Source organism: Methylobacterium sp. OAE515 (assembly GCF_041806315.1).
Taxonomy (GTDB): Bacteria; Pseudomonadota; Alphaproteobacteria; order Rhizobiales; family Beijerinckiaceae; genus Methylobacterium; species Methylobacterium tardum.
In genome coordinates this window covers 3,585,955-3,643,625 of record NZ_JBGMUV010000001.1, presented here as the reverse complement: position 1 = coordinate 3,643,625, position 57,671 = coordinate 3,585,955, and the positions used below count along the sequence as shown (strand labels likewise).

Annotated in this window: 44 protein-coding genes (2 of these 44 only partly in view); 27 read left to right on the top strand and 17 right to left on the bottom strand. The window is 70.7% G+C overall.

Features of this window, described 5'->3' with window-relative positions:
* Together motA and ABIE45_RS17760 are read left to right on the top strand one after the other, a co-directional pair.
* On the top strand, positions 1–676 hold the 3' portion of the coding sequence (motA, locus tag ABIE45_RS17765; protein ID WP_192710084.1) for a flagellar motor stator protein MotA. The gene continues 188 nt to the left of window position 1, outside the view; 676 of the gene's 864 nt are visible here — the last part of the coding sequence; its start codon lies beyond the left edge, outside the window; its stop codon occupies positions 674–676.
* A 22-nt stretch (positions 677–698) separates the two neighbouring features.
* Complete coding sequence (locus ABIE45_RS17760; protein ID WP_192710083.1) at positions 699–1,559, top strand: flagellar motor protein MotB; 861 nt, start codon at positions 699–701, stop codon at positions 1,557–1,559.
* 244 nt (positions 1,560–1,803) lie between these two features.
* Here ABIE45_RS17760 and ABIE45_RS17755 read toward each other — a convergent pair whose 3' ends face one another.
* From ABIE45_RS17755 to ABIE45_RS17745, 3 genes are all read right to left on the bottom strand, one after another.
* A complete protein-coding gene (locus ABIE45_RS17755) occupies positions 1,804–2,133 on the bottom strand; it encodes a hypothetical protein (protein WP_192710082.1) in 330 nt (109 codons plus the stop codon).
* 268 nt (positions 2,134–2,401) lie between these two features.
* A complete protein-coding gene (locus tag ABIE45_RS17750; RefSeq protein ID WP_192710081.1) occupies positions 2,402–2,665 on the bottom strand; it encodes a hypothetical protein in 264 nt (87 codons plus the stop codon).
* Positions 2,666–2,838: 173 nt separating this feature from the next.
* Positions 2,839–3,153: a hypothetical protein gene (locus ABIE45_RS17745; protein ID WP_192710080.1), complete on the bottom strand. Its 315-nt coding sequence runs from the start codon at positions 3,151–3,153 to the stop codon at positions 2,839–2,841.
* A gap of 254 nt (positions 3,154–3,407) precedes the next feature.
* Between ABIE45_RS17745 and ABIE45_RS17740 the strand changes: the two genes are divergently transcribed.
* The 4 genes from ABIE45_RS17740 (at position 3,408) to ABIE45_RS17725 (ending at position 11,454) form a co-directional block, all read left to right on the top strand.
* Positions 3,408–3,626: a hypothetical protein gene (locus tag ABIE45_RS17740; RefSeq protein ID WP_192710079.1), complete on the top strand. Its 219-nt coding sequence runs from the start codon at positions 3,408–3,410 to the stop codon at positions 3,624–3,626.
* A 164-nt stretch (positions 3,627–3,790) separates the two neighbouring features.
* Positions 3,791–5,497 carry an outer membrane beta-barrel protein gene (locus ABIE45_RS17735; protein WP_192710078.1) on the top strand — a complete coding sequence of 569 codons (1,707 nt, stop codon included), beginning with the start codon at positions 3,791–3,793 and terminating at the stop codon, positions 5,495–5,497.
* 1,308 nt (positions 5,498–6,805) lie between these two features.
* Positions 6,806–10,048: a PAS domain S-box protein gene (locus ABIE45_RS17730; RefSeq protein WP_373622424.1), complete on the top strand. Its 3,243-nt coding sequence runs from the start codon at positions 6,806–6,808 to the stop codon at positions 10,046–10,048.
* Positions 10,049–10,260: 212 nt separating this feature from the next.
* Complete coding sequence (locus ABIE45_RS17725) at positions 10,261–11,454, top strand: PepSY-associated TM helix domain-containing protein (protein WP_192710076.1); 1,194 nt, start codon at positions 10,261–10,263, stop codon at positions 11,452–11,454.
* Positions 11,455–11,524: 70 nt separating this feature from the next.
* On the opposite strand, the gene ABIE45_RS17720 is transcribed toward ABIE45_RS17725, so the two are convergent.
* The 6 genes from ABIE45_RS17720 to ABIE45_RS17695 all read right to left on the bottom strand — a co-directional run bounded on the left by ABIE45_RS17720 (position 11,525) and on the right by ABIE45_RS17695 (position 19,959).
* Positions 11,525–13,705, bottom strand: coding sequence for a TonB-dependent siderophore receptor (locus ABIE45_RS17720; RefSeq protein WP_192710075.1), 2,181 nt, complete (start codon positions 13,703–13,705; stop codon positions 11,525–11,527).
* Between the two features lie 425 nt (positions 13,706–14,130).
* Positions 14,131–14,769, bottom strand: a complete 639-nt coding sequence (locus ABIE45_RS17715; RefSeq protein ID WP_192710074.1) for a TetR/AcrR family transcriptional regulator — start codon at positions 14,767–14,769, stop codon at positions 14,131–14,133.
* The gene (locus ABIE45_RS17710; RefSeq protein ID WP_192710073.1) at positions 14,766–15,065 is read right to left on the bottom strand and encodes a hypothetical protein; all 300 of its coding nucleotides are present in this window, start codon (positions 15,063–15,065) and stop codon (positions 14,766–14,768) included. Before ABIE45_RS17710 ends, ABIE45_RS17715 begins: the two co-directional genes overlap by 4 nt.
* Before the next feature lie 370 nt (positions 15,066–15,435).
* Entirely contained in the window at positions 15,436–17,286 is a 1,851-nt protein-coding gene (locus ABIE45_RS17705) for an NADPH-dependent assimilatory sulfite reductase hemoprotein subunit (RefSeq protein WP_192710072.1), read from the bottom strand.
* Between the two features lie 276 nt (positions 17,287–17,562).
* Entirely contained in the window at positions 17,563–19,332 is a 1,770-nt protein-coding gene (locus ABIE45_RS17700; RefSeq protein WP_192710071.1) for a flavodoxin domain-containing protein, read from the bottom strand.
* Positions 19,333–19,443: 111 nt separating this feature from the next.
* Complete coding sequence (locus ABIE45_RS17695; RefSeq protein ID WP_091716811.1) at positions 19,444–19,959, bottom strand: Lrp/AsnC family transcriptional regulator; 516 nt, start codon at positions 19,957–19,959, stop codon at positions 19,444–19,446.
* A 267-nt stretch (positions 19,960–20,226) separates the two neighbouring features.
* Here ABIE45_RS17695 and ABIE45_RS17690 point away from each other — a divergent pair, with 267 nt between their 5' ends.
* From ABIE45_RS17690 to cysN, 3 genes are read left to right on the top strand one after another with little or no spacing between them, the layout of a single operon-like run.
* Positions 20,227–21,039 (top strand): phosphoadenylyl-sulfate reductase, encoded by an 813-nt coding sequence (locus tag ABIE45_RS17690; protein ID WP_192710069.1) that lies wholly within the window; start codon positions 20,227–20,229, stop codon positions 21,037–21,039.
* Positions 21,036–21,998 carry a sulfate adenylyltransferase subunit CysD gene (gene cysD, locus ABIE45_RS17685; RefSeq protein WP_210331939.1) on the top strand — a complete coding sequence of 321 codons (963 nt, stop codon included), beginning with the start codon at positions 21,036–21,038 and terminating at the stop codon, positions 21,996–21,998. The genes ABIE45_RS17690 and cysD overlap by 4 nt, the downstream gene beginning before the upstream one ends.
* Positions 21,998–23,404 (top strand): sulfate adenylyltransferase subunit CysN, encoded by a 1,407-nt coding sequence (cysN, locus tag ABIE45_RS17680; protein ID WP_192710068.1) that lies wholly within the window; start codon positions 21,998–22,000, stop codon positions 23,402–23,404. Before cysD ends, cysN begins: the two co-directional genes overlap by 1 nt.
* A 170-nt stretch (positions 23,405–23,574) precedes the next feature.
* On the opposite strand, the gene ABIE45_RS17675 is transcribed toward cysN, so the two are convergent.
* Complete coding sequence (locus tag ABIE45_RS17675) at positions 23,575–24,606, bottom strand: fumarylacetoacetate hydrolase family protein (protein ID WP_192710067.1); 1,032 nt, start codon at positions 24,604–24,606, stop codon at positions 23,575–23,577.
* A gap of 106 nt (positions 24,607–24,712) precedes the next feature.
* Positions 24,713–25,738, bottom strand: a complete 1,026-nt coding sequence (locus tag ABIE45_RS17670) for an LLM class flavin-dependent oxidoreductase (RefSeq protein WP_192710066.1) — start codon at positions 25,736–25,738, stop codon at positions 24,713–24,715.
* A 189-nt stretch (positions 25,739–25,927) separates the two neighbouring features.
* Here ABIE45_RS17670 and ABIE45_RS17665 point away from each other — a divergent pair, with 189 nt between their 5' ends.
* From ABIE45_RS17665 to ABIE45_RS17655, 3 genes are all read left to right on the top strand, one after another.
* A complete protein-coding gene (locus tag ABIE45_RS17665) occupies positions 25,928–27,130 on the top strand; it encodes a pyridoxal phosphate-dependent aminotransferase (RefSeq protein ID WP_192710065.1) in 1,203 nt (400 codons plus the stop codon).
* A 713-nt stretch (positions 27,131–27,843) separates the two neighbouring features.
* Positions 27,844–28,218: a hypothetical protein gene (locus tag ABIE45_RS17660; RefSeq protein WP_192710064.1), complete on the top strand. Its 375-nt coding sequence runs from the start codon at positions 27,844–27,846 to the stop codon at positions 28,216–28,218.
* A 113-nt stretch (positions 28,219–28,331) separates the two neighbouring features.
* Entirely contained in the window at positions 28,332–29,285 is a 954-nt protein-coding gene (locus tag ABIE45_RS17655) for a DMT family transporter (RefSeq protein WP_192710063.1), read from the top strand.
* A gap of 19 nt (positions 29,286–29,304) precedes the next feature.
* Here ABIE45_RS17655 and ABIE45_RS17650 read toward each other — a convergent pair whose 3' ends face one another.
* Positions 29,305–29,574: a hypothetical protein gene (locus ABIE45_RS17650; RefSeq protein WP_091776110.1), complete on the bottom strand. Its 270-nt coding sequence runs from the start codon at positions 29,572–29,574 to the stop codon at positions 29,305–29,307.
* A 333-nt stretch (positions 29,575–29,907) separates the two neighbouring features.
* On the opposite strand from ABIE45_RS17650, the gene ileS reads away from it, so the two are divergent.
* The 7 genes from ileS to ABIE45_RS17615 all read left to right on the top strand — a co-directional run bounded on the left by ileS (position 29,908) and on the right by ABIE45_RS17615 (position 39,704).
* On the top strand, positions 29,908–32,874 hold the full coding sequence (gene ileS, locus ABIE45_RS17645; RefSeq protein WP_192710062.1) for an isoleucine--tRNA ligase: 2,967 nt from the start codon (positions 29,908–29,910) through the stop codon (positions 32,872–32,874).
* A gap of 88 nt (positions 32,875–32,962) precedes the next feature.
* Complete coding sequence (lspA, locus tag ABIE45_RS17640; RefSeq protein WP_192710061.1) at positions 32,963–33,478, top strand: signal peptidase II; 516 nt, start codon at positions 32,963–32,965, stop codon at positions 33,476–33,478.
* Between the two features lie 160 nt (positions 33,479–33,638).
* Positions 33,639–34,304 carry a hypothetical protein gene (locus tag ABIE45_RS17635; protein WP_192710060.1) on the top strand — a complete coding sequence of 222 codons (666 nt, stop codon included), beginning with the start codon at positions 33,639–33,641 and terminating at the stop codon, positions 34,302–34,304.
* A 158-nt stretch (positions 34,305–34,462) separates the two neighbouring features.
* Entirely contained in the window at positions 34,463–35,872 is a 1,410-nt protein-coding gene (locus tag ABIE45_RS17630) for a pitrilysin family protein (protein WP_192710059.1), read from the top strand.
* Positions 35,873–35,978: 106 nt separating this feature from the next.
* Entirely contained in the window at positions 35,979–37,274 is a 1,296-nt protein-coding gene (locus ABIE45_RS17625; RefSeq protein WP_192710058.1) for a pitrilysin family protein, read from the top strand.
* 386 nt (positions 37,275–37,660) lie between these two features.
* Entirely contained in the window at positions 37,661–38,611 is a 951-nt protein-coding gene (locus ABIE45_RS17620; protein ID WP_192710057.1) for a ring-cleaving dioxygenase, read from the top strand.
* Positions 38,612–38,930: 319 nt separating this feature from the next.
* The gene (locus tag ABIE45_RS17615) at positions 38,931–39,704 is read left to right on the top strand and encodes a ferredoxin--NADP reductase (protein ID WP_192710056.1); all 774 of its coding nucleotides are present in this window, start codon (positions 38,931–38,933) and stop codon (positions 39,702–39,704) included.
* Between the two features lie 204 nt (positions 39,705–39,908).
* Here ABIE45_RS17615 and ABIE45_RS17610 read toward each other — a convergent pair whose 3' ends face one another.
* Positions 39,909–43,352, bottom strand: coding sequence for a DUF3971 domain-containing protein (locus ABIE45_RS17610; RefSeq protein WP_192710055.1), 3,444 nt, complete (start codon positions 43,350–43,352; stop codon positions 39,909–39,911).
* Between the two features lie 183 nt (positions 43,353–43,535).
* On the opposite strand from ABIE45_RS17610, the gene ABIE45_RS17605 reads away from it, so the two are divergent.
* The 6 genes from ABIE45_RS17605 (at position 43,536) to ABIE45_RS17580 (ending at position 49,403) form a co-directional block, all read left to right on the top strand.
* Positions 43,536–44,003, top strand: a complete 468-nt coding sequence (locus tag ABIE45_RS17605; protein WP_192710054.1) for a peroxiredoxin — start codon at positions 43,536–43,538, stop codon at positions 44,001–44,003.
* A gap of 86 nt (positions 44,004–44,089) precedes the next feature.
* Entirely contained in the window at positions 44,090–45,301 is a 1,212-nt protein-coding gene (locus ABIE45_RS17600) for a M23 family metallopeptidase (protein WP_192710053.1), read from the top strand.
* A 57-nt stretch (positions 45,302–45,358) separates the two neighbouring features.
* Positions 45,359–45,922, top strand: a complete 564-nt coding sequence (locus tag ABIE45_RS17595; RefSeq protein WP_192710052.1) for a Uma2 family endonuclease — start codon at positions 45,359–45,361, stop codon at positions 45,920–45,922.
* A gap of 58 nt (positions 45,923–45,980) precedes the next feature.
* Positions 45,981–46,322, top strand: a complete 342-nt coding sequence (locus ABIE45_RS17590; RefSeq protein ID WP_192710051.1) for a hypothetical protein — start codon at positions 45,981–45,983, stop codon at positions 46,320–46,322.
* A 119-nt stretch (positions 46,323–46,441) separates the two neighbouring features.
* On the top strand, positions 46,442–47,293 hold the full coding sequence (locus ABIE45_RS17585; RefSeq protein WP_192710050.1) for a DUF1206 domain-containing protein: 852 nt from the start codon (positions 46,442–46,444) through the stop codon (positions 47,291–47,293).
* 94 nt (positions 47,294–47,387) lie between these two features.
* On the top strand, positions 47,388–49,403 hold the full coding sequence (locus ABIE45_RS17580; protein WP_192710049.1) for an SDR family NAD(P)-dependent oxidoreductase: 2,016 nt from the start codon (positions 47,388–47,390) through the stop codon (positions 49,401–49,403).
* 184 nt (positions 49,404–49,587) lie between these two features.
* On the opposite strand, the gene ABIE45_RS17575 is transcribed toward ABIE45_RS17580, so the two are convergent.
* The 4 genes from ABIE45_RS17575 to ABIE45_RS17560 form a co-directional block, all read right to left on the bottom strand.
* Positions 49,588–50,538 (bottom strand): NAD-dependent epimerase/dehydratase family protein, encoded by a 951-nt coding sequence (locus ABIE45_RS17575; protein WP_192710048.1) that lies wholly within the window; start codon positions 50,536–50,538, stop codon positions 49,588–49,590.
* Positions 50,535–51,572, bottom strand: coding sequence for a glycosyltransferase family 4 protein (locus tag ABIE45_RS17570; RefSeq protein ID WP_192710047.1), 1,038 nt, complete (start codon positions 51,570–51,572; stop codon positions 50,535–50,537). The genes ABIE45_RS17575 and ABIE45_RS17570 overlap by 4 nt, the downstream gene beginning before the upstream one ends.
* Positions 51,573–51,616: 44 nt before the next feature.
* Positions 51,617–53,302 carry a methyl-accepting chemotaxis protein gene (locus tag ABIE45_RS17565; protein WP_192710046.1) on the bottom strand — a complete coding sequence of 562 codons (1,686 nt, stop codon included), beginning with the start codon at positions 53,300–53,302 and terminating at the stop codon, positions 51,617–51,619.
* A gap of 109 nt (positions 53,303–53,411) precedes the next feature.
* Positions 53,412–55,454 carry a protein meaA gene (locus ABIE45_RS17560; protein WP_192710045.1) on the bottom strand — a complete coding sequence of 681 codons (2,043 nt, stop codon included), beginning with the start codon at positions 55,452–55,454 and terminating at the stop codon, positions 53,412–53,414.
* 323 nt (positions 55,455–55,777) lie between these two features.
* Here ABIE45_RS17560 and ABIE45_RS17555 point away from each other — a divergent pair, with 323 nt between their 5' ends.
* A complete protein-coding gene (locus ABIE45_RS17555) occupies positions 55,778–57,250 on the top strand; it encodes a catalase (RefSeq protein WP_192710044.1) in 1,473 nt (490 codons plus the stop codon).
* A gap of 181 nt (positions 57,251–57,431) precedes the next feature.
* Positions 57,432–57,671 carry the 5' portion of a crotonyl-CoA carboxylase/reductase gene (ccrA, locus tag ABIE45_RS17550; RefSeq protein WP_192710043.1) on the top strand. Its footprint extends 1,047 nt past the window's final position, so only the first 240 of its 1,287 coding nucleotides appear in the window; its start codon is at positions 57,432–57,434; the stop codon falls past the right edge of the window.

Here is a 57,671-nt window from a genome sequence, read left to right as displayed (position 1 = left end):
GCTCCTGAAGGGCCCCAAATACAACCAGCAATCGTATGTCGAGCTGCTGGGGATGCAGTATTCGTTGTACAAACTTGCCAAGCAGAAGGGCTCGATGGCGCTCGAGCCACACATCGAGAATCCGAGCGAGTCGTCGCTGTTCAACGCCTTCCCGACCTTTGCCGCGAACCATCACGCGGTCGAGTTCGTCTGCGACTACATGCGCATGGTGACGCTGGGTGCCAACAACGTCCACGAGATCGACGCGCTTATGGATGAGGAACTGGAGACGCACCATCAGGAGCAGGAGCGTGTCGTTTCGGCCATGCAGTCGCTGGCCGACGGAACGCCGGCGCTCGGCATCGTCGCCGCCGTGCTCGGCGTGATCAAGACGATGGGGGCGATCAAGGAGCCGCCGGAGGTGCTGGGACATCTGATCGGCGGCGCGCTCGTCGGCACCTTCTTCGGCGTCTTCGTCGCCTATGGCTTCTTCGGGCCCATGGCGCAGTCGCTCAAGAGCCTCTTCGAGGCCGAATCCAAATACTACCTGTCCCTGAAGGCGGGTCTGCTCGCCCACATCGCCGGCCAGCCGCCGGTGATGTCGGTGGAATTTGCCCGCAAGTCTCTGATGAGCGACGTCCGCCCGACCTTCAACGAGGTGGAGGCGGCAACCGCCGCCCTCCCCGCCCAGAGCTGACCCGATATCCGGTAGGGACGCGATGACCACGATCATCATCAAGAAGGTCAAGAAGGGTGGTCATGCGCACCACGGCGGTGCCTGGAAGATCGCCTACGCGGACTTCGTGACCGCCATGATGGCGTTCTTCCTGCTGATGTGGCTGATCAGCATGACCACGCAGGAGCAGAAGGTCGGTCTGGCGGAATACTTCGCGCCGGCGGCTCTGAGCCCTGCGACCAGCGGCGCGGGCGGAATTCTGTACGGCACCGCCCTCGACACGTCAGGCAACAAGTCGTCCACGCCCCGCGACGCCGCGAGGGGCTCTGTCGAGCAGGAGGACAGAGCGCGCTCGATCAGTCCGGGCCGCGCCAGCGAGCTCGATGCCAGCCGCCCGGCTGCCAACGTGCAGGCCAACGTCAGCGCCATCGCCAGCCTCCGGCAGGCGCTCCAGGCGATGCCCGACATTGCCGAGCTGTCGCGCAACATCGTGATCGAACAGACCAAGGAGGGCGTGAACGTATCCCTCGTGGACCAGGACGGCCGCTCCATGTTCCGCGAGGGCTCTGTCGATCCCTACGAGCACACCCGTCGCGTGCTGGAGGCGCTCGCCCCCACCCTGCGCCGGCTGCCCAACCGCCTGTCCATCACCGGCCACACCGCCGTCGCGCGCCCGGGCTCGGCGCGGGCCGGCGAGCCCTGGAACCTCTCCGCCGGGCGGGCCCTCTCCGTGCGCGCGATCCTGTCGGGCGCCGGGGTTCCCAACGACAATTTCGCGTCGGTCACGGGACGCGCCGATACCGAGCCGGTTTTCCCCGACAACCCCTATCTCGCGCCGAACCGACGTGTGACGGTGACTTTGCTCAATGCGAGCCCGCCGGTGCCGCCGAACCTCTTCCGTTGACGACACATCCTGGGCGCCGCGTTGCTGCTGGCGATCCGCGGGATCATCGAAGGCTCCCGGGGGACAACAGCCTGTCCCGGCCCCCATAGGCTCCAGACCGCCCGTGCGCGCGCGATGCCGCCCGGGCGGTCTGGCGCGACTGCGGCGGACGCAGCCCCGCGCACGCCGTCCAGAGCATAGGATCTGCATCCCGGGCTTCGCTGCGCGGCTCCCGGGATCATTGGGTTTGGCAGGCCGGCGCCGGTCAGCAGCTCAGGCGGCGGCCTTCGCGGCGGCCGAAGACCCGGTAATGGGCGGCGCCGGATTCCATCTGCCCGTTCGCGATCGCGCGGCGGACATCCGGGTTGCAGCGCAGGTACTCGCGCTCGTCGAAGCCGTAATTGGCCCGGCCCCGATAATCGTCCCGATCCCGATAGCCGCGATCGCGGGATTCGTAATCGCCGCGGTCCCGGTCCCGGTAGCCGCGATCGCGGTAGCCGTAATCGTCGTAGTCGGGGCGCGGCTGCGCCGCGACCGGGCCAACCACGCCCAGGACACCGAGGCTCACCGCGGCTGCTGCCAGAAACGCCTTCATCCGTCTGCCCTCCTCGAGCATCCTGCGAAACACCCGCTCATCGGGCTTCCTCCGTCCGCGCGCGATGGCGCGACGCAGCTTCGCCGGGACGCTCCCGATTGGTGGCTTGAAACGCCCAGCGGGCGAGATGGTTCGATCCGCCATGAGCCGCCGTCGGCAGCCTGCTGCGGAGTAGAGACCTGATATGCGACAAAAAGCCCGGCCGCGGGATCAGCCGCGCCGGGCTCGGATCGGACCGGCCGGGTGATCCGGCCGGCCGCATCCCCGATCACATGCGGCGCATCATTTCCCGGCGCATCATGCGGTGGCGCATCTCACGGCGCATCTCGTGACGCTCCATCCGGTGGCGCATCATCCGGCGCTCCATGCGACGCCGCATCATGTGACGCTCCATCCGGTCCATCTGGACGGTCGAGACCATGTCGGACGGCGCCGCGACGGCGCCGGGCGCCAGCGGCGCGGCGGAGGCGGGCAGCGCGACAGCGCTGCCGAGGGCGGCCAGCAGGGCGGCAGTGATGATCGAAGTGCGCAAGGGCTGTGTCCTTTGTCGCCGCCGGTGGAGGCGGGCGTTTCCTTAGGGGCTGCGGTGGGAGGAGATCCTCCCACGGCCCCGCCCAGGAAGCCCCGGGCTGGCTGGATGGTTCCCGGACATCTGGGTGCGTTCCGTCCCGACCGAGCCCCCCAGGACGGCGCGCCGTGTGGCGCTCAGCGTGGGATGCCGAAGGCGGAGCCGTTCGGGTGGCGGGCGCCCTCCGGGCCCGCAGCCCGCGGTCCGGCGCCGTCCGGACCGGCCGACGCTGGCGTGGGCGCGCTGAGATCGCCGGCCCCGGCGCCGGTGCCGTTCGGTGCGACGGTCCCGACCGGCGCATCGGACGCGGCGGGCTTCGGCGGCCCCTCGCCGCCGTAGAGTGCCCCGGTGCCGCCGCTCGGCGCCGGGCCTCCGCCGACGCCGCCCCGGTCGCCCAGGCCGGCGGCCCCGCCGAGGCCGCCCCCGCTCGACGGCGACGCGCTGCCGGCCATCGGTGCCGCGCCGCTTCCGCTGCCGCTATCCGGCGCAGCGCCTGACCCGACGCCCTGCGCGGCGGCGGATCCGGCCACCCCCACAAGGCTGCAGATGAGGAGGATCCTCAGGTCGCCCGCGTCCATGCATCGCACGCCCTGGCAGCGGGCTGCCCACTGCCTCATGCCCGGCCAACCAGCCCTCCGGGCGATCGTTCCGGCCCCGGCGCCGCTTGGCCGGGGACCTGAGCACATCCGGCGGGGAGGCCAGCGCGATGAGGCCTGCAATCCCCAACTCGGCGGGCACCATCGACCTGCCGGCGGTCGCGCGCAGCATCGTCATCGCCCGCTTATTGTTGGGTATGAACAAGTATGCATCAGGCTGCCGATCGAGGCTTTTTTCTCTAGATTTAAATTTCATGACAATCGAACTGCCGCAGGCGGCCGAATTATTGGTAGTACTTTTACCTGGAAAATCTGCGACGATTTGCTAAGTTGCATCCGCTTGACCACAGAATCAGTGGGCAAAGATCATGTATGACTGACTAACGACGATGTATTGTTTTATCAGTGCTGAAATAATAATGCATTTTCAAGTCTTCACGGCAGAGATTCTACCCAGGACGCGGCAGAGACACCTCCGAATCAGGAAGCGATGATGCACCGTATTTTGAGCGCCGGCCTCGTGATGGGATTGCTGTCGAGCACAGCGCTGTCCGCCGATCTGGCCCACAATCCCAAATCCGAGCCGGTGGCGCCCCCCGTCTTCACGTGGTCGGGCGTCTATGGCGGCCTGTTCGCCGGCTTCGGCGCGCTCGACAGCGCGACGCAGTTCCTCTGCGCGGGTCCAGACGGGCGGGCCGGCGCAGCGGGCTGCCCGGTCCTCCCGTCCAGGCGGGGCACCGATGACGGCTTCATCGCCGGCGGCGAGGTCGGCGGCAATTGGGCGGTCGGATCCGGCTTCGTGGTCGGCGGCGCCGCGGATTATCAGTTCACGCGCCTCTGGGATTACGGCGAGCGGGAGGGCCGCTTCACCGACAGCGGCGGCCGCGCCCTGATCTTCCGCGTCGCACATGCTGGGCAGCGGCTCGACCAGTTGGCGACCCTGCGCGGCAAGGTGGGCTTCGCCCTGGGGCCGACGCTGATCTACGGCACCGGCGGCCTCGCCTTCGGCAACGTGCGCATCGACAGCAACCTGACGGCCTTCAATCGGAGCGTGTTCGACGCTCGCGAAGGCGAGGTCCGCACGGGCTATGCCGTCGGCGCCGGCCTCGAGCACGCGTTCACCGATCACCTCTCGGCGAAGGTCGAGGGCCTGTACTACGACCTCGGCAGCCGCTCGGTCCTCGCGGCACCGATCGGTCGCGTGCTGCCCGGCTATCGTGCCGGTGCCCGCATCGCGACGGACGGTTTCCTGACTCGTGTCGGCCTCAATTACCGGTTCGGTGCCGGCCTGCCGTCGGACGGTCCGGCCGCGCCATCGCCCTGGGCCTTCGAAGGTGGCCTGCGCTATTTCTACAGCTCCGGCGGCCCGCGCTACACCCTCGGCGATCCCTTCAAGCCCGGCCAGGTCAATTCCCGCCTGACCTACGCGGGTGCCGACGCCCATTCCGGCGAGAGCTTCGCGCGGGTCGAGCACGCGCCGACGGGCCTGCTCGCCAAGGGCTTCCTCGGCGCGGGTGGGGTCACGACCGGCCGGCTCGCCGACGAGGATTTCCCACCTCTCGAAAGCCGGTATTCAAAGACGCTCTCGCCGATCAAGGACGGCGACATCGGCTACGGCGTCATCGATTTCGGCTACGACGTGCTGCGCCGGGACGGCTTCAGCCTGGGCGGCTTCGTCGGCTACCAGTACGACGCCGAGCTTCTCAACGGCCACGGTTGCCAGCAGGTGGCACGCAGCGGCATCTGCGCGGGCCAGTACGCCGTACCCGATCAGGTCAAGGGCTTGGGTGAAACCCTGCGCTGGAATGCTCTGCGCGTCGGCCTGATCGGCGAGGCCCGGTTCGACCGGGTCCGGCTGAGTCTGGAGGGTGCCTACCTCCCCGCCGTGTCTCTGGAGGGGGTCGATCGTCACTGGCTCCGGCCGGACATCAACCCGCTGCCGCAGCAGGGGCGCGGAGACGGCTACTTCGCCGAGGGCATCGTCTCGTACGACGTGACACCTCGCGTGAGCGTCGGCGTCGGCGGCCGTTACTGGCGGATGCAGACCGACTCGGGCTCCGTGAAGTTCCCGACCTACCCGCGCAGCCCGACCAAGTTCGAGACCGACCGCTACGGCGCCTTCGCGCAGATCTCCTACCGGCTGGCCGATTTCGGCCTCGGCGAGGCGAATGCCCCGGCGACTTTGGTCCGCAAGGACTGACGCGGGCTGATCTGGCCTGACAGGAGTCCCCGGCCGGCGCCGCCTGCACGATCTGGGTGGGGCGCCGGCCCGGTTCGTGGCAGCGCCCAGCCTGCAAGATCTCCTCGACTTGCAACTGGCGGCGAACCGATCATGTGGATCGCGCAGCAGGTGCCGGATCCGGCGCCTGCTTCCAGGCTGCGGCGATGCCGTTCAGGCCGCCATCATGAGCGCGCACCGCCGGCTTCGCAGCAGTCCGCGCGCTCGGCCTCGTCCTGGGCCTCGCGCTCCTTTTGGGCTCTCGCGCCCGTTTCACGCGCCCCGCCCGCCTGCGCACAGCTGAGCCGCGAGTCTTGTTTGACTGCGCTGTCACGCCGAACCGGCGTCCACTCGGGCGGAAACGCTGTCGAGCCGCGACCGTCAGGGCTGTGACTCGCTTCGAGAGCCGGGCGCGCCGGCGTGCCGCGACGACCCGCCATGTCCCGTCCCTGCCCTCATCCTGAGGCGACCGCTACGCGCCCGCACCTCGGGATGAGGGCAGGGACGGGACGACCCAACCTCACACAACGACCCGCGCCGCGCGTCGGCCGTCTCAACGGGACCCGGAACGGCTCCAGCGCGGCCCCGCCCACAATGTGAAGTCGCGTTCTCCGACCTGAGATCTGCCCCAGGGCGTCTCGTCCGGTCATCCTGGGCCCTCGGATCAGAGCCGCCGACGCGGCAAGGTCTTGCGCCGGCAACGGCTCTGGACCGCCCGCAGCCGGCGCGCCGGTGCCGATCGCACGGGCCGGAGCCTCACACCTGGGGCGATGATGCCGCGCGAGCGTACGGCCCGTCGTCCGTTGCGGACGCTGGTTCGCCAGGGCCCGGGGCCTCCGCGATCGGCCTCGGCATTCGGTTTGCTGGCACAGGATCGTCCGTGACGGCCCTGGAGGGCGGGGGCGAGAGCCGCGCGCGGCAGGGGTGCGGTCGCGCATGCCGCACGAAACTGGCAAGAAATCCGCAACCATAGGCTAAGCAGGCTGCGCCGGAGCAGCACCGTGTGTGCTTCGGGGCGCGGTTCGCGCCGGTCGAACGGATCCGCCAACGCCGATGCACACAGACGCGCCTTTCCCGGTCGCGCCGCCAAGCCCCGCTCTCCCCTCTCCCGCGCGCGAGTCGGAGCCGTGGGCGGGCGCCGCCGGATTCGGGCAATGGCGGATTGACGCGCGCACGCGGTGCGTCGCCCGGTCGGCGAGCCTGGCGCGCGTCCTGGGCGGACCGCCGGCGGAGCAGATTCTGGCCTTCGAGGACCATTTCGCGTGTTATCACCCGGATGATCGCGCGCTTGTGATCGCGCGGGTCGACGACCTCCTGTGCGGCCGCCGGCCAGCGACGCCCTATCAGGGCCGGGCCCGCATCGTGCGCCCGGACGGCAGCGGCCTCGACGCGATCATCCAGGGCGTGCCCGAACACGGCCCCGACGGCACGCTCGTCGCCCTGCACGGGATGCTCCTCGACGTGACCGATCTGGTCCGGTCCGAGCGGCGCGCGCACGAGACCGACACGCTCCTGCACGGGACGCTGGACAGCATGGACCAGGGCCTCGTCGTGCTCGACGCCGCCCAGCGCGTCCGCGTGTTCAACCGGAGCGCCGCGGACATCCTCGACCTGCCGGGCGACGTCCTGCGCGAGGGCGTCGCCTTCCCCGACATCCACGCCTACCAGCGCGCGCGGGGCGATTTCGCCGCGGCGGAAACCGAGCTGCGGCTGGGCGTGGCCGGCCGCGACCTGACGGCACTGCCGCCGCTCTTCGACTGGCGCCTGCCCAGCGGTGTCGTCCTGGAGGTGCGGCGCTCGCCCCTCGCCGATGGCGGCGCGGTCCTGACCTTCAGCGACGTCACGCAGATCCGGCACGCCGAGCGGGCGACGGAGGAGAGCGAGCGCCGCTACCGGCTGCTCGCCGAGAACGCCACCGACATCATCATCTGGTCCGACCTGACCACCTGCCGCCGCTACGTCTCGCCCGCCGTGCGCACCGTCCTCGGCTACGACCCGGACGACCTGATCGGCACGCAGCCCCTCGCCTTCGTCCACCCCGACGATGTCGCGGCCTATCGCGAGGTCCTGGAAGGCCTGACCGGCGGGCGCACGGCGCGCGCCCTGACCTCCCAGCGCTACCGGCACCGGGACGGCCGCTGGGTCTGGCTGGAGATCTCCTTCAGCCTGACCCACGACGCGACGACGGGCGCGGCGGACGGCTACGTCGCCACCCTGCGCGACGTCGGCGCCCGGAAGGGGGCGGAGGATGCCCTGCGCCTGAGCGAGGCGCGCTACCGCGCGCTGGCGGATGCGCTGCCGCAGCTCGTCTGGATCACCGCGACCGAGACCGGCGAGGCGACTTATGTCAACCGGCGCTTCGAGGATTACTACGGGCCGATCGGCCCCGCGCGGGCCGCCCGAACGGCCCGCAACCACCCCGACGACGCCGAGCGGATGGAGGACCTGTGGCGCGAGGCGCGCGCGCGCCGGACCGCCTACGAGGTCGAGGGCCGCCTGCAGCGCCACGACGGGGCCTATCGCTGGCACAAGCTCGTGCTCCTGCCGATCTGGCAGGGCGAGACGATGGTGGGCATGCTCGGCACCGCCCTCGACATCGACGAGATCGTGGCGGCGCGGCGCAAGGTCGAGGAGGCGAGCAGCCTCCTGCTCCTCGCCCAGCAGGCCGCCAAGGCGGGCACATGGCACCTCGACCTCGACAGCGGCCGGATCGACTGGTCGGCCGAGAGCGCGCGCCTGCACGGCATCGAGACGGAGGGGGATTACGCCCTCGAGGCGCAGGCCTGGCTCGCGCGGATCGACCGCCAAGACGGCGAGCGCGCCCTTCAGATCGCCGCGGCCGCCGCCGAGGCGGGGGAGACCTTCTCGATCGAGTTCCGGGTCCCCACCCCCGACGGCGGCGTGCGCTGGATCAACGGCGTCGGGCGCGGCGTCCCGGGGCCGGATGGCCGGGCGCGGCGGATGATAGGACTCAACATCGACGTGACCGCCCGCAAGGCTGTCGAGGCGGCGCTCATCGCCGCCAAGGCCGCGGCGGATTCCGCCCGCCTGGAGGCCGAGCGCGCGAGCGCGGCCAAGAGCGAATTCCTGGCCGCCATGAGCCACGAGATCCGCACGCCGCTCAACGGGGTGATCGGCTATGCCGACCTCCTGCTCGACGAGACGGAACTCGGGCCGGTGGCGCGCAAGCACGCCGACCGCATCCGCACCGCCGGCGCGGCGCTCCTGACCGTGGTCAACGACGTCCTCGATTTCTCGAAGGTCGAGGCCGGCCAGATCGAGATCGTGCCCCGCCCCTTCGCGATCGAGGCGCTCATCGACAACGCCGTCTCGATCGTGCGCCCGTCGGCCGAGCGCAAGGGGCTCGCGCTCGCCATCACGCGCGGGCCGGACCTGCCGGCCTGGATCGCCGGCGACGAGGACCGCCTGCGCCAGATCCTCCTCAACCTGCTCAACAACGCCGTGAAGTTCACCCCGATCGGGCGCATCCGCCTGTCGGTCCTGGCGGGCCCCGGAAGCCGGGCCGGCGCGCGCACCCTGCGCTTCGAGATCCGCGACACCGGGATCGGCATCCCGGCGGACAAGTGCGACCGCCTGTTCCGGCGCTTCTCGCAGGTCGACGGCTCCGTCAGCCGCGAGTACGGCGGCACCGGGCTGGGCCTGGCCATCTCGAAATCCCTCGTGGAACTCATGGGCGGGACGATCGGGGCCGCGAGCGTCGTGGGCGAAGGCTCGACCTTCTGGTTCGAGGTCACGCTGCCGGAGACGGCCCCGGAGGTCGGCGCCGGGGCGCCGGCCACCGCGATCGCCCGCGCGACGGGCAAGCGCCTCCTGCTGGCCGAGGACGTGCCGCTCAACCAGGAACTGGCCCGGACGATCCTGGGGCGGGCCGGGCACACGGTCGACGTGGTCGCCGACGGCGTCGCCGCGGTGGCGGCGGTCCAGGCGCGGTCCTACGACCTCGTCCTGATGGACGTGCAGATGCCCGTCATGGACGGCCTCACCGCGACCCGGCGGATCCGCGCGCTGGGCGGGCCGCTAAGCCGTGTGCCGATCGTCGCGATGACCGCCAATGTCCTGCCGCAGCAGGTGGCCGAGCTGCGCGCGGCCGGTCTCGACGACCATGTCGGCAAGCCGTTCCGGACGGACGCGCTGCTGGCGGCGATCGACCGCTGGGCCCGCCCGCGCGGCGCGCGTCCGCCCGCTGCCGCCTCGATCGATCGGGCCGTTCTCGACGAGATGACCGAGATGGTCGGACGGGACCGCATGCGCGACCTCCTGGCGATGCTCGCCCGGGAACTCGCGCAACGGTTCGGGCCCGACGCCGCGGATCATGGCCGCGAGCGGCTCATGCTGGACGCGCACGCGATGGTGTCGGCGGCCAGCATGGTGGGCTTCGTCACGCTCGCCGACACGTGCCGGGCGGTGGAAGCGGCCTGCCGGGCTGCGGACGACGTCACCCCTCTGCTCGGCCCGCTCCAGGCCCAGGCCACCGCGACGATCGCCGAGATCGAGGTCCTGCGCGCGGTCTGATGCGGCGCCGGCCGCGCGCCGTCAGTCCGGAGCGCCGCCGGTGCGGACGTGAACGCGCTGGCGGGTCCGGATCCGGCTCCCGCTGCGCCGTCCCGGGTGACGGGGCGGCGGACCCCAGCACCTCGTGCGGGCGGACAAGCACCTCCGTCGCGTGCGATCTGGCCAGCAGCATCGTCACTCCGGCCGGACTCTGCTAGGCAGCCGGCACTGCCATGCCGATGCCGATTCCCACCCTCCGGACCCTGCTCTTCCGCCTGCACTGGGCACTGGGCCTCACCGCCGGTCTCGTCCTCGCCCTGATGGGTCTGACCGGAGCCCTGATGAGCTACGAGGAGGCGGTTACCGCCTTCGCCAACCGCGACCGGCTGGAGGTCACGCCCGGCGGACGGACGGCGCTGCCCCCCGCTTCCCTCGCGGCGCGGATCGACGCGCAGGCGGGCGGCCGCGTCGCCAACGTGCTGACCCTGTCGGACGACCCGAGCGCGAGCGTCCATGTCCGCTTCGCCCGCGATCCCGAGACCCGCGCGCGGCCGCCCGCCGCCTACGCCGACCCATACGACGGGACGCTGCTCGGCCCGGTGCGGCTGGAGGGAGCCTTCACCGCGGTGCGGGACCTGCACCGCTGGCTGCTGCTGCCCGGCGGGTCCAAGGGCTGGGGACGCACGATCACGGGCGCCTGCACCCTGGCGCTGCTGGCCTTCCTGGCGACCGGCCTCTACCTGCGCTGGCCCCAAATCCACCGCTGGCGGATCTGGCTCAGGCCGGCCCTGTCGCGCCCAGGCCGGCCGCGCTGGTGGTCGCTGCACGCCGTGGTCGGGACTTGGCTCCTGCCGGTCTACCTAATCATCGCGCTCAGCGGCCTGACATGGTCCTACCCGTCGTTCAAGGACGCCGCCGCGCGGCTGCTCGCGGGCGCGCCGGACGCCGCGAAGCCGGCCGGCCGAAGGGCCGCTGGAAGGCCGGCCGATGCCGCCGGCGGCGCAGCCGTCGACCGCGCCTGGGCGGATTTCCGCACGCGGATCGGCGAGGAGGCCGGCACGGCGGTCCTGACCCTGCCGGGCGCCGACACGAAGGCGATCCGGATCCGCTGGCTGCCGAAGGGCGTCGACGCGCCGAGCGCCCGCAACGAGGCCCGCTACGATCCCGCCACGGGCGCCCTGCTGGCCTCCGAGCGGGCCGCCGACGTGCCCCTGGGCCGGCGTCTCCTGGACAACGTCCTGGAGGTGCATCGCGGCCGCTTCTTCGGCGACCTCGTCGCGCTGCTGTTCTGCCTCGCGGCGCTGGCCATGCCGGGCTTCGCCGCGACCGGCCTGACGCTCTACGTCCTGCGCCGCCGCGCCGGGGCCCGCCGGAGGACGGTCGAGGCCGCCGCGCCGGCGGGCGCCGTCCGCGCGGCGAGCCCCTGACGGCGGCGTCCGGCGGCCCGTCGTTCGACGAAGGTCGCCCTGCCACCGCCCGGGCGATGCGGTCCGCCCGTCAGAGCCGGGCGGTGATCGTCGCCAGCACCGTGAACGGCGCGCCGGGGGTGTTGTTGGTCGCGGTGGTCGGCGCCTCGATGTAGCGCACGTTCGTCAGGTTGCGCATGTTCACCGACAGACGCCAGTGGGCGTCGAAATCGTAGTACACGAGCGCGTCGAGCCGGTTGTAGGCGCCCACGGTGAAGCTGTTGTCGAGGTCGCCGTAGCGCTGGCCGACATGGGTGACGCCGAAGCCGAGCCCGAGCCCGCGGAGCGGGCCCTGCTGGAACGCGTAGGTCGTCCACAGGCTGCCGCTGAACACCGGCACGCCGGTGAGCCGGTTGCCGACCGCGAAGGTCGTGTCCTTGGTGATCCGCGCGTCGATCAGGCCGACACTGCCGATGACGTTCCAGCCGGGCAGGATCTCGCCGGCCAGGTCGGCCTCGACACCCCGCGACCGCTGCTGGCCGGTGATGACCGAGAAGGTGGAATTGCGCGGGTCGGTGGCCGCGACGTTGTCCCGGACGATCTGGAAGGCGGCCGCGCTCAGGGTCAGGCCGGGCGTGAGATCGACCCGGGTGCCGGCCTCGACCTGCTCGCCCGTGCTGGGCGGCGGGCTCGCCACGTTCAGCACGCTGGCGGTCTGCGGCAGGAACGACGTGGCGTAGCTCGCGTAGAAGGTCAGCGGCTCGAATGGCCGGTAGATCAGCCCGACCCGCGGCGAGGCGCCGAACAGGGTCTGCTCGGGCGGCTGGGTCCGCGAGGCCGGCTGGCGGTTGAAATAGTACTGGCTGCCGAGATCGAACCGTGCCCCGACGACGAGCTGCAATCCCGGCGCCAGCACGATCTGGTCCTGGGCGTAGAACCCGAACACCTCCAGCTTCTGCTTCAGGTCGGCCTGGAACTGGAGCGGCTGGAAGGCCGCGCCGAACATCGGGTTCAGGAAGCTGACCGGAGCGAGGTTGCCCTGCTGGGAGAAGGCGTGGCGGAAGCCGTTCGAGTATTCGATCCCGAGAAGCGCCGTATGGGCGAAGCCGAAGGTGTCGAACTTCATCACGGCCTCGGTCTGGCTGTCGACCGCGGCGAAGCGCGAGTTGACCGTTGCCTCCCGCCGGGTCAGCAGCGTGCCGGCATTGTTGACGGATAGGGCACGGGCCGCGAACACGTCGAACGTGCCCCATTGCCCGGCGATGACCTGCCGGAGCGTCAGGTTCTCGTTGACGTCGTGCTCGGCCCGCACGGTGATTTTGTTGAATTCGCCGAAGTAGCGCGAGGACGGCTCACCGTAGAACCGGCTGATGTTGTCGAGGGGGACGCGGCCGCGGAAGGCCACCAGCCCCTCGTCGTACTGGGTGTGCTGGTTGGTGAATTCCGAGTTCACGTAGACCCGGGTGTCGGCACTCGGCGTCCAACTGAAGGCCGGCGCCACGAAGACGCGCCGGTTGGTGTCGCCACCGTAGTTGCGGAAGGTCGGATCCTCCTGGGCGGCGAAGCTGAGACGCGCGGCGAGGCCCTCGACGGCGGGCAGCGCGCTCGACACGGAGCCCTGGAAGCGCCGGAAGCCGAAGCTGCCGCCCTGCACGCTCGCGTCGGCCGTAGGCTCGAAGGTCGGTCGGCGGGTCACGATGTTGATGACGCCGCCGGGATCTCCCCGGCCGAACAGGACCGAGGCCGGGCCCTTGATCACCTCGACGCGCTCGGCATCCACGAGGTCGCGCGTCACCGGGTAGAAGTTGATGGCCGGATCGACCAGCACGCCGTCGACGGCGAAGACCTGCGTGGAGAAGCCTCGGATCAGGTAGTTCTGCGACCGTCCCTGCACTGTGCTGCCGAGAACCACGTTGCTGACGTTGGTCACGGCATCGGTCAGTCGCAGGTCCTGCTGATCGGTGATCACCGAACGGGGCACGACGTTGATCGATTGCGGCGAGTCGCGCACCGGCGTGTCGGTGCGCGTGGCGGTCGCGGAGCGCGTCGCCCGGTAGCCGGTGACGGGACCGTCGGCCCGCTCGCTAACGGGGCCCGTGCCCGAAACACTGAGTTCGGAGAGAACAACCTCGTCGGCTGCCGGCTCAGATTGCGCGCGGATCTCTGTCGGCGCGAGCAGAAGGAGCGTTGTTGCAAATCCAGTGCTACAGAGATTCGGACGCGACCGGCAGTATTTGATGCGATCGACGATGTCGATCCGGGCGGCGAGCATGATTTAAAATCGTTCTGAAGAGCGGCGTATCGACGCGATGCGGTGTTTCTAGATTGCAAGCGCCGCCTTTTCTCAATGCCGATTGGGAAAGCTGCGGGTGACGCGCGCATCCTCTGCCCGGATGTGGCGCGGAAGGCACGCTTTGAGGGCAATGCTTTGAAGTCGTTCAAAGCTGCCAACTTTTGCGTGTGCAATGCTGAGCTTCGCAACCGGCTGCATCCCGGGACGCGCGCCGGACGCAGGCCGACTCACCGCGTCGTGTCCTTCGCGGGATCGCGCGGCATTGCCCGGGAGAACGGCCGGCCCGCGTGAGGGGGGATCGCGGACCGGCCGGCGTACCGCGCGCCGGATCCAACGCGCGATCGGTGATGGCGGCTGTGCCGCCGGTCGCCGGTCCGGCTCGGAGACGCGCGGCGGCGCTGGGATCAGCGGGCCGCCTGCCGATCCCGGGGCGCCGGGGTCGGCAGGCCGCCGTCGAGCCCGGCGTTGAGCAGCGCGTGGAGCTGGGCGATCGCCGCGGCGACGTCGAAATCGGGCAGTGCCGCGCGGCCGACCACGATCCCCCGCATCAGCGGCGCGAGGAGCGCGTAGAGTGCGGCCGGGTCGCAGTCCGGCGCGGTGGCGAGCGCCGCGAAGGTCGTCACGAACCAGTCGCGGCTCTCGGCCTCGGTCCGCGCCGTCAGGGCGGCGATGGCCGGATTGCGCGTGGATTCCGACCAGATCTCCACCCGCAGGATCGCGGCCTCGCGGGTGATCGACACGAAGTAGCGGGCGATGATGCTGAGCAGCGCCCCACGCCGATTGCCGCTGCCCTCCATCTCCGCCACCAGAAGGGTGCCGCGCTCGCGCTCGCGCTCCACCAGCCCGACGACCAGGGCCTCCTTGGACTCGAAGTAGCGGTAGAGGTTGCCTGGACTCATCGCGGCCTCGCGGGCGAGGTCCTGCATGGTGGTGCGATGGAAGCCGTTGCGCGCGAAGCAGGCTTCGGCCGCATCGAGGATGTGCGCGCGCCGGGCGGACGGGTCGCCGCGGGCCTCCGCCCTCCGGCCCGCCGCGACGGTCACGACCCGGGCTGCGCCGTGAGGGCGACCGGAGCGATGCGGCTCTGATCCTTGCCCAGGCTGGCGACGGCGCAGGATTGTGGTCCCTGATGCAGGTCCGCGCAGATCCGGGCCTGCCAGCCGTCCGGGCCGGCGCCCGTCCAGTTGATCAGCGCCAGCCAGGCGAGGGCCAGGACGGCGCCGAAGGTCAGGTTGGCGGGGGTGCAGACGGTACGGACGACGGCGAGGGCGCCCGGGCCGCGGGCGCCGAAGCGCTCGGTATCGAGATCGGACCAGCGGCCTTCGAGAGTGAGAGCCATCGCGCGCTCCTGTTTGCTCGACCGTTGTAATGAACGTTCATTCTCATGTCAATGAACGTTCATTCTCATCTGTGGCCCGCGGCGTCGCGACGGCGGCTGCCGCCGTGACGGGGGGCGCGTGCGGGTAGAGCGGAGTCGGGTCTATGACGGCTTTTCCGGGTGTCCCAGAGGGGCGTCGGGACCGGTGCGCGGGAGGTGTGTCTCGCCGGGTCCCCGCTTCCTGCCGCCGCGCTCCGGCAGCCCGGGATCTGGGAGGGCAGCTCCGGTCAGGGCAGAGCCGGGTCGCAAGCTGCCGTCCACGGCCCGTGCCGCCGCGATCTCACTGTTTCGGCGCGTCCGGGACCTCGTCCCGGACGCGCGCGGCCTGCTGTCAGCCGAGCGTGGCCGGCTTGAGGGCGCCGGTCCGGTCGTGGAAGTCCGGGCCGTTGGTGGTGCGGGCCACGTGGCCGGCGCGGATCAGGTAGTCGCCGAAATGCTCGCCCGGCTGCCGGCCCTTCGCGTAGTCGGCGAACAGCGGGTCGAGGGTGTCGCGGATCTCGGAGGCTGCCACATCCTCCTTGTAGAGCTTGCTCAGCCGCGAGCCGTCGTGGGCGGCACCGAGATAGAGATGGTAGCGCTCGGGGCCGCGGCCCACGAGGCCGATCTCGGAGATGAACGGCCGGGCGCAGCCGTTCGGGCAGCCGGTGGAGCGGATCGTGATCTCCTCCTCGGCGAGGCCGTGGGACGCGAGGCTCTCCTCCAGCTCGGTCATCAGGTCCGGCAGGTAGCGCTCGCTCTCGGCGAGTGCGAGGCCGCAGGTCGGCAGGGCCACGCAGGCGAGCGAGCTGCGCCGCAGCGCGCTCGCACCCCGGGTCAGGCCGTATTCATCGACGAGAGCGTCGATCTCGGCGCGCTTCTCGGCCGGGACGTTGGCGATGATGACGTTCTGGTTGCCGGTGAGGCGGAAATCGCCCTGGTGCACCTCGGCGATGCGGCGCAGGCCCGAGAGGAACTGCGCGCCGCCCTCAATGTCCTTGATCCGGCCCGAGGGCACGTAGAGGGTCAGGTGGTGGCGGCCGTCGTCGCCCTCGACCCAGCCGTAGCGGTCGCCGTTGCCGGTGAATGCGAAGGGCTTGGGCGCGCCGAGCTTCTTGCCGACGCGCTTCTCGACCTCGGCGCGGAACGCGTCGAGCCCGTAGCGCTCGATCGTGTACTTCAGTCGCGCGTTCTTGCGGTTCTTGCGGTTGCCCCAGTCGCGCTGGACGGTCATCACCGCCTCGGCGACGTTGATGGCGTCCTCGGGCTTCACGAAGCCCATGACGTCGGCGGTGCGTGGGAAGGTGTCGGGCTCGCCGTGGGTCATGCCCATGCCGCCGCCCACCGTCACGTTCCAGCCGGTGACCTGGTTCTTCTTGTCGAGGATCGCGATGAAGCCGAGATCGTGGGCGAAGATGTCGACCTCGTTGGAGGGCGGCACCGCCACGACGGTCTTGAACTTCCGCGGCAGGTAGGTCCGGCCGTAGACCGGCTCGACCTCGGCCGCGTCCTCGCCGCCGACCACGCGCTCGCCGTCGAGCCAGATCTCGCGCCACGCGCTGGTCTTGGGCAGCAGCGAGTCGGAGATGTCCTTGGCGAGCTGGTAGGCGGCCTTGTGGGCACCGACCTGGGCCGGGTTCGTCGCCGCCATGACGTTGCGGTTGACGTCGCCGCAGGCCGCGATCGTGTCGAGCAGCGCGCCGTCAATCGCCGCCATCGTGCGCTTCAGGTTCGACTTGATTACGCCGTGGTACTGGAAGGTCTGGCGCGTGGTCGCGCGCAGCGCCCCACCCGCGTAGGTCCGGGCGATGTCGTCGAGGATCAGCCACTGCTTCGGGGTGATGACGCCGCCGGCGATGCGCAGGCGGATCATGAAGCTGTAGGCCTTGTCGAGCTTCTTCTTGGTCCGCTCGGGGCGCAGGTCGCGGTCGTCCTGCAGATACATCCCGTGGAACTTCACGAGCTGCCCGTCATCCTCCGAGATCGCCCCGGTGGCGTGCTTCAGGAGCCCGTCCGCCAGGGTGCCGCGGAGGTAGCCGCTGGCGATCTTGATGTGCTCGTTCGCGGCGAGTTTCTCCGCGCGCGCGGCCTCAGCGTCCGTGATCGGGCGCGCGGTCGGCGGGGTCTCGTAGACGCGCTTGGCCGGGGTGGCGGCGGAGCCGGGGGCCGGGGTCTCGGCGGCGTCGCGGGGGCTGTGGTCGTCCATGGGGTGGATCCGTCTGTCTGAACGCGTCTTCCTCCCCGATGGGGAGGTGGCGAGCGGAGCGAAGCCGGTGCAGGACTGGAACCGGATCCGCGACCGGCCCCCTCTCCCGCGCGGGAGAGGTCTGCTTTCGCAGAAAGCCGGGTGAGGGCTGCGCCCTCTCCGGAAAGACCCGATCCCTCACCCTGTCCCTCTCCCACCTGGGAGAGGAGACCTGCGTCCCGCCTGTCTCTGCCGCATCTCGTTGAAGGCCCCCGCGGTGCGGGGAGCGGTGTGTCCTTAGTAAACGTCCTGCTGGTAGCGGTGGCTGCGCTCCAAAGCCGCGACCTGCGTCTCGGCGTCGGCGGCGCTCAGGTTCTTGACCGTCTCGTAGGCCTTCACGACCGCGGCGCGCACGTCCTTGGCCATGTTCTTCGCGTCGCCGCAGACATAGAGATGCGCGCCCCCGTCGAGCCAGGAGACCAGCTCCTTGGCGTTCTGGGTGATCCGGTCCTGCACGTAGACCTTCTCCGGCTGGTCCCGCGAGAAGGCCACGTCGATCTTGGTGAGCGACCGGTCCTCCAGGGCATCCTGCCATTCGAGCTGGTACAGGAAGTCGTGGGTGAAGTGCCGGTCGCCGAAGAACAGCCACGACCGACCGGGCGCCTCGACGGCCCGGCGCTCCTGCACGAAGGCGCGGAACGGCGCGACACCGGTACCCGGGCCGACCATGATGATGTCGGTGGCCGGATCCTGCGGTAGGCGGAAGTGGCGGTTTGGCTTCAGCCGCACCCGGAGCTTGGCGCCGTCGCGGATGCGGTCGGCCACCTGGACCGAGGCGACGCCCGAGCGGGCGCGGCCGTGGGTCTCGTAGCGCACCGCCGCGATGACGAGGTGGACCTCGTCGCCCACTTCCTTGCGCGAGGAGGCGATCGAGTAGGCCCGCGGCGGCAGCGGCCGGGTGATGGTGCCGAGATGCTCGGCCGTCAGCTTCGCCGGGTAGGTCTCCAGCAGGTCGATCAGGTGCCGGCCCTCGATCCAGGCCTTGGCGGCGCCGCTGTCGATGAGCTTCTGCGCGTCCGCGTGACCGGTGGCCTTCACGAACCGCTCGATCGTGGCGGCCGAGAGCGTGGTGATGTCCCGCTCGGCGAGCAAAGCCGTGCGCAGGGCCTCGTCGCCCGAGAGACCGGCGGCCTTCAGGATCTCGTCCACCAGCTGCGGGTCGTTCTCGGGGAAGATCTCGAGCGAATCGCCGGGCTCGTAGGCCGGCGCGCCGTCCTCGAAGGCCAGCGCCAGGTGGATCGTCTCCTTGTCGGAGCGGGAGGAGTTGAGGTTCACATGCTCGACGACCTCGACCACCACGGGTTCGCGGCTCGGCTCGGCATCGTCGTCCTCGCCGGCCCCGGCGCGGGCGAAGTCCACCGCCACGACGTTGTCGGGCTGCTCCGCCGGGGCGAGCGCCTTCAGCGCGCCCTTGATCCAGTCGGCGGCGGGCTTCTCGAAGTCGAGGTCGAGGTCGGCCCGCTCGGCGGCGCGCTTGGCGCCCAGCGCCTCGAAGCGCGCGTCGAGTGCCTTCCCGATGGCGCAGAACTCAGCGTAGGACGTGTCGCCGAGCGACAGGACCGCGAACGCGACGCCGTCGAGGCGCGGGGCGCCCTCCCCCATCAGCTCGCCGTAGGCCCGCACCGCCCGGGCCGGCGGCTCGCCCTCGCCCCAGGTCGCCGCGATGGCGATCAGCTTGCCGGCCTTCGGCAGGGTCGCGACGTCGAGGTCGGAGAAATCCACGACCTTGGGCTTGAAGCCCTGCTTGCGCGCGAGCTTGGCGACGTTGCCGGCAAGGGCCTCGGAGTTCCCCGACTCGCTCGCGTAGATCACCGTCAGCGGTTCGGCGGCCTTGGGCGGCGCGGCCGGCGCCGCGGCGGGCTGGCCGCCCGCGGCGTCGAGGCCAGCCAGGAAGCCGGCCAGCCACGCGCGCTGCGTCGGGCTCGCGGCGCCGAGCACCGCATCGAGGCTGGCGCGCTCGCCATCCCCGAACGGGGCGGTGCGCGGGAGAAGATTCTGGCGTGACATCAAGAGACCATGTCGTGGCCTGTACGGCCGGTGTCAATCGAGAAACGTTCGTTTTGCAGAACGGGTGAAGATTAGGACATCAGGTTCGCTGCGGTGCGGAATAAGAGAAGATCATTCTCCGACCACGGCGAGGACCGGACCGGTCCCGGGCAGATGCCGCCCGTTCTTCGGCGGCGCTGGCAGCGGCAGGGCGGTGGTGGATTTGACCTTCTCCATGGCGAAGCGGGACGTGACGTTCTTGAGCGGCAGCACGGCGATCAGGTGCTTGTAGAAGCTGTCGTAGGCCTGCATGTCGGCGACGACGACACGCAGCATGTAGTCCACGTCGCCGGCCATCCGGTAGAACTCAAGCACCTCCGGCATGGCCGAGACGGTTGCGGCGAAGCGCTGCAGCCATTCCTGCGAGTGGTCGGCCGTCTCGATGGAGACGAACACGGTCAGGCCGAGGCCGAGCTTCACCGGATCGAGCACCGCCACCCGCCGGTCGATGACGCCGTCAGCCTCCAGCTTCTGGATCCGCTTCCAGCAGGGGGTTTGCGACAGCCCGACCCGTTCGCCGATGGCCGCGATCGAAAGGGTCGCGTCCGTCTGTAGCAGGGCGAGAATCTTCAGATCGATCGCGTCCAAAGCTGTCTCCATCGGCTTTTTCCGCGCTGGCCGGCGCGGGGTCGATATAGGGGCGTACCGGTGTCGATAAGAAGAATTTTTTATCCTGACCGCCGGCCACCGGTGTGGATCGCTGTGCGCAACCGCACAGTCGCCCCGACGCCGGGGCCCGGCAAGCGGGGCGAAGCACCTTGACTTCGTTCGGTATAGCGAACATTTCGACCGTTCGACAACAGGGTCGGCGTGCGCCGTGCCCTTTCCATCACGCGAACCCCGGGACATGTCGCGATGACCCGTCCGGACCGACAGACGGCTGAGGCTCTTGCGGAGCAGCTGTCCGGGCTCGACCTTTCAGGCCGCCTCCATCGGATCGCCGCCGAGATCCCCGGCCGTCTCGTCTTCACGACGAGCCTCGGCGTCGAGGATCAGGCGCTCACCCACGCGCTGGCCATGGCGGGCCTCGCGAAGGGCCGCGTCGAGATCGTCACCCTCGATACCGGCCGCCTGTTCGCCGAGACCTACGACACGTGGTCCGAGACCGAATCGGCCTACGGCATCCGGATCGCGGCCTACGCGCCGGAGCGCGCGGCCGCAGAGGATTTCGTGCGGACCGAGGGCATCAACGGCTTCCGCCGCTCGGTCGCCGCGCGGCAGGCCTGCTGCGGCTTCCGCAAGGTCGAGCCGCTGGGCCGCGCGCTCGAAGGCGCCAGCGGCTGGCTGACCGGTCTGCGGGCCGGCCAGTCCGCAAACCGTGCGGAGACGCCTCTCGCGGAATTCGACGCCGCGCGCGGCCTGATCAAGCTGAACCCCCTGGCCGACTGGACCCGGGCGCAGGTCGACAGCTTCGTGCGCGACAACTTCGTCCCCTACAACGTCCTGCACGACCGGGGCTTTCCCTCGATCGGCTGTGCCCCCTGCACCCGCGCGGTGAAGCTCGGCGAGCCGGAGCGCGCCGGGCGCTGGTGGTGGGAGCAGGAAGACAAGAAGGAATGCGGCCTGCACGTCGGACGCCCCGCGGCGTCGGTGCAGCCGGGCCAGGAGGCCGCCGCGTTCGAGACCACCCCGACTCAGACAGCCCGCCAGCCGGAGTTCGCCCGATGAGCGCCGCCCTCGCCGCCGCCGTGCAGCCGAGCGCCCCCACGCCCGCACCGACCGCCGCCGACGGCCTCAGCCACCTGAAGCGGCTGGAGGCCGAGGCCATCCACATCTTCCGGGAGACGGTCGCCGAGACCGAGAACCCGGTGATGCTCTACTCGATCGGCAAGGATTCTTCGGTGCTGCTGCACCTCGCCCTCAAGGCCTTCGCGCCCGGGCGGCTGCCGTTCCCGCTGCTCCACGTCGACACGACCTGGAAGTTCCGCGAGATGATCGCCTTCCGCGACGCACGCGCGAAGGAACTCGGCCTCGACCTGCTGATCCACACCAACCCGGACGGGCTTGCCCGCGGCGTCGGACCGGTGAGCCACGGCTCCGAGGTGCACACGGATGTGATGAAGACCCAGGCCCTGCGGCAGGCGCTCGACAAGCACAAGTTCGACGCCGCCTTCGGGGGCGCCCGCCGTGACGAGGAAGCAAGCCGCGCCAAGGAGCGAATCATCTCGCTCCGTACCGCGCAGCACCGCTGGGACCCGAAGCGCCAGCGCGCCGAGCCTTGGCACCTCTACAATCTCAAGAAGAAGCGCGGCGAATCCCTGCGGGTCTTCCCCCTGTCGAACTGGACCGAACTCGACATCTGGCTCTACATCGAACAGGAAAATATTCCGATCGTGCCGCTCTACTTCGCCAAGGAGCGGCCGGTGGTCGAGCGCGAGGGCCAGCTCATCATGGTCGACGACGAGCGCCTGCCGCTCGAGCCCGGCGAGACCCCGCAGCAGCGCCTCGTCCGCTTCCGCACGCTCGGCTGCTACCCGCTGACCGGGGCGGTGGAGAGCGACGCCGCCTCGCTCCCCGAGATCATCGGCGAGACGCTCGCCGCCCGCACCTCGGAGCGCCAGGGCCGGGTGATCGACAAGGACGGGGCCGGCGCCATGGAGCGCAAGAAGCAGGAGGGCTATTTCTGATGACGCTGCACCAAGCCCCCAACGCCTTCGGCGACCGCGCCGCCGGCTACGCGGCCTTCCTGACCGCCCACCGTAACAAGGCGGTGCTGCGCTTCATCGCCTGCGGTTCGGTGGATGACGGCAAGTCGACCCTGATCGGCCGGCTCCTGCACGACACCAAGCAGATCTTCGACGACCAGATCTCGGCGCTCCAGCGCGACTCGCGCAAGCACGGGACGCAGGGGCAGGAGGTGGATCTCGCGCTGCTGGTGGACGGCCTCCAGGCCGAGCGCGAGCAGGGCATCACCATCGACGTCGCCTACCGGTTCTTCTCCACCGACAGGCGCTCCTTCATCGTGGCCGACACGCCCGGCCACGAGCAGTACACCCGCAACATGGCCACCGGCGCCTCGACGGCCGACGTGGCGGTGATCCTGGTGGATGCCCGCCAGGGCCTGACCCGCCAGACCCGGCGCCACGCGCTGCTGGTCTCGAATCTGGGGATCCGCCGCGTCGTGCTGGCGGTGAACAAGATGGACCTCGCCGGCTGGGCGCAGGGCACCTTCGACGGAATCGTGTCGGGGTTCTCGGACTTCGCCCGCGGGCTGAACTTCGCCGAGGTCAAGGCGATCCCGCTCTCGGCCAAGAACGGCGACAACGTCGTGGACGCGGGCGTCGCGGCGCCCTGGTACACGGGCGGCACCCTGCTCCATTACCTCGAGACCGTGCCGGTCCACGCGGAGGCGCTCAACGCGCCGTTCCGGATGGCGGTGCAGTGGGTCAACCGGCCGAATTCCGAGTTCCGCGGCTACAGCGGTCGGATCGCCAGCGGCCGGGTGCGGCCGGGCGACTCGGTAACGGTGCAGCCCTCCGGCCGGACCTCCACGGTGGCGCGGATCTACACCGCCGACGGCGACCTGCCCGAGGCCGGCGAGGACGAGTCGGTGACCCTGGTGCTCGCCGACCAGATCGACGCCTCCCGCGGGCAGGTGATCGTGGCCACCGACGCGTCGATGCGGGTCACAGAAACCCTCGACGCCCGCCTGTTCTGGGCCGCCGAGACGGATCTCAGCCCGGGCGCGAGCCTGTTCGCCAAGATCGGCACCGCCACGGTAACCGCGACCGTGGAGCGGATCGTCTCGCGCATCGATCCCGAGACCGGCAAGCCCGGCCCGGCCGAGCGCCTGTCGGCCAACGACATCGCCGACGTGAGCCTGCGCCTCGACCGAGCGGTGGCGATCGACGCCTACGCGGAGAACCGCGAGACCGGCAGCCTGATCCTGATCGACCGCGAGACCACCGACACTGCGGCCCTCGGGCTGGTCCTGGCGCCGAAGGCGGAGGCTCCCAAGGCGGCCGCGGCCGGTGCGAAGCCTGCGGAAGGCGGCGGTTTCCTTGCCCGCCTTGGACGGTTGTTCGGGCGCTGAGGATCGGCCGCACCCGCACCGTCGTTCCGGGTCGCCACAGGCGAGCCCGGAATCCAGAGCCGCCGCAGCAGTGAGGCCTTGGTGCGCCGGCGCGTCTGAATCTCGGGCTCCGCTGCGCGGCCCCGGGATGACGGCGTCGCCAGCGGACCGGCGCGCGATTCGGGCTCGCCTCAGACCAGCTTAAAGCGCAGCGCGCCCAGACCTTCCAGCTCGGACACCACCTCGTCGCCGGGCTTCAGCCAAGCGCGGTCCTTGCGCGGGATCTTCTCGCCGAAGATCACCCCCTGCGGGGTGCCCGTGTAGAAGATGTCGCCCGGCTTGATCGTCATCACCTTGGACGCGAAGCTGATCAGCTGGCGGCAGTTGAAGATCATGTCGTTGGTGCTCCAGTCCTGGCGCACCTGGCCGTTGACCAGCGTCTTCAGCTTGAGATTGTTCGGGTCCTTCACCCGGTCGGCGGTGACCAGGTAGGGGCCGAGTGGCGCGAACCCGTCGGACGTCTTCCCGATCATGAATTGCGAGGTCAGCGTTTGGAGATCCCGGGCGCTGAAATCGTTGCCCGTGCAGTAGCCGGCGAGATAATCGAGGGCGTCCGCCTCGGAGACGTTCCGGCATTCCCGGCCGAAGACCAGGACCAGCTCGGTCTCGTAGTCGAACTCGCGCGCCGCCTGGGTTGGCAGCGTGATCGTGCCGCCGTGGTGATTCAGGGCGTTGTTGTACTTGTTGAACAGCGGCGGATCCTTCGGGATCGGCGTGCCGGTCTCCTCCGCGTGGTGGCGGTAGTTGAAGCCCATCATGATGATCTTCTCGGGCCGCGTGACCACCGGCCCGTAGGCGATGCCGCTCTCCGCCAGCATGAAGCGCCCGTCGGGGGCGGCCTCGACCGCGTCGATCAGCGCCCGCAAGGCCGGGCCGCGCCCGTTCTGCAGCAGGTCGTCCATGTCGGTGGGAACCGGCATCCCGAGGGCACGGCCGGCGGCGGCGACGTCGAGCACCGTGTCGGCCATCTTCACGCCCAAGGTATAGGCGTCGCCGCGGCGCATGTTGATGAGGATCATGTCCCGGGGCATGCCGAAGGGCGCGGGCATACCCGCCGGCGCAGTCTTCGGCGCCGCCGTCCGCTCCTCGGCCGCCCGGGCCGGCGCCGCCGCTGCGGCGAGCCCCGCGGCCGTGACGGTCAGGAATTCGCGTCGGTTGCCCATGCTGCGTCTCCTCCGGTCTGCCCGTCTCGCGCGGGCCTGGTCCGATCAGAGCCTGCACGGCCGACGGCAGCGCCGCCAGGGCCTGAAGTGGGTGACGGGTGACGGCTCAGGCCGCCTGTGAGGCGGCGCCGAGCCCCCAGGCCTGGGCCAGCAGCGCGTAGGATTGGTGCCGCGCCGCCTGGTCGGGGATCGCCGTGACGATCATCAGTTCGTCGGCCTGCGTGCGCGCGACCATGTCGGCGAGCCGGGCCCGCACGGTCTCGGGGCCGCCCACGTGCAGGCGGTCGCGGCCGCGCTCGATCTGCATCCGCTCGCCGTCGGAATACGGGTAGGCCAGCGCCTCGGCGAGGCTCGGCAGCGGCCGGTACTCGCCCCGCTCCCGCCGCAGCGTCGCCAACCGCGCGCTGGACGCCAACCGCTCGGCCTCCGCGTCGGTGGGGGCGCAGATCGCCGCCACCGCCAGGATCGCGTGGGGCTTCGTGCCGAGGCGTGTCGGCCGGAACCCGCGGCGGTAATCGAGCATCGGCGGCTCCGCGGGCATCCCGGAGAAGTGCTGCGCGAAGCCGAAGCCGCAGCCGATCTCGCCGGCGAGTCGGGCACTGTAATCCGAGGAGCCGAGCAGGAAGATCGGCGGCAGCGGGACGTCCGCCGGGCTCGCGGTGATCCGCGCAAAGGGATGGCCTTCCGGGAAGCCGCCGTCCCAGAACAGCAACTCCTGCAGGCGGTCGAGGAAGTCGTCACCGCCGCCCTCCCCCGTGGCCTCGCGGCGGCGCAGCGCCCGGGCCGTGAGGCCGTCGGTGCCGGGAGCCCGGCCGAGGCCGAGATCGATTCGGCCCGGGAACAGGGCTTCCAGCACCCGGAAGCGCTCGGCCACCATCAGCGGCGCGTGGTTCGGCAGCATGATCCCGCCCGAGCCGACCCGGAGGTTGCGGGTCGCGGCGGCGATCTGGCCGATCATGATCTCGGGGGCCGGGCTCGCCACGTTGGGCAGCGCGTGGTGCTCGGCGAGCCAGTAGCGCCGGTAACCGAGGCCGTCGACGTGGCGGGCGAGCGCCAGGGTGTCGTGCAAGGCCTGCGCCGGGGTAGCCTCGGCGCTGACGAAGGAGAGATCGAGGACGGAGAGCGGTGTCATGGATAGGATCTGGTAACGACGATCCCGCAAAGCGAGAGCGGCCGCGAAGGGGAGACCTGCGCCGCGCGCTGGGCGCGAGATTCGGGTTCGTGTCGCGCCCCGCCTTGCCGGCTCAGCGTCCCGGGCCTAGGGTCCGCCGCGCCGCGAAGAGGCGGCGCCCAACCTCGAAAATCCGGAGCACCGCACGCTATGGCTCTCCTCGCCGACGTCCTCTCGCGGGTGAAGCCGTCCGCGACCATCGTGATGACCCAGAAGGCCCGGGACCTGAAGGCCTCCGGCGTCGATGTCATCAGCCTGTCGGTGGGCGAGCCGGATTTCGACACGCCCGAGCACATCAAGCAGGCCGCGATCGAGGCGATCCACCGGAACGAGACGCGCTACCCGCCGGTCTCCGGCATCGCGCCCCTGCGCGAGGCGATCGTACGCAAGTTCAAGCGCGAGAACGGGCTCGACTACAAGGTCTCGCAGACCATCGTGGGCACCGGCGGCAAGCAGGTGCTGTACAACGCCTTCCTGGCCACCCTGAACCCCGGCGACGAGGTGGTGATCCCCCGCCCCTACTGGGTGTCCTATCCGGAGATGGTCGGGCTGTGCGGCGGCACGCCGGTCTTCGCCGAAACCGACATGGACCACGGCTTCAAGCTCCAGCCGGAGGAGCTCGATCGGGTGCTCACCCCGAAGACCAAATGGATCGTCCTCAACTCGCCGTCGAACCCGTCCGGCGCCGCCTATTCCCGCGCCGAGATGAAGGCGCTCACCGACGTGCTGCTCCGCTACCCGGACGTGCACATCCTCACCGACGACATCTACGAGCACCTGACCTACGGCGATTTCGAGTTCGTCACGCCGGCCCAGGTCGAGCCGCAGCTCATCGAGCGGACGCTGACCATGAACGGCGTCTCGAAGGGCTACGCCATGACCGGCTGGCGCATCGGCTACGCGGCCGGGCCGGAGAAGCTCATCAAGGCGATGGATTTCGTCCAGGGCCAGCAGACCTCCGGCGCCAGCACGATCGCGCAATGGGCCGCGGTCGCCGCCCTCGACGGGCCGCAGGACCACCTGGTCAAGTTCCGCGCGGCCTTCCAGGAGCGGCGCGACCTCGTCGTATCGATGCTCAACCAGACCAACGGTCTGACCTGCCCGACGCCCGAGGGCGCGTTCTACGTCTATCCGTCCTGCGCGGCACTGATCGGCAAGAGGACCGAGGCCGGCAAGACCATCGAGACCGACGAGGACTTCGTCATGGAGCTGCTCCAGGCCGAGGGCGTGGCCGCGGTGCATGGCTCGGCTTTCGGGCTCGGCCCGAACCTGCGCATCTCCTACGCCACGTCCAACGCGGTGCTGGAGGAGGCCTGCCGGCGCATCCAGCGCTTCTGCGGCTCGCTGCGATAAGTCGACCCGGACGGATCGCTTTACGATCTCCCACCCGCGGGCGCCGTCAGGCTCGCGGGTGGGGAGCAACGAACCAAAAAGACATGAGGACCCCGGACGCTGAGACCGGGCCGCAGCGTCGAAAGACAGACCCGTCATTCCGGGACTGCGTAGCAGGGCCCGGAATCCAGACCCGCCGACGGTGCTAAGCCCGACGCCGTCAGAGGTTCTGGATTCCGGGCTCGCCTGCGGCGCCCCATAAAGACAGGGTGTGTTCGACCGCCGCGGCCGCGCTGATACGCTTCGCCGCGGGGTCGCCGAAACGATTCCGTCTCTGTTGCCGGCTCGGCTGTCACCCTCTACACGGGCGGTCCCCAGCGGCCGATGCGCCTGAAGGTTTCGCGAGCCCGCTCGGGCCTGCATGGCGGCGGGGTCGGCAGTGACGGGGCGGTCCGGACCAGTTCTCTGGGCGGTTCCTGTGAGGCTCAGTGGGCCGAGTCGCTGCAGGAGTGTCGGGAGCGCGGGGAACAGGAACCGCGGATCCGGCGCAAGGCCCACACAGATCCCGCATTTCGATAGCCGGTGAACCCGTCCATCGCGGCGCTCCGGGAACTGCCCCGTTCCGGGACAGGCCGGACCGGCGCGGTTGCGGCTTCATTCACGCTCCCGCGCGATGATGCGTCAGGGCCGGGGATCCGGTTCGGCGTAACTGCGTTCTATCGGGCCTGACGACCATGCGAGCCCTGCTTACCGGTGGCATCAAGGCGATCCTCGGCATCGCCGCGCTCTCCACCGCCGCCCATTGGACCCTGCGCGTACAGCGCGAGTCTCCGACGCCGATCCCGGTTGCCGCCAGCATTCCGGACCCGGTCGCGACGGGCTCCATCGAGCCCCGCCATGTCGAGCGTGCGGCCGCGGTCGCGCCGACTCCGGTGGCGGCCCCGCGCGCCGCATCGGGGCTCGATCAATCGCACTTGGCTGCCCTGATCGCCGGCGCGACGCCGCCGAAACCCAAGGCTGCCAAGGCAGCGACCAAAACCGCGTCCGCGGAGAAGACCGCTTCCGCTGACAAGACCGCCTCGGCCGAGAGGGCCCCCGCCAGGCGTTGAGCCCTCCTTCGGCGGGATGACGGTGCCGGATGCATGGTTCCTCTGCGTGACGGCCGATACCTCGGCGGCACGAGACGTGGCAGGAATTCGGTCTCTACCGAGATTGGTCAGGCATGAGCACGCAGGTCGCGACCTCCGTCCCCGATGACATCGCCGCGACGCGCTGCGATCCGGAGGCCGACCTCGCCGGCCGCCGGCGGATCATCGGCATCGCCCTGATGTGCGGGGCCGTCGCCTTCTTCGCGAGCCTCGACGCCTGCGGCAAGACCCTGGCGCGGGCCGGCGTCGACCCCCTGGTCACCACCTTCATGCGCTACGCCGCGAGCGTCGCCATGATCTCGCTGTTCATCAACCCCGTGCGCACGCCGGGCGTCGTGAAAAGCCGGCGCCTGCCGCTGCAGATCGCGCGATCCCTGCTGCTCTTCGCCTCCACGGCGCTGAACTTCCTGGCCCTACGCTACCTGCAGCTCGCCGAGACGATCTCGATCCAGTTCGCCGCGCCGCTCACGGTGGCGCTGCTGGCCGGGCCGCTGCTCGGCGAGTGGTCGTCGCGGGCGCGGCTGGCGGCGATCGGCGTCGGCTTCCTGGGCGTGCTGGTGATCGTGCGGCCGGGCGTCGGCGGGATGCATCCGGCCGCTCTGCTCTGCGTCGCCAACGTCGTGGTCTACGCCTTCTACGCGATCATCACGCGCAAGCTCGCGGCCTACGATTCGACCGCCACGACCATGTTCTACACGGGGCTCGCGGGCCTCGCGCTGATGGCCCCGCTCCTGCCCTGGATCTGGACGAGCCCGGCGAGCCTGACCCACTGGGCGCTGCTGTTCGGGGTTGCCCTGTTCGGGACTCTGGGCCACTGGCTGCTGGTGATGGCCCATGCCCGGGCCCCGGCCAACGTGCTGGCGCCGTTCATCTACACGCAGCTGCTGTGGTCGGTGACCCTCGGCTTCCTGCTGTTCGGCGACGTCCCGAGCCGCTGGACGGTCGCGGGCGCCATGATCGTGGTTGGATCCGGCCTCTATCTCCTGGCGCAGGAGACGATCCGCCGGGAGGCCCGGCCGGCCGCCTGAGGCGACCGGCCGGAACCCATCAGCGGCCGAGGCGCTCCTGGCGCTCCATCCGCTCCTCCCGACGGTTCTCGCGGGCACGCCGGGCCGGGTCCGGATCGGTGCCGAGCACGCCGCCGACCGTGCCGGTGGCCGCGCCCACCGCGCCGCCGACGACACCGCCCACCGGGCCGGCCGCGGCCGAGCCGTCCTCGACGCCGCGCTGCGCACCGCGGGCCGTGCCCTGGGCCTGCGCGGCACCCGCGAAGGCGATGGGCGCGAGGGCGAGGGTCGCGATCAGAAGCTTCTTCATGGTTCTACTCCCGTGAGTCGATCTGGGTCTGCTCCGCCCCCTGTTCCGGGGCGAAGGGCGTGCCCATCAACGGTTCAGGGGCCGAAAGGTCTCATCCCGGCTCGCATCTGCGTGATCGGCGCCTCCGCTGGCCTCGGGCCGGAGCGGCTGATAGAGAACGCGTCATGCACGCTTCGCGCGCCCTGCGCGGCCCCGGCCGCCCGATCCGAATTACCGGCCCGGCCTCCGCCTGAGGGCCCGCTTCGGCGCGGCCGCGCGGAGGTCCGGGATCCTCCTGCCGCCTGACCCGAATCCGCCGGCCTGCCGCCGGCCCGACCGCCGATGCGAGACCCGATGACCGCCCCCGAGACCGCGCCCGCCCGCGACTATTCCAAGACCCTGTTCCTGCCGCAGACCGAGTTCCCGATGCGCGCCGGCCTGCCGGTGCGCGAGCCGCTGTTCATCGAGCGCTGGAAGCAGATGGACCTCTACGGGACGCTGCGCGCCCGTGGGCAGAACCGGCCGAAATTCGTGCTCCACGACGGCCCGCCCTACGCCAACGGCAACATCCACATCGGCACGGCGCTCAACAAGATCCTCAAGGACGTGGTGGTGCGTTCGCAGACCGCCCTCGGCTTCGACGCCAACTACGTCCCGGGCTGGGACTGCCACGGCCTGCCGATCGAGTGGAAGATCGAGGAGCAGTACCGCGCCAAGGGCCGCAACAAGGACGACGTGCCGGTGATCGAGTTCCGGCAGGAATGCCGGACCTTCGCGGCCCAGTGGCTCGACGTGCAGCGGGAAGAGTTCAAGCGCCTCGGCGTCACCGGCGACTGGGACCATCCCTACGCGACCATGGCGTTCCCGGCCGAGGCCGTGATCGCCGACGAGCTGATGAAGTTCTCGATGAGCGGCCAGCTCTACCGCGGCTCAAAGCCCGTCATGTGGTCAGTGGTCGAGAAGACCGCTTTGGCCGAGGCGGAGGTCGAGTACGAGGAGCACGTCAGCGACACGGTGTTCGTCGCCTTCCCGATCCGGTCGGGTGCCGAGGGGGATCTCGCCCAGGCCCGGGTGGTGATCTGGACGACCACCCCCTGGACGATCCCCGGCAACCGCGCCGTCGCATTCTCCAAGAAGATCGCCTACGGCCTGTACCGGGTCACGGAGGCGCCGGCCGACAACTGGGCGACCCCCGGCCAGACCTACATGCTCGCCGACAGCCTCGCCGCGACCGTGTTCAAGGCCGCCCGGGTCGAGGCGTTCGAGCGCGTGGCCGACGTGAGCCCGGCGCAGCTCTCCGGCCTCACCCTGGACCATCCCCTCGCGAAGCTCGGTTACGGCTTCGCCGTGCCGATGCTCGACGGCGACCACGTCACGGACGAATCCGGCACGGGCTTCGTCCACACGGCGCCGAGCCACGGCCGCGAGGATTTCGAGCTCTGGATGGCCAACGGCCGGCTGCTGCGCGAGCGGGGCATCGACGCGACCATCCCCTACACGGTCGATGCCGACAGCGTGCTCACCGAGGCCGCCCCGGGCTTCACCGGCACCCGCGTGCTCACCGCCAAGGGCGAGAAGGGCGACGCCAACAAGGCGGTCATCGCCGCGCTGACGGAGGCCGGGGCGCTGATCGCCCGCGGGGTGCTGCGCCACCAGTACCCGCATTCCTGGCGGTCCAAGAAGCCGGTGATCTTCCGCAACACGCCGCAATGGTTCATCGCCATGGACCGGCCGGTGGATTCGCTCGGCAACCGGACGCTGCGCGAGGTCGCGCTCCAGGGCATCGACGACACCCAGTGGGTGCCGACTCAAGGAAAGAACCGCATCACCGGGATGGTCGCCAACCGGCCGGACTGGGTGGTCTCGCGCCAGCGCGCCTGGGGCGTGCCAATCACCGTCTTCGTCCACCGCGAGACCGCCGAGATCCTGAAGGATGAGCGGGTCAACGCCCGCATCCGCGACGCCTTCGCGGCCGAGGGCGCCGATGCGTGGTTCCGGGACGATGCCGCCACGCGCTTCCTGGCGCCCGACCACGATCCGGAGGCCTACGAGAAGGTCACCGACGTCCTCGACGTCTGGTTCGATTCCGGCTCGACCCACGCCTTCGTGCTGGACGATCCGGAGGCCTTCCCGGGGCTCGCCGGCGTCACGCGCGTCCGCGATGGCGGGCAGGACCGGGTCATGTACCTGGAGGGCTCCGACCAACACCGCGGCTGGTTCCAGTCCTCGCTGCTCGAATCCGCCGGGACCCGCGGCCGGGCGCCCTACGACATCGTCCTGACCCACGGCTTCGTGCTCGACGGCAAGGGCCTGAAGATGTCGAAGTCGAAGGGCAACGTCGTCGCGCCGCAGAGTATCATCAAGGATTCGGGTGCCGATATCCTGCGCCTGTGGGTCGCGGCTTCCGACTACACCGACGACCTGCGCATCGGCCCGGAGATCATCAAGACGTTTGCCGAGACCTACCGGAAGCTGCGCAACTCCCTGCGCTGGATGCTGGGCTCCCTCGCCCACCGGGTCGCGGGCGACGACGTGGCGTACAAGGATATGCCGGAGCTGGAGCGGCTGATCCTGCACCGGCTGGCCGAGCTCGACGGCGAGATCCGCGAGGCCTACGCGACCTTCGACACCAAGCGGGTGGTGGCGCTGCTCAACGGCTTCATGACCGGCGACCTGTCGTCGTTCTACTTCGACGTGCGCAAGGACGCCCTGTACTGCGATCCGATCTCGTCGGTGCGTCGCCGGGCGGCGCTGCAGGTGATCGACGAGGCTTTCCGCCGGGTGACGGTCTGGCTCGCCCCGGTGCTCGCCTTCACCGCCGAGGAGGCGTGGCTCGACCGCTACCCGTCCGAGGACGGCTCGGTGCATCTCCAGACCCTGCCGGAGACCCCGTCCGCATGGCTCGACCCTGCCCTCGCGGAGCGCTGGCAAAAGATCCGGCGGGTCCGGCGGGTCGTCACCGGTGCCCTGGAGATCGAGCGCGCGGCCAAGCGCATCGGCGCGAGCCTCGAGGCGGCACCACAGGTCTACGTGGCGGATCCGGACCTGATCGCGGCGCTCGAGGGCTGCGACTTCGCCGATACCTGCATCACCTCGGACATCACCGTGGTGGCGGGCGAGGGCCCGGCCGAGGCCTTCCGGCTCGACGAGGTGCGCGGCGTGGCGGTGGTGCCGAGCCCGGCCGAGGGCCGCAAATGCGCCCGCTCCTGGCGGGTCAGCCCGAGCGTGGGCAGCGATCCGGACTACCCGGAGGTGACGCCCCGCGACGCCCAGGCCCTGCGCGAGTGGGATGCGGCGCATCCGGAGGCGAGCGCGGCGTGAGCGTGTTCCACGCCGGCGGCGGCGCCGCTGTTCCCCCTGCCCGCCCGCGGGGAGAGGGGGCAATCGCCCTGGACCGCGCGCGCCGCCGATGACGCCCTTCCGCGCCGGCCTCCTGGCCCTCGTCCTCACCCTGATCCTGGATCAGGCCACCAAGCTCGGGCTCTACTTCGGCACCGACCTCGTGCTGACGCAGCCCTGGCGGTTGGCGCCCTTCGCCGACTTCGTGGTGGTCTGGAACCGAGGCGTCTCCTACGGACTGTTCCAGCAGGAGAGCGGCCTCGGCCGCTGGCTCCTCGTGGCCCTGTCGGTGGCCGCCGCGATCGGCCTCGGCATCTGGATGCGCCGGGCCGCCTCGCGGCTCCTCGCCGTCGCCCTCGGGCTGATCGTCGGAGGCGCGCTCGGCAACGCCATCGACCGGGCGGCCTACGGGGCGGTGCTCGACTTCGTCCACCTGCATGCCGGCGGCTGGTCCTGGTACGTCTTCAACGTCGCCGACGCGGCGATCGTGGCGGGCGTGATCGGCCTGATTCTCGACAGCCTGTCACCGGACAGCCGCAAGGAAAGAGCGTCACCGCCGCAGGGCGACCCGGCGCCGCGCCTGTGATCCCTGCAACACACAGGTACGGCTGCATCCCCCTCCTGGCGCAACGCAGTCAAGGCGCCATACGATCGCCGGAAACCGGTCTCAGGCCGGGACCCGTCGGATCAGGCCGCGCCGCGGTCATCCCAGAGCCGGACGCCCCGTCCGGAACCCGTGAGGCAGCATGACCGGGCATCGCAGGCTTCGTCCCCTCCTCTCCGCCGCGGTGGCCCTGGCTCCGCTCTGCGCCGTTGGGCCCGTGCATGCGCAGGAGCGCGGCGAGTTCATGCGCGACGCGCTGTCGGGCATCGGCCTTCTGGAGAAGCGCCAGGACCCGATCGACTATCACGAGCGCCCGCCGCTGGTGATGCCGCCCAAGCTCGACGGCAAGGCCCTGCCCCAGCCGCGCGCCCGCTCCACCAGCACCGCGTGGCCGAAGGATCCCGAGATCGTCGAGCGCGAGCGGGCGGCCGCCGAGCGCCGCCGTCCCGTGGGCAATCAGGTCCGGGGTCGCTACGACGACAACAACGCCACGCTCTCGGTGGACGAGATCCGGGGCGGCCGCCGCGCCGGCGCGAGCGTGACCACCGAGGCCGAGCGCAAGCCCGGCGACAACAACCGCGACGACAGCCTGCTCAGCCCCTTCGACCTGCTCAAGGGCAAGAGCGCCAACGCCGAGCCCTCGGACGTCGAGCCGAGCCGCGATGTGCTGACCGATCCGCCGACCGGATATCGGCAATCGCCCAAGAAGCTGGCGCGCCCGCCATCGAACGACCCGATCAACAACGCCAGCCGCGAGAAGGAAGAGTCCGATCCCGGGGCCTACCTCCGTCAGCGGGCGCAGCAGTAACCGGTACGCCGTGTCGCTGTTGCAACGGCGCCACGGCATGGCAACATGAGATGATCGTCCCGGTGCGGTTCTTGCCCGCCGGCGACCAGGACGGCCTCGATTCGCGCGTGCGTCCCGACATGAGACGCCGGGTCCGGGGCCGGCAGAAGGAAAGCGGAATGCACCTGTTCAGGAAGGCGACGCCCCCCCTCTTCCCGCTGCGTCCGGGCTCGCCCATCGGCGCCAGCGCCGGCCGGGGCGATGCCGCGCCGTTCGGGCGGTCCGAGGCGGGTGGCCCGGAAGTCACGGCCTTCACCCTCGACAACGGCCTCGACGTGGTGGTCGTGCCCGACCACCGGGCTCCCGTCGCCACCCATATGATCTGGTACCGCAACGGTTCGGCCGATGATCCGCTCGGTCAGTCGGGCATCGCCCACTTCCTTGAGCACCTGATGTTCAAGGGCACCGAGACGCACCCGGTGGGCGCCTTCTCGAAGGCGGTGTCGGGCCTCGGCGGCCAGGAGAACGCCTTCACCAGCTACGACTACACCGCGTATTTCCAGCGGGTCGCCCGCGACCATCTCGGCACCATGATGGCGTTCGAGGCCGATCGCATGAGCGGTCTCGTCCTCGACGACGCCGTGGTGGCGCCGGAGCGCGACGTGGTGCTGGAGGAGCGCCGCATGCGGGTCGAGACCGACCCGTCGGCCCAGCTCTCCGAGGCGATGGCGGCCTCGCTGTTCGTGCACCATCCCTACGGGATCCCGATCATCGGCTGGATGCACGAGATCGAGGGCCTGAACCGCGAGCACGCGCTGGCCTATTACAAGCGCTTCTACACGCCGGAGAACGCCATCCTGGTGGTCGCCGGCGACGTCACGCCGGACGAGGTCCGGCGGCTTGCCGAGACCACCTATGGTCGCGTCACCCCCCAGGGCGCCCGGCCCGAGCGCCTCCGGGCGCGGGAGCCGGAGCCGAAGGCCCTGCGCCGCGTCGCCGTCGCCGACCCGAAGGTCGAGCAGCCGACGCTGCAGCGGCTCTACCTGACCCCCTCCTGCATCACCGCCCGCGACGGCGGCTGCCACGACCTGGAGTTGCTCGCCGAGGTTCTGGGCGGCGGTTCCACCTCCTACCTCTATCGGAAGCTGGTCATGGAGACTGGCCTCGCGGTGAATGCCGGCGCCTGGTACATGGGCTCGGCGATCGACGACACGCGCTTCTCCGTCTACGCGGTTCCCGCCGAGGGCGTGCCGCTGGAGAAGCTGGAAGAGGCCGTCGACAAGGTGCTGCGCCGCGCCCCCGCGGAGGCCCTGGATGCCGAGGCGATCGAGCGCGCCAAGACCCGCCTCGTCGCCGAGACCGTCTACTCGTCCGACAGCCAGTCGTCGCTCGCCCGCATCTACGGCTCGGCGCTGGCGATCGGCGAGACCATCGAGGAGGTCCGCCGCTGGCCGACCGACATCGAGGCGGTGACGCAGGATCGCCTCAAGAGCGCCGCCGAGCACTGGCTGACGCCGGCCCGCTCGGTCACCGGCTACCTGACGAAGGCGCAGGATTCCGACGCCCCGGTTGCGATGGCCGCCGAGTAGCCCCGGCCGCGTCCCGGCGGGCCTGTTCCGGGCCCGCTTCGGGACGTGCCGAACGGGAGCCTTGGCCTGCTCCGCCGTCGCCCGAGAGAGAAGACACGAGGTTTCCATGAGCTTGACCGAGACTCTGGTCGAGACCGCCGCCCCCGCCGCCAGCTCGCCGACCACGGCGCTGCCAGTGACGACCGCCGCCGGCATCGAGGCGTGGCACGTCGAATCCCCCGTCGTGCCGATGATCGCCCTGGCCTTCACCTTCGAGGGCGGCGCCGCCCAGGACCCGGCCGGCAAGTCCGGCTGTGCCCAGATGCTGGCGCGGCTCCTCGACGAGGGCGCGGGCGACCTCACCTCCGATCTGTTCCAGGAGCGGCTCGCCGCCCGGGCCATCGAGCTGTCGTTCCATGCCGGGCCGGACGCGGTCGGCGGCTCGCTGAAAATGCTGGTCAAGCATGCCGACGAGGCGATCGGGCTCCTGGCCCTGGCCCTGGCCAAGCCCCGTCTCGACCCCGACGCGATCGAGCGGGTTCGCGGCCAGATCATCGCCGGCCTGCGCTACCAGCAGAACGATCCGGGAGTGCTGGCCTCCCGCCGCTTCTTCAAGGAGGCGTTCGCCGGCCACCCCTATGCCCGCCCCTCCTCCGGAACCGTGGAGAGCGTCACGGCGATCACCCGGGACGACCTCCTGGCCATGCATGCCCGGATCATCGGGCGCGGCCGGGTGAAGGTCGCGGCGGTCGGCGCCATCGGCGCCGAGCAGCTCGCCGAGGGCTTGAACCGGGCTTTCGGCGCCCTGCCCGAGGCGGGCGCGCTCAAGGCGGTGCCGCGCACGGAGGTGCACGATCTCGGCCAGCGCGTGGTCGTCGATCTCGACGTCCCGCAATCGGTGATCCGGTTTGGCATGGCCGGCGTGCCCTGGCGCGACCCGGACTTCATCCCGGCCTACGTGCTGAACCACATCCTCGGCGGCGGCGCCTTCACGTCCCGCCTTTTCCAGGAGGTGCGGGAGAAGCGCGGGCTCGCCTACTCGGTGGGGACCTCGCTCGTCAGCCACCGGTCGGCCGCGATGACCTGGGGCTATACCGCCACCAAGAACGAGCGCGTCGGCGAGGCCCTGTCGGTGATCGGCGACGAGATCGGCCGGCTGATCGCCGACGGGCCGGACGACGACGAGTTGCAGAAGGCCAAGGACTATCTGACCGGCTCCTACGCGCTCGGCTTCGACACCTCGACCAAGATCGCCCACCAGCTGGTGCAGATCGCCTTCGAGGAACTGGGCATGGACTACATCGCCCGGCGCAACGCCATGGTCTCGGCCGTGACCCAGGCGGATATCCGCCGCGCCGCCGCCCGCACCTTCGCGGACGGCAAGATGCTGGTGGTCGCCGCCGGTCGTCCGGTCGGGCTCTGAGGGGCAGGACTCGGAACGCGGGTCCACCGCGTCCGAGTGTCGATCGCCCGGTCACAACCCCGCCGTCATTCCGGGGCGCCGCCGGCGAGCCCGGAATCGAGAGTTGCCGACGGCGCCCTGTTGGGTGGGCATTCGGTGCGGTTCTGGATCCCGGGCCCTGCTGCGCCGTCCCGCAATGACGGGTTCGTCAACGAGAGACGCGGCTTTCCCGGGTTGACCCGCCTTCGTGGCTCTCTTCGGAGGCGCGCGACGCCAGGATCGTCGGCGTTGCACTGTCCTGGGCCTCTGCGCTGCGCTTGTGATGAGGCGACGGTGAGCTCCGAAGTCTTCGCAACCCTGACGCGGGTCCCCACCTGAGGCCCAACGGCGCCAACCCCCGGACCGACATGCAGCTCACCGGCATCCACCATCTCACCGCGGTGACCGCCCGCGCGGCGGAGAACGTCGCCTTCTACACCGGCACGCTCGGCCTGCGCCTCGTGAAGAAGACGGTGAACCAGGACGACGTCTCGGCCTACCACCTGTTCTACGCGGACGGGCTGGCGAGCCCGGGCACCGACATCACCTTCTTCGACTGGCCGGCACCCCGGGAGCGGCGCGGCTCGAACAGCATCACCCGCACGCATCTGCGCGTGCCCGGCGCGGGCGCGGTGGTGTGGTGGCACGCGCGCCTGCGCGAGGCCGGGATCGTCGAGGCCGAGCCCACCCTGCGCGATGGACGCCTCACCCTGGATTTCGAGGATCCGGAGGGCCAGCGCCTCGCCCTCGTCGATGACGGGGGCAGCGGCCCGGAGCATCCCTGGGACGGATCCCCGGTCCCGGCCGCCTACCAGATCCGCGGCCTCGGCCCGATCCGGCTCTCGGTGCCGGACCCGGCCCGCACCGCGGCGGTGCTGACCCAGGTCCTCGGCATGCGCCGCGATCGCGCCTTCGAGACGAGCGACGGCCCGGTGGAGGTCTACGCCATGGGCCCCGGCGGCCCGGCCGCGGAGGTTCAACTCCTGGCCGACCGCTCCGCGCCGGCCGGTCAGGGGGCGGGCGCGGTCCACCACGTGGCCTTCCGCATCCCGGATGCGGATTACGGCGCCTGGGCCGACCGGCTGAGGGCCGCCCGGGTGCCGACGAGCGGCCCGGTGGACCGCTACTACTTCCGCAGCCTCTACTTCCGCGAGCCCAACGGCATCCTGTTCGAGATCGCCACCGACGGGCCCGGCTTCACCGCCGACGAACCTCTGGAAACCTTGGGCGCGCGCCTCGCCCTGCCGCCCTTCCTGGAGCCCCGCCGCGCCGAGATCGAGGCCGGGCTGAAGCCGCTCCGGCCCGGCGAACCCGGCTGAACGCACCGCACGGGACCGCGGCTCGACAGCAACCCTCCCATGTCGGCAGCGATGCTGCAGACCTCCCGCGAAGGCGCTAAATATTCGAACGATTCCAGACCGTTCACTTCTTTCGTCAGTGTGATCCCGGCACGCCTTGACGGGTGTGCTGCAACTGCGAAAGAAGCAGCGCACGTGTGTTTATCATCCGGATCCGGGCGAGTGCCCTCGCCGAGGATCCACCCCCGCCCGAGGGGGCAGCGGGGATCCGCCGAACCATGGGTCCCGAATCGCCGGGGCCGTGAGCCGAGCATCAGAGGATTCGAGGACTGATCCGTCGATGAGCAAGTTCTACGAGGAGCGCGTTCTGTCGGTCCATCACTGGACCGACAATCTGTTCTCGTTCCGCACGACCCGCGACCCGGCGTTCCGGTTCCGCAACGGTGAATTCACCATGATCGGCCTCGAGGTCGAGGGCCGGCCGCTGCTGCGCGCCTACTCGGTCGTCTCGGCCAATTACGAGGAGGAGCTGGAGTTCTTCTCGATCAAGGTTCAGGACGGCCCGCTGACCTCGAAGCTCCAGCACCTCAAGGTCGGCGATCCGATCATCGTCGGCAAGAAGCCCACCGGCACCCTGGTCCTCGACAACCTGCTGCCGGGCAAGCACCTCTACCTGCTGGGCACCGGCACGGGCCTCGCGCCGTTCCTGTCGATCATCAAGGATCCGGAGACCTACGACCGGTTCGAGAAGGTCGTGCTGGTCCATGGCTGCCGTCAGGTGCAGGAGCTGGCCTACGGCGAGACCATCACCGAGACGCTGCCCAAGCACGAATTCCTGGGCGAGATGATCTCGAGCCAGCTGATCTACTACCCGACGGTCACCCGCGAGCCGTTCCGCAACCGCGGCCGGATCACCGACCTGATGGTCTCGGGCAAGCTGTTCGAGGATATCGGCCTGCCGCCGATGTCGATCGAGAACGACCGCTTCATGCTCTGCGGCAGCCCCGACATGATCCGCGACACCCGTGAGCTCCTGACCTCGCGCGGCTACGAGGAGGGCAACCACGGCGAGGCCGCCCACTACGTGATCGAGAAAGCCTTCGTCGAGAAGTAGTTTTCGGGACTTGGTGTGAGCCCGGTGCGGTCCGCCGCGCCGGGCTTTATCGTGTCGTTTTCTGTCTGTGAATCAACAGCTTGAGGCGTGACGCCGCCGTCCTTGCGAGCGGCGCGAAGCAATCCAGGCGGCGCTCAGGCTTCGGACGGCCTGTCACCTTGGGTCACTGCGCTTCGCGCGTGATGACGGCGAAAGCGAAGGTCCTCACTGCGGTGCCGGCATCCCGTCCGCGAAGGGACCGCCGCCGGCGCTGAACAGCTTGCGCAGGAAGCCCGGAGCGATGGCCGAGAGCGGGTTCACGCTCACGTCCGGAGAGGCGAGCTTGCCGGAGACGCGGAAATTCACCGCGAACAGGCCCTCATTGTGACCGCCGCCGAGGAGGGGCCCGAGCAGCGGCAGCTGTGACGCCACGTTGTTCAACCCATAGAGCGGCACGAATGTGCCATCCATGAGGGTGCGCTCCTGCCCTGTATCGAGCCAGCCCGACAGGGTGAAGCCCATGGCGGCGTTCGAGATTGCCGCATCGCTGAAGGCGACCCGCGTCCCGGTGCGAACGAAATTGGCGCGCATCCGATCGAAGCTGACATCCCCGGCCCCGCGGCCCGGGGCGACCCGGCGGCCGCGGGCCGAGTCCGTGTCGGCCGGCTCCGGCCCCTGCGCCATGATGCTCGACAGCGCCGGTTCGTTGCGCAGGATGAAGTCGCGGATCTGCACCACGCCGGATTGCGGACCGTCGTTGAGGCCGATCCCGGCATTGAGCCGCCCGCCATGCATGCGCCGGTACACGTCGACGAAGCGCAGGGTCGCGCCGGCATCGGCGGAGTCCACGGCGAGCGTCGGCGTACCGCGGTCGCCCCGCGTGACGGAAGCCGCGAAGGGCGCCGATCGGAAGCGTCCGGTGATGTTGGCGCCGCGCAGGGTCTTGCCGTGCAGCGACAGGCGCAGGTTGGCGTTGGTGAGCGCCTCGTCGTTGAAGCCGGTGACGATAGGCACCTGGATATCGGCCTCGACGTCCTTCGGGTTGGTCTCCTTGGCTTCCTTGCCGCCCTTGGCGTCCGGCGCCCCGAGGGACTTCAGGAACGGCCGTGCGTCGACCACGGCGCCCCGGACCACGACCTTGTAGCCGCTGCCGGTCCGGTCGAGGCTCACCCGCAGATCGTCACCCGGCGAGAGCTTGACGTTGGTCAGCTCCGCCCGCTCCAGGCCGCCTTCCGGCGTGATCGACACGCTGCCCCGCGCCGTCGCCGGCCCGGCGTCGAAGGCGAAGTCGCGTAGGTCCAGGGTCTGGCCGCTGTCCACGAGCGTGAAGCTCAGCCGGCCCGGCTTGCCGGCGGATTTCGTCAGTCCCGGCATCAGCCCGTCGATCCCGGCTTTGGCGAGATCCGCCTCGACCCGGATCGGCGGCTTGGCCGTTCCCGGCCGCCCGATCGGCACGACGGCGCGGACCGGGATCGTGCCGGTGAGCTGCGGGGCGGTCGGCAGGCCCTTCCGGCCGCGCACCGCGTCGTCGAGGGAGATGTTGACCACCGCCTCGCCCGGCTGCCCGACCTTGGGCTGGCGCAGGTCGACCGAGACGGGCGCGCCCGCGACCCGGCCGTCGCCCTTCAGCGCGAAGGCGCCGCGGTCGTACGACAGGGAGAATTTGCCCGCCTCCAGCCGGTCCTTGCCCATCACCTTGTCGACCGAGAGGTCGCCCAGCGTGCCGGTCAGCGTCACCGGCAGGTCCGGCAGGTCGGGGATGTGCTTGAGGTCGAGGGGGAAATCGACGCGCAGGTCGGCGCTGCCCTTGATCGTGGCAGGGTCGAGGTCGACGCTCATCACGCTCTTGAACAGCTTCGCCTGGAGGACGGACGCCATTCCGTCGGCGCCCCCGGAGAGCCGCATGCCGATCTGCGCCACCACCCGATCCGGGGTGATCTGCGGGATCACGAAGCTGCCGTCCGTGATTGCGAGCCCGCGTCCGTCCGGCCCGTGCACCTCGGCGGTCACGTTCCGCACGGTGGTCGAGCGTCCCGTGATGACGCCGACGACGTTGCCCTTGGTCACCGGCGGCGAATCGGCGGTGACGTCGATCGCCGCATTCGAGACGTGGAAATCGATATGGACCGCGTCGTCGGGGGCCGGATCGCCCCGGGTCGCGGCGGCCAGCACGGTGCCCGACATCTTCACCCGGATATCGACGGAATCGACCCGACCGCGCCGCAGCTGGTCCACCAGATAGGTCCGGGCCGGCGGCGCGATGTGCTCCGGCCAGAGGCGCAGACCGGTCCGGACTTCGCCGTCATGGCCGACGATGTGGAGCGTGAGGCCGCCATCGTCGGCGGTGGTCCCGATGGTCCCGGTGATCGTCCCCGTCACGCCCGGCGCGGACAGGTTCAGCGCGTCGATGGCGATTCCGCCGTCCCGCCCCGAGAGCTGCGCGTCCATCGCGTCGATCTTCACCGGCGCGTCCTGCGGCGTCGCTCCGCGCAAGGTGGCGTCGCGACTCGACAGGGTCGCGGTCCAGGCCGGGTTGGCGCCGGGCGGGCTGCCCTTCCAGGTACCCATCAGGTGCACGGCATTGCCGGCCCCGTGATAGTCCAGTCCGGTGAGCGACATGACCCGGCCGGCCTCGTCCCAATCCACCGCGGCGTCGAGGCTCTCGACGGTGACCGGGTTGAAGTCCTTCTCCTCGATCAGGAACGTGCCGTCGCCGGTGTGGAGCTTGGCGCTCATCGTCTTGATGCGGCCGGCCGCCAGGCTGACATCGGCGCGGGCCGAGACCTTCAGGTCCGTGGTCAGCGGCAGGCCGGACTGGCCCGAGAGCAGCAGGAGGTCGGTGACCGGCAGGTCGTCGAGGGTGATGACGCCCGAGCGTTCCTGACTCGCGCCGCCGTCGCGCAAGGAGCCGCCGAAGCGCCACTCCCCGTGCGGCCCGTCGAGCCGTAACTCGAAGTTGCGTGTCCCGTTGACGGGATCGCGTCCGAACAGGCCGTTGACCCGCGCGAAGACTGCGCGCTCGTGACCGTCCTCGTCGATCAGCCGCAGACGCGCATCCGTGACGCGGGCGCGGTCGAGGGCGCCGACAACGCCGCTCGAGTCGAGGACGACGCCGAAGATCGACGCGATGGCGGCCGAGAGCGGCGAGACGCTGCCGCGCACCCCGTCCACGCTCGGCGGCGTGACCGGCTCGATGTCGACGGGATGGTTGGCCTCCGAGGCCGCGAACGCGATGGAGCCGTCCCGGTGCACCAGCGCGGTGGTCTGCGTCTCTCGGAACTCGATCGAGCGCGGCTGCAGGTTGAGCCGCAGGAGACTCCAGAGGTCGAGGCTGACCAGCGCCAGCGGCGCCCGTACCACCAGGGCGCCCTGCGGATTGCGGATGTCGAGGCCGGAGAAACGCAGGCTGAGGGCGTTCTCGCGGTCGAGTTCGAGGCTGCTGCCGCGGATCCCGATGCTCCAGCCGGGTCCGATCCGCTCGGCGACCGCGGCGGCGACGCGGCGCGACAGGCCGTCGATCTGCAGCGGCCCGTTCGACAGGCGGACGGCCACGAGGCCGATCCCGGCACCGAGGAGCAGCACCAGGGCGAGGGCGCTGACGAGGCAGAAGCCCCCGACGCGTCGTGCCCTCCCCCGAGGTCTGCATGCCGACGTTGTCTCGTCCGCCATCGGGACCCTTGTTCCGGGGGCTCTGCACGCGAAGCCGTCAGGCGCCGCGGCCGGTGGATCGAAGCGCGCTCACGCTTTACAGCCGTCGCGACTCAAGTTTTGGCTCGGACGTGCCGGGTGCAACTGCGTGATGCCCGGCACGCAATCGATTGCACAACATCAATCGGCCGAAAGGAAGGCACGATGTCCTTGTCCGAGGGTGACTTCGCCCCCGATTTCGACCTGCCCGCCTCTGCAGGAGGCCGAGTCGCGCTGTCCGCGCTCAAAGGTCACAAAGTCGTGCTCTACTTCTACCCGAAGGACGACACGAGCGGCTGCACCCTGGAGGCGCAGGATTTCAACGGTCTCCTGCCGGCCTTCGCGGAGGCCGGCGCGCGGATCGTCGGCGTCTCGCCCGACCCGGTGAAGAGTCACGACAAGTTCTGCAGCAAGTACGGGCTGACTTTCCCGCTCGCCTCCGACGAGGACAAGGGCGTCCTCCAGGCCTACGGTGTCTGGGTCGAGAAGAGCATGTACGGCCGCAAGTACATGGGCGTGGAGCGCACCACCGTGCTGGTCGACCGCGAGGGGCGCATCGCGAAGCTCTGGCCGAAGGTGAAGGTGCCGGGTCATGCCGAGGCGGTGCTGGAGGCCGCCCGGGCGCTTCCCTGAGGGCCGCGAAGGGATCCGGGTCGAGGGGCTCGACGGATCCTTAACCTTACTGAGGGTTGAATAACGGCTCCTGCGGGGCCGTCCGGATGCACTCTCCGAAGATCCTCATACCGCTCGCCCAGCGCCGGGCTGCACCCTGGCTCGCCGCCGGCCTGACCCTCGCCCTGCTCTGGGCCCTCGGCGCCTCCTACGTGATCGTGTTCCACGACGACGTGCTCGCCGGGTTCGTGGCCCGGCAGGGCGCGATGCGGGACGCCTACGAGGCACGCATCGCGGAACTTCAGGACCTGATCGATCGCGACCGGCGCGACCGGGCCGGCTCCGAATCGGGCCTGGCGGACCGGGTCTCGGCGGCGCTGGAGCGCCAGGCGGAGCTTGAGCGGCGCACGGCGGCCCTGGCCGGTCTCGACCGGCAGAGCCCGGCCGATCCGGCGGTCACCGGCACGCTGCCGTCGCGCTCCGATGAGGTTGGGATCGCGCCCGATGACGGGCTCCTGCTACGGCCGTCCGAGGAGGCCGTGCCGTCGCGACCTGCCCGTCGCCCCCTGCCCCGCCGGAGCGCGCGCGATGCCGAGACCGGACTGGTCCGCTTGGAGGCGCGCCTCGAAGGTTTGCAGGCGGCTCAGGGTGAGCGCCTCGCCCGCCTGGCCGTCCGGATCGGCGACGAGGTCCGGCGCCTGCGCGACACGATCGGTCGTACCGGGCTCGATCTCGGGCGTTTCGACGCCCCGACGCCGGCCGCCGGCATCGGCGGCCCGCTGGTCCCGCTCGACGCCCAGGCGCTGGACGGCGCCGGGTTCGAGGCCGGCCTCGCTCTGGCCCGACGGGCGCTCGGCGACGGCGAGCGCCTGCGCCGGCTCGCCGCCGCGCTGCCCCTGGCCCGGCCGATCCGGGGCGAGGCACCAGTGTCGAGCCCGTTCGGCACGCGTCTCGATCCATTCACCCGCGGACTTGCCCTGCATACCGGCCTCGACCTGAAGGCGGAGTACGGCGAGCCCGCCCGCGCCACCGCCGCGGGCCGGGTGACCACCGCGGAGGCCGCGGGAGGCTACGGCAACATGGTCGAGATCGACCACGGTCACGGCCTGGCCACCCGGTTCGGCCATCTCGCCCGGATCGCCGTGCGTCCGGGCCAGCGTGTCGCGGCCGGCGACGTGATCGGCTTCGTCGGCTCGACCGGGCGGTCCACGGGGTCGCATCTGCATTACGAGACCCGCGTCGACGGCGAACCGGTCGACCCGCAGCGCTTCCTGGAGGCTGGCGCCACACTGGCGACGGCGCAGCTCGGGGCTGATTGAGCCCGTCGCCGCAATCCTTGGCCCGTGCTAACCTTCGAGTCGCGATCGGAGGCCGCCATGGCATTGGCCGTGAAGCGCGACGCGCGCATGAGCATCGCCGAGTATAGGCGCTGGCTTGAGCCGCGCCCGGACGGGGAACGTTGGGAGCTGCTCGACGGCGAGCCGGTGCTCATGGCGCCGCCGCGGGAGCGGCATCAGCGGATCGTCATGAATTTGGCGGGACGTCTCGATTCCCTGGCAGAGCCGCGGGGCTGCCGGGCCATGCCGGGCCTCGCGATCCTCAGCGCGGCGATGGATGATTTCGCCCCGGTTCCCGACGTGGTGGTCCGGTGCGGGGCGCCCCTGCCGGACGGCTATGCGGAGGATCCGCTCCTCGTCGCCGAGGTGCTGTCGCCCTCGACCATGAGCCTGGACCGCGGCCGCAAGATCGATTTCTACCGGACCGTGCCGAGCCTCGCGGCGCTGCTGATCGTCTATTCCGACGAGGCCCGGGTCGAGGTCTGGCGGCGCGCGGACGCGGACTGGACCGTGGCGGCGCTGGGGCTCGATGACGCCGTGATGCTCCCGGAGCTTGATGGCGCCGTGCCGGTGCGCGACATCTATCGCGGTCTCACCTTCTGAGCCGCATCCGATCTCAACGGCCGGCTTGACCGGCCCGGCAGAGCATCAAGGCAACGACTTGCCCCATTTCGAAGATTTCTACGCCGCCAAGCTGCGCGGCTCCCTCGGCGTGACGGACGCGGACTCGGTGCTCGACCTGCGCGGCGCCAACCGGGCGACCGCAGAGGCGTCCCTCAAGGACATGCTGGAGCGCAGCCGCTTCGCCAAGGGCAAGACCGTGGCGATCCGCCTGGACCCGCCGCCCGAGGGCGGCGGCGAGACCCTGTTCCAGCCGGCCGGGCGCCTGCTCCTCGACGCCAAGCGCCGCGGGCTGATCGAGCGCCTGCAGACCCTGCCGGCCCAGGACGGTCTCGGGTTCTACGTGGCGCTGTCCGGCCGGACCGAGCGGACGCCGCTGTAGCGGGACGGGATCGTGGCGCCGGCAACGGATCGGGTCCGAGCCGCCGGGCGTTGATCGGTCCCGCATGTCCGGATCCCGCCGATGCCGACCCTCGCTCCTCTCCCCGACCGGGTTCGCCGATGACACCGCTTCCCGGTGGCCGCAACACGATCGAGCGCATCGCCCGGCTCGGCTACGGCGCGCGCGGGGCCGTCTACGTCGTGGTGGGCGCCCTGGCGCTGCTCGCGGCCGTCGGGCAGGGCGGCCGGGCCGGCGACAGCAAGGATGCGTTGCGCGCCGTGCTGGCCGGACCGTTCGGCGCGGTGGTGGTCGGGCTGATCGCGCTGGGGCTCCTGGGCTTCGCGGTCTGGCGCCTGGTCGAGGCCGTCACCGATGCGGACCGGCGCGGCACCTCGGCCAAGGGCTTGGCCGTCCGCGGGGCGCACCTGATCAGTGCCGGGCTCTATCTGGCACTCGCCGCCAGTGCGGCCTCGCTCAGCCTCGGCCTCGGGATGAGCGGCGGCGACGGCATGCACGATTGGACCGCCTGGCTCCTGGCTAAGCCCTTCGGCCGCTGGCTCGTGGCCCTCGGCGGCCTCGCGGTGGTCGGCGGCGGCTTCGGCTTCCTGGGCAAGGCGTGGCGGGGCGACGTCACCGACCGGCTCGCCCTCGACGCCCAGGCGCGCGAGCGCTGGGCCGGCCCGATCGGCCGCTTCGGTTACGCGGCGCGGGGCCTGGCCTTCCTGATCATCGGCGGCTTTCTCGTCGCGGCGGCCTGGCATCAGCGCTCCTCGGACGCCAAGGGATTGACCGAGGCCTTCGCGCTGCTGCGCGCCCAGCCCTACGGCTGGATCCTGCTCGGGCTCGTCGCGGCGGGCCACGCGGCGTTCGGAGCCTTCGGGTTGATCCAGGCGCGCTACCGGCACATCGACGCCCCGGACATCGACAGGGTGGACGATGCGGCGGGCGCCGCGGTCCGTGCGCTGACCTGAGGTCCGCAGCGGCGCAGCGCCGGGCCGGCTTCCCGCCGCGTTGACAGGGCCGGTGCCGCGGCGGATACCCCGCGGCATCCCGATCCGGCACCCGATGCAGCAGCGCTTCTACAAGACTGCGGTGATGGTGGCCCACGACCTCGCGGCGACCGCTGCGGCCGTGGTGCTCACCTTCCTGTTCCGCTTCCAGGGCGGCATGCTCGCCGAGCGCCTGCACGCCCTGCCCCTCTTGCTGCCGCCGTTCCTGGTCTTCGCAGGCCTCGTCTACGGCCGCTTCCGGCTCTACCGGACCAAATGGCGCTTCGCGTCCCTGCAGGATCTCGCCGGGATCGTGCGCGCGGCCAGCGTGCTGGCCCTGGCGCTGCTGGTGACCGACTGGGTGCTGGTCTCGTCCGACCTTTACGGGTTCTACTTCTTCGGCAAGATCGCGATCCTGCTCTACTGGGTGCTGCAGATCTTTTTCCTGGGCGGCGCGCGGCTCGCGTTCCGCTACCTCAAGGACACGCGGTCCCGGCAGTCGAGCGCCCGGGCCGCCACGGTCCCGACACTGCTGCTCGGACGCGGGGCCGATATCGACGTGCTGATCCGGGCGATCGAGGCCGGTTCGGTAAAGAAGCTGGCGCCGCGGGGCATCCTCTCGCCCCGGGCGGACGAGCGCGGTCAGTTCATGCGCGGCGTGCCGGTCCTCGGCGGCTTCCCGGATCTCGAGCAGGTGGTGGCCGATCTCGCCGCCCGCGGTGAGCCGGTGCGGCGGCTGGTGGCCGCCCCGAGCGCCCTCGCCCCGGAGGCTGCGCCCGACGACCTCCTCGTCCGGGCCCGCCGTCTCGGCCTGCCGCTCGCCCGCGTGGCCGGCCTCGGAGAAGGCGCGCAGGGGCCGCAGCTGGCGCCGCTGGAGATCGAGGATCTGCTGCTGCGGCCGACCGTGGCCATCGACCGGACGCGTCTCGAGGCGTTCCTGACCGGCCGCCGCGTGGTGGTCACGGGCGGCGGCGGCTCGATCGGCTCCGAGATCTGCCTGCGGGCTGTGGCCTTCGGGGCCGCCGCGGTGCTGGTTCTCGACTCGTCCGAGCCGGCACTCCACGGCATCCTCAGCCACCCCGCGATCCTGGCCGCGGAGGCCGAGGTGACGCGCGTCCTCGCCGACATCCGCGACCGGGAGCGGACGCATCAGGTGATCGCGGATTTCCGGCCGGATTACGTGCTCCACGCCGCCGCGCTCAAGCAGGTCCCCTACCTAGAGCGGGACTGGCAGGAGGGGATCAAGACCAACGTGTTCGGCTCGATCAACGTCGCCGAGGCCGCGGTCGCGGCGGGCGCCCGGGCCCTGGTGATGATCTCCACCGACAAGGCGATCGAGCCGGTCTCGCAGCTCGGCGTCACCAAGCGCTTCGCCGAGATGGTCGCCCAGGCCCTCGACGCCGAGCAATCCGTCCGGCCGGAACACCGCACCCGGCTGATCGCCGTGCGGTTCGGCAACGTCCTCGGCTCCGCCGGCTCGGTGGTGCCGGTGTTCAAGGCGCAGATCGCCCGCGGTGGCCCGGTCACCGTCACCCATCCGGACATGGTCCGCTACTTCATGACCGTGCGCGAGGCCTGCGACCTCGTTCTCACGGCCGCCTCCCACGCCGACGGCGAGGCGCGCGCCGCTGCGGATTCGGCGCGCGCCGCTGCGGATTCGGCGCGCGCCGCGGTCTACGTGCTCAAGATGGGCCAGCCCGTGCGGATCGCGGAACTGGCCGAGCGCATGATCCGGCTTGCCGGATTCGAGCCCGGCGCGGAGATCGAGATCGCCTATACCGGGGCGCGGCCGGGTGAGCGGCTCAACGAGATCCTGTTCGCCCGCGAGGAGCCGCGCGTCACGCTGCCGGGGATCGACGGGGTGATGGCGGCGCGGCCGGTCTTCGCCGACAAGGCGCGCCTCGATACCTGGGTCGCGCAGCTGCGCGGAGCCGTGGCGGCAGGCGACCGGGCGGCCGCGGACTCCGTATTCGAGGCGGCGGTGCCGCATTTCCGCGAGCGCAAGGCCCAGCGGGCCGGGCCGATCCCGGCGACCGGCGATGGGATAACCGAGGAGGCGCCGCTTGCCGGCGCGACTCCGGCCATCGGCTGACGCATCCGGCCTTCGGAAGCGGAGCGGCCTGTCGGATCCTTCCCGCGGGGATCGCCTCGGCCTCACCGTCTCTCCGAGTGGAGCGAGGCAATCCAGCGCCGCGCCAGAATGACCAGGGCTGCGCCGCCCGGGGTCGTTGCGCTTCGCTCATGATCACGCGGAGCGGGTCCGTCACCCGAGGGCTTTAGCCGGAAACCGTGCCGTCCCGCCCTGAGCGTTCAACCGCCCGCGCGAGCCGCGCCAGCCCGTCCCGGGTCGCGCAGGCCGGGTGCCAGCCGAGCGCCGCGAGGCCGTCGGCGCGGGCCACCAGGCCTTCGGCGATGCGGGCAAACTGCGCCTCCCGCCCCGTCATCCGGCAGGCCAGCTTGAGGAGGCCGGCCGGGACCGGGACGAGCCCCGCGCCGCGGCCGAGGCCCGCGCGGAGCGCAGCGATCATCTCGGGCAGGCTGAGCGGATCCGGGTCGGCCGCGACGAGGGCTCGGTTCAGCGGCTGCGGCGCCCGCAGAACCGTCTCCACGGCCGCCGACAGACTGTCCAGGGATATCAGCGAGCGCCGCGCCGCGAGGCCGCCCAGCGGCAAGGGATAGGGGCTGCGCGCCAGCTGCAGGAGCGCGGCCATGTTGCCCTTCACGCCTACGCCGTAGACGAGGACCGGGCGCAGGGCGACCCAGTCGAGCCCGGTCTCGGCGAGCGCCCGCTCGGCCTCAAGCTTGGAGCGGCCATAGGCGTCGGTGGGCTCCGCGGGGTCGCCCTCCCCGACCAGGCCCGGTGCGCTCGCCCCGACCTGGGCACGGATCGAGGACAGGAAGACGAAGCGGCGCACCTTGGCGCGGGCCGCCGCCTCGGCAAGCTTGCGCGTCGCCTCGGTGTTGAGCGTGCGGTAATCGTCCTCGGGGGCACCCGACATGGCGTGGGCGAGGCCGGCCGAGTGCACCACCGCGTCGACGCCGCTGAGTGCCGCCGCCATGTTGATCGGGCGCGTCAGGTCACCGACCATCGCGCTCGCCGCCCCCTCGGGCAGGGCCGTCGGCCGGCGCAGCAGGACCCGGACCCGGTAGCCGCGGGCCGTGAGATCGGCGAGCAGATGGCGGCCGATGAACCCGGTTGCCCCGGTGAGCGCGATGAGTCCGGTCAAGGCTGAACGGCACTTTCGGCTGGGGCCGGCGCTGGGGCGCGGGCGAAGCGGCGGAGCAGGACCGCGACCAGGACGAGCCCGGCCGCGAGCGCCGCGAGGGTGACCGGCCAGGACGGCCAAAGCAAGGTCGCGGCGGCCAGCGCCGCCAGGGCGAGGTTCACGCCGAAGACCCGCGCCACGATGCCTGGAACGCGCAGGCCGTTCACGGTGGCCCGCTGGTAATAGTGCCCGCGATGCGCCTCCCAGACCCGCTCCCCTCGGCCGGCCCGGGCGATCAGCGTCAGGCCGGCATCGGCCAGGTAGATGAGCGGCAGCAGCAGGGCGGCCGCGAGGCCGCCGGCCACGGCCAGCTGCCAGAGGAGCCAGGCGGTGACGAGCCCGATCGGCAGCGATCCGACATCGCCGAGGAAGAGCCGCGCGACCGGCCGGTTGAACGGCGCGAAGCCGAGCACCGCCCCCAGCAGGCTGGCCGCCACCAGGGCGGCCAGCGGCGGCAGGGGCCCGGCGAGCCCGAGCAGCAGAAGAGTCGCGGTGACCGGGACGAACTCGGCCACCGTCATCCAGTCGAGCCCGTCCATGAAGTTCGTCAGATTCACGAACCACAGGCCGGCGAGAAGCGTGAGGCCGCGCTCGAGCCAGAGGGGAGCTTCGGGCAGGAGCCGCCCGTCGAGGTGCCAGACCAGCAGGCCGACCGTCGCCGCCTGCACGGCGAGCCGGAACGCGGCCGGCAGCGGGCGGATGTCGTCGACCGCACCCAGGACCGCCAGCGCGAGCGCGCAGCCGGCGAGCCAGATCCAGTCCGGCCGGCCGCCGATCTCGGGGGCCGCGATGAACAGACCCGAGATCGTGACCAGAGCCGTGACGACGGCGATCCCGCCGCCCTGCGGGGTCGGCACCGTATGGCTGGAGCGGGCATTCGGCCGCGCCAGGGCGTAGCGCTTCAGGAGCGGGAACAGGCGCAGGATCAGCCCGGCCGAGAGGGCTGCGGCCAGCGGGACGGCGAGAAGCAGGAGCGTGGGCAGCGCGGACGGCATGGGGCCGTCCTACGCGATCCCGGGCGTGACCGTGAGGGGGCGGCTCACGCCGCCCGCACCGTGGCGAGGAAGCGCCCGACCTCGGCGGTGAGGTGCTCGGATTGGCGCGACATCTCGGAGGCCGCGCCGAGCACCTGGGCGGCGGCCGCGCCGGTCTCCTCGGCGGCCTGGGCAAGGCTCGCGATGGTGCCGGTGACCGCGCCGGTCCCGGCCGCCGCCTCGGCGACGTTGCGGACGATCTCCTGCGTGGCCGCGCCCTGCTGCTCCACCGCGGCGGCGATCGAGGCCGCCACACCGTCGATCTCGCGGATGCGCCGCCCGATCCCGTCGATCGAGGTGGCGGCCTGCCCGGTGGAGGCCTGGATCCGGGTGATCTGACCGGTGATCTCCTCGGTGGCCCGCGCCGTCTGGCCGGCCAGTTCCTTGACCTCGGTGGCGACGACCGCGAAGCCGCGTCCGGCCTCGCCCGCGCGGGCCGCCTCGATGGTCGCGTTGAGGGCCAGGAGGTTGGTCTGGGCCGCGATGGTCGAGATCAGGCCGACCACGTCGCCCACCTTCGCGGCGGCGGCGCTCAGGTCCTGCACCAGCGCCACCGTGTCGGCGGCCTCGGCGACGGCGATCCGCGCCAGCTCCGCCGAGCCGCTGACCTGCCGGCCGATCTCCTGGACCGACGAGCCCAGCTCCTCGGCCGCCGCCGCCACGGTGTTGACGTTGGCGGCGGCCTCGTTGGCGGCCGTCGCGACCGTGCCCGACTGGCCGGCCGAGTCCGCCGCGCTGCCGGTCAGGGATCGGGCGGTCGCCTCCAGCTCGGTGGCGGCAGCCGAGACGCCGCCGACGATGCCGCCGACCGCCTGCTCGAAGGCGTCGGCCATGGCCCGGGTCGCGGCCCGGCGCTGGGTTTCGGCATCCGCGCGGGCGAGCGCGGTCTCGGCCTCAAGGGCGCGGCTCCGGATCAGGGTGTCGCGGAACACCACCACCGAACCGGCCAGCGCGCCGATCTCGTCCCGGCGGCTCTGGCCCGGGATCTCGGCCTCGGTGTCGCCGGCGGCGAGGCGCTGCGTCGCCGCTGAGATCGCCCGCAGCGGCCGGCTGACGCCGCGCAGCACCATCGCCAGAGCGCCCAAGGCGACGACCAGCGCGAGGCCGGCGAGCGCCAGCATGTTGCGGTTGGCGGCCGCGTAGGTCTCCTCGATCCGCGTGCCGCTCGCCTTCGAGCCGGCGGCGTTCAGGTCGACCAGCCGGTCCCATTCCGAGAGCACGGCGTTGATGCCGGCCGACATCGCCGTGTTGTAGATCCGCAAGCCGCCGGCGACGTCGCCGGACGTGCCCTTGTCGACGGCTTGATTCTGCAGGGCCGTGTAGGCGTCGAGGTTCCGGCGCAGGGTCGCGTAGGTGTCGCGCTCGGCCTGCGTGAGCGGCTCGGCCTCGTAGCGGGTGAACTGCGCGGCGAGCTGGTCGCCGCGCTTGGCGATCATGCTCGCAACCTCGGTGCGCAGCTCCGGCGTGTCGGCGGTGATCAGGCGCCCGCCGTTGACCCGCTGGCGCATGATGAGGACGCCGATCCGCCCGAGGGAATCTGTGGTGGGAACACGCACGTCGCGCAGCTCCGCCGCGGTGGCGTTGACGCTGCGCAGTTCGGACAGCGATAGGCCGCTCGTGGCGGCGATCAGGAGAAACAGCGCGGCGAGGCAGAGCCCGAGCTTGGCCGCGATCGAGATACCAGTGCGCATGTCACTTCGCCCTCGGTCCCGAAGGAGGACCGAGGGTGTTATGACCCGGGAACGGTTAAACTTGTTTGAGAGACGTTAGCAGTCGATTCAACTTGAGCGTCGCGGCCCCTCAGTAGACCTGGGCTTCCTCGCGCGCCCTGTCGGACGGGCCGTCCCGGCGATCCAGGCTCTTCTCCATCACCTTGGCCAGCCCGACCATGATCTGATCGATGGCGTAATCCTTCGGCGTGTAGACGGCGCGCACGCCCATGTTCTTCAGGACGAGCTCGTCCTCGGGCGAGATGATGCCGCCGACCACAACCGGGATGTGGTCGAGCCCCGCTTCCCGCATCTTGGCCCGGACCTCGCGCACCAGCGGCACGTGGGAGCCGGACAGGATCGACAGGCCGACCACGTGAGCGCCGGTCTCCTTCGCCTTCGCGACGATCTCGGCCGGGGTCTGGCGGATGCCGTCATAGGTGACGTCGAAGCCGACATCGCGGGCGCGGAGCGCGATCTGCTCGGCGCCGTTAGAATGCCCGTCGAGGCCGGGCTTGCCGACCACGAGCTTCGGCGTCTCGCCGAGCCGCTCGCCGAGGTCGGCGATCAGCAGCTTGGCCTCCTCGGCCGCGCCGGACGAGACCGTCTCCACGGTGACGCCGGTGGGGGCCCGGTACTCGCCGAACACCGCGCGCAGCCGCGCGCCCCACTCGCCGGTGGTGACGCCGGCCTTCGCGGCCTCGATCGACGGCGGCATGATGTTGGCGCCGGAGCGCGCCGCCTGTTCCAGGGCGTCGAGGGCCTGGCCCACGGCGTTCTCGTCGCGGCGACCGCGCCACTCGCGGATGCGGTTCTGCGCCTCCATCTCGACCGTCTCGGAGACGGAGAAGATCGCCCCCTCCCCGGCGGTCAGCGGCGAGGGCTCGCCCTGCTGCCACTTGTTGACGCCGACGACGATCTGCTCGCCGGCCTCGATCGCCGAGATCCGGCGCGCGTTCGACTCCACCAGCGCGCGCTTGAGCGCCCCGGTCTCGACCGCCGCGACCGCGCCGCCGATGCCGCCGATTCGCTCCAGCTCGGCCCGGGTCTCGACCTTCAGCGCCTCGACCTTGGCCTCGATCACGTGGCTGCCGTCGAAGATGTCGTCGTATTCCAGCAGATCGGTCTCGAAGGCGAGGATCTGCTGCATGCGCATCGACCATTGCTGGTCCCAGGGCCGCGGCAGGCCGAGCGCCTCGTTCCAGGCCGGCAGCTGCACCGCGCGGGCGCGGGCGCGCTTGGACAGCGTCACCGCCAGCATCTCGATCAGGATGCGGTGGACGTTGTTTTCCGGTTGCTGTTCCGTCAGCCCGAGGCTGTTGACCTGCACACCGTATCGAAAAATGCGCTTCTTCGGGTCGTCGATGCCGTAGCGTTCCTGGGCGATCTCGTCCCAGAGCTCGGAGAACGCCCGCATCTTGCAGATCTCGGTGACGAACCGCAGGCCCGCATTCACGAAGAACGAGATCCGGCCGAACACCTCCGGGAAGCTCGTGGCGTCGAAGTCCGGATCGTCGCGCACCGTGTCGAGCACCGCGATGGCGATGGCCAGCGCGTAGGACAGCTCTTGAACCGGCGTCGCTCCCGCCTCCTGCAGGTGGTAGGAGCAGACGTTCATCGGGTTCCACTTCGGCACGTTCTTGGTCGTGAACAGGATCACGTCCTTGGTGAGCCGGAGGGACGGCGCGGGCGGGAACACGTAGGTGCCGCGCGACAGGTATTCCTTGATGATGTCGTTCTGGGTCGTGCCCTGGAGCGCGGCGATCGGCGCGCCCTGCTCCTCGGCCACCGCCAGGTAGAGCCCCAGCAGCCACGGGGCCGTGGCGTTGATCGTCATCGAGGTGTTCATCTGGGCGAGCGGGATGTCCTGGAACAGGGTCCGCATGTCGCCGAGATGCGCGATCGAGACTCCGACCTTGCCGACCTCGCCGCGGGACAGCTCGTGGTCGGGGTCGTAGCCGGTCTGGGTCGGCAGATCGAAGGCGACCGACAGGCCGGTCTGGCCCTTGGCGAGGTTTCCGCGATAGAGCTTGTTCGACTCCGCGGCCGTCGAGTGCCCCGCATAGGTGCGGATGATCCAGGGCTTGTCGCGGCTAGACTTGTCGCTCTTGGTCTCCGCGACGCTTGCGGCCATCCCTTGCCTCCGTGTGATCTTTGTATCCGCGCGCGGGGCGCAGCCTTGCGGCCACCGTAGCGAAGGCCGGGCGGCCCGTCATCCGGGACAGAAGTGCAAGAGGGCCTCGCAACGCCCGGCCGGGCTTTAAAAAACTTGTCCGCCGGGACAGCCCGATTTGAGGCGTGTCGCGCGGCCGCATCGCCCACACGGAATTGTCAACTCTGATACACTTTGTGACGGCTCCAATCGAAAGCCTGCGCGTTGGGCCGCCAGCGATCGCATCGCGCGCAACACGGTTCGCGCCTGCGCCCGCCCGTCCTCAACGACAAGGAGCGACCGCGATGGCCGACCAGAGCCCGCGTCTCACGACCGCGTTCGGCAACCCGATCTCCGACAACCAGAACTCGCTCACCGCCGGCTCCCGCGGGCCGGTGCTGATGCAGGATTACCACCTCATCGAGAAGATGGCCCATTTCAATCGGGAGCGGATCCCGGAGCGGGTGGTGCACGCCAAGGGCTACGGCGCCTACGGGACGTTCCGGCTGACCAAGTCGCTCGCCGCGTACACCCGCGCCAAGGTCCTGACCGAGGTCGGCAAGGACGTGCCGATGGTCGCCCGCTTCTCGACGGTGGGCGGCGAGTCCGGCTCCGCCGACACCGTCCGCGACCCGCGCGGCTTCGCCCTCAAGTTCTACACCGACGAGGGCAACTGGGATCTTGTCGGCAACAACACGCCGATCTTCTTCGTGCGCGACGCGATCAAGTTCTCGGACTTCATCCGCACGCAGAAGCGCGATCCGCGCACGCATCTCAAGCCGCACTGGCGCCGGTGGGATTTCTGGGGCCTGTCGCCGGAGGCGATCCACCAGGTCATGATCCTGTACAGCGATCGCGGCACGCCGAAATCGGCGCGCTTCATGAACGGCTACGGCTCGCACACCTTCTCGCTCTGGAACGAGAAGGGTGAGCGCTCCTGGGTGAAGTTCCACTTCCACACCAAGCAGGGCATCCAGAACCTGTCCGCCGACGAGGCCGACGCGATCGCCGGCACGGACCCGGACTACTCGTCCGCCGACCTGTCCTCGGCGATCGAGGCCGGCGACTTCCCGAAATGGGCGGTGAAGGTCCAGATCATGCCCGAGCTGGACGCCGACACCTACCGCATCAACCCGTTCGACCTGACCAAGGTCTGGCCGCACGGCGACTACCCGCTGATCGAGATCGGCGAGATGGAGCTGAACCGGAACCCGGAGAACTACTTCGCGGAGATCGAGCAATCGGCCTTCGAGCCGTCGAACGTCGTGCCCGGCATCGGCTTCTCGCCGGACAAGATGCTTCAGAACCGCATCCTGTCGTACGCGGACGCCCACCGGTACCGGCTCGGGGTGAATTACCACCAGATCCCGGTGAACCAGGCCCGGAACGCCAGGGTCCAGACCTACCATCGCGACGGCGCGATGCGCACCGACGGCAACCACGGCGCGCAGGTCGATTATCAGCCGAACTCGTTCGGCGGGCCCGTCGAGGATCCGTCCTTCGCCGAGCCGCCGCTCCGGATCCGGGGCGACGCTGCCCGGTACGGCTGGCCCAACGACGACGCGGACCTCTACGGCCAGCCGCGGGACCTGTGGTCGAAGGTGCTCGACGAGGGCGCACGCCAGCGCCTGGTGAAGAACATCGTCACCTCGATGGGCGACTCGCCGCGTCATATCCAGGAGCGGATGATCGGCCACTGGTATAAAGTCCACCCAGACTTTGGGCGGGGCGTCGCGGAAGGTCTCGGGATCGAGACCGGCAAGGCGGCCGCCGAATAATACTTGGTCGTTCGAAAAGCCGAATTTGAATACGTGGGCGCCGGCCCTGTGCCGGCGCCTTTTTCATGCCGGAAACCATCGGCTTTCGACTTTCGACCCACTTGGAGGCCTCAAGCATCGCCGCTATAGCGCGAGGGAGAACCGCGGCCGTGAGCAACACGCGGGACGAGAGGAGAGCGAGATGGCGGCGAGCGCTGCGATCAGTCCGACGGGCGGAGAGGTCAAGGACCTCTACGAGATGGGTGAAATCCCGCCGCTGGGTCATGTGCCGGCCAAGATGTATGCCTGGGCGATCCGGCGCGAGCGGCACGGACCCCCGGAGCAGTCCCACCAGCTCGAGGTGCTGCCGGTCTGGGAGATCGGCGACGACGAGGTGCTGGTCTACGTCATGGCCGCGGGCGTGAACTACAACGGCGTCTGG

Excerpts from the sequence above, each read along its gene's own strand:
- ABIE45_RS17760 (WP_192710083.1), top strand. The coding sequence starts at position 699 with ATGACCACGATCATCATCAAGAAGGTCAAGAAGGGTGGTCATGCGCAC.
- ABIE45_RS17755 (WP_192710082.1), bottom strand. The coding sequence starts at position 2,133 with ATGAAGGCGTTTCTGGCAGCAGCCGCGGTGAGCCTCGGTGTCCTGGGC.
- ABIE45_RS17745 (WP_192710080.1), bottom strand. The coding sequence starts at position 3,153 with ATGGCCGGCAGCGCGTCGCCGTCGAGCGGGGGCGGCCTCGGCGGGGCC.
- ABIE45_RS17740 (WP_192710079.1), top strand. The coding sequence starts at position 3,408 with ATGAGGCCTGCAATCCCCAACTCGGCGGGCACCATCGACCTGCCGGCG.
- ABIE45_RS17735 (WP_192710078.1), top strand. The coding sequence starts at position 3,791 with ATGCACCGTATTTTGAGCGCCGGCCTCGTGATGGGATTGCTGTCGAGC.
- ABIE45_RS17725 (WP_192710076.1), top strand. The coding sequence starts at position 10,261 with ATGCCGATGCCGATTCCCACCCTCCGGACCCTGCTCTTCCGCCTGCAC.
- ABIE45_RS17720 (WP_192710075.1), bottom strand. The coding sequence starts at position 13,705 with ATGCTCGCCGCCCGGATCGACATCGTCGATCGCATCAAATACTGCCGG.
- ABIE45_RS17710 (WP_192710073.1), bottom strand. The coding sequence starts at position 15,065 with ATGGCTCTCACTCTCGAAGGCCGCTGGTCCGATCTCGATACCGAGCGC.
- ABIE45_RS17705 (WP_192710072.1), bottom strand. The coding sequence starts at position 17,286 with ATGGACGACCACAGCCCCCGCGACGCCGCCGAGACCCCGGCCCCCGGC.
- ABIE45_RS17700 (WP_192710071.1), bottom strand. The coding sequence starts at position 19,332 with ATGTCACGCCAGAATCTTCTCCCGCGCACCGCCCCGTTCGGGGATGGC.
- ABIE45_RS17690 (WP_192710069.1), top strand. The coding sequence starts at position 20,227 with ATGACCCGTCCGGACCGACAGACGGCTGAGGCTCTTGCGGAGCAGCTG.
- cysD (WP_210331939.1), top strand. The coding sequence starts at position 21,036 with ATGAGCGCCGCCCTCGCCGCCGCCGTGCAGCCGAGCGCCCCCACGCCC.
- cysN (WP_192710068.1), top strand. The coding sequence starts at position 21,998 with ATGACGCTGCACCAAGCCCCCAACGCCTTCGGCGACCGCGCCGCCGGC.
- ABIE45_RS17675 (WP_192710067.1), bottom strand. The coding sequence starts at position 24,606 with ATGGGCAACCGACGCGAATTCCTGACCGTCACGGCCGCGGGGCTCGCC.
- ABIE45_RS17670 (WP_192710066.1), bottom strand. The coding sequence starts at position 25,738 with ATGACACCGCTCTCCGTCCTCGATCTCTCCTTCGTCAGCGCCGAGGCT.
- ABIE45_RS17665 (WP_192710065.1), top strand. The coding sequence starts at position 25,928 with ATGGCTCTCCTCGCCGACGTCCTCTCGCGGGTGAAGCCGTCCGCGACC.
- ABIE45_RS17660 (WP_192710064.1), top strand. The coding sequence starts at position 27,844 with ATGCGAGCCCTGCTTACCGGTGGCATCAAGGCGATCCTCGGCATCGCC.
- ABIE45_RS17655 (WP_192710063.1), top strand. The coding sequence starts at position 28,332 with ATGAGCACGCAGGTCGCGACCTCCGTCCCCGATGACATCGCCGCGACG.
- ABIE45_RS17650 (WP_091776110.1), bottom strand. The coding sequence starts at position 29,574 with ATGAAGAAGCTTCTGATCGCGACCCTCGCCCTCGCGCCCATCGCCTTC.
- ileS (WP_192710062.1), top strand. The coding sequence starts at position 29,908 with ATGACCGCCCCCGAGACCGCGCCCGCCCGCGACTATTCCAAGACCCTG.
- lspA (WP_192710061.1), top strand. The coding sequence starts at position 32,963 with ATGACGCCCTTCCGCGCCGGCCTCCTGGCCCTCGTCCTCACCCTGATC.
- ABIE45_RS17635 (WP_192710060.1), top strand. The coding sequence starts at position 33,639 with ATGACCGGGCATCGCAGGCTTCGTCCCCTCCTCTCCGCCGCGGTGGCC.
- ABIE45_RS17630 (WP_192710059.1), top strand. The coding sequence starts at position 34,463 with ATGCACCTGTTCAGGAAGGCGACGCCCCCCCTCTTCCCGCTGCGTCCG.
- ABIE45_RS17625 (WP_192710058.1), top strand. The coding sequence starts at position 35,979 with ATGAGCTTGACCGAGACTCTGGTCGAGACCGCCGCCCCCGCCGCCAGC.
- ABIE45_RS17620 (WP_192710057.1), top strand. The coding sequence starts at position 37,661 with ATGCAGCTCACCGGCATCCACCATCTCACCGCGGTGACCGCCCGCGCG.
- ABIE45_RS17615 (WP_192710056.1), top strand. The coding sequence starts at position 38,931 with ATGAGCAAGTTCTACGAGGAGCGCGTTCTGTCGGTCCATCACTGGACC.
- ABIE45_RS17610 (WP_192710055.1), bottom strand. The coding sequence starts at position 43,352 with ATGGCGGACGAGACAACGTCGGCATGCAGACCTCGGGGGAGGGCACGA.
- ABIE45_RS17605 (WP_192710054.1), top strand. The coding sequence starts at position 43,536 with ATGTCCTTGTCCGAGGGTGACTTCGCCCCCGATTTCGACCTGCCCGCC.
- ABIE45_RS17600 (WP_192710053.1), top strand. The coding sequence starts at position 44,090 with ATGCACTCTCCGAAGATCCTCATACCGCTCGCCCAGCGCCGGGCTGCA.
- ABIE45_RS17595 (WP_192710052.1), top strand. The coding sequence starts at position 45,359 with ATGGCATTGGCCGTGAAGCGCGACGCGCGCATGAGCATCGCCGAGTAT.
- ABIE45_RS17585 (WP_192710050.1), top strand. The coding sequence starts at position 46,442 with ATGACACCGCTTCCCGGTGGCCGCAACACGATCGAGCGCATCGCCCGG.
- ABIE45_RS17580 (WP_192710049.1), top strand. The coding sequence starts at position 47,388 with ATGCAGCAGCGCTTCTACAAGACTGCGGTGATGGTGGCCCACGACCTC.
- ABIE45_RS17570 (WP_192710047.1), bottom strand. The coding sequence starts at position 51,572 with ATGCCGTCCGCGCTGCCCACGCTCCTGCTTCTCGCCGTCCCGCTGGCC.
- ABIE45_RS17565 (WP_192710046.1), bottom strand. The coding sequence starts at position 53,302 with ATGCGCACTGGTATCTCGATCGCGGCCAAGCTCGGGCTCTGCCTCGCC.
- ABIE45_RS17560 (WP_192710045.1), bottom strand. The coding sequence starts at position 55,454 with ATGGCCGCAAGCGTCGCGGAGACCAAGAGCGACAAGTCTAGCCGCGAC.
- ABIE45_RS17555 (WP_192710044.1), top strand. The coding sequence starts at position 55,778 with ATGGCCGACCAGAGCCCGCGTCTCACGACCGCGTTCGGCAACCCGATC.